Origin of the sequence: Sphingomonas astragali (assembly GCF_051400615.1) — a bacterium.
GTDB lineage: Bacteria > Pseudomonadota > Alphaproteobacteria > Sphingomonadales > Sphingomonadaceae > Sphingomonas.
In genome coordinates this window covers 556585-613032 of the sequence record NZ_JBLFFH010000003.1, presented here as the reverse complement: position 1 = coordinate 613032, position 56448 = coordinate 556585, and the positions used below count along the sequence as shown (strand labels likewise).

54 protein-coding genes, 1 tRNA gene and 2 pseudogenes (2 of these 57 cut by a window edge) are annotated in these 56448 nt (G+C 64.6%); 18 read left to right on the top strand and 39 right to left on the bottom strand.

The genetic code is table 11. From position 1 onward, the window contains the following. The 3 genes and pseudogenes from ACMGER_RS17555 to ACMGER_RS17545 form a co-directional block, all read left to right on the top strand. Positions 1-458, top strand: partial view of a TraB/TrbI/VirB10 family type IV secretion system protein gene (locus ACMGER_RS17555; RefSeq protein ID WP_436813449.1) — the 3' end only. 763 nt of this gene lie to the left of the window's left edge; the window shows 458 of its 1221 coding nt (coding positions 764-1221); the start codon falls outside the window, past its left edge; it ends in the stop codon at positions 456-458. A gap of 11 nt (positions 459-469) precedes the next feature. Beyond that, on the top strand, positions 470-694 hold the full coding sequence (locus tag ACMGER_RS17550) for a DUF2274 domain-containing protein (protein ID WP_436813448.1): 225 nt from the start codon (positions 470-472) through the stop codon (positions 692-694). A 222-nt stretch (positions 695-916) separates the two neighbouring features. Next, positions 917-1575, top strand: a pseudogene (locus tag ACMGER_RS17545) (recombinase family protein); the annotation flags it as partial. A gap of 1186 nt (positions 1576-2761) precedes the next feature. Here ACMGER_RS17545 and ACMGER_RS17540 read toward each other — a convergent pair. From ACMGER_RS17540 to ACMGER_RS17525, 4 genes are all read right to left on the bottom strand, one after another. After that, on the bottom strand, positions 2762-3502 hold the full coding sequence (locus tag ACMGER_RS17540) for an RHS repeat-associated core domain-containing protein (RefSeq protein WP_436813447.1): 741 nt from the start codon (positions 3500-3502) through the stop codon (positions 2762-2764). Between the two features lie 198 nt (positions 3503-3700). Continuing rightward, positions 3701-4081: a hypothetical protein gene (locus ACMGER_RS17535; RefSeq protein ID WP_436813446.1), complete on the bottom strand. Its 381-nt coding sequence runs from the start codon at positions 4079-4081 to the stop codon at positions 3701-3703. A 177-nt stretch (positions 4082-4258) separates the two neighbouring features. Next, positions 4259-4651: a hypothetical protein gene (locus ACMGER_RS17530; protein WP_436813445.1), complete on the bottom strand. Its 393-nt coding sequence runs from the start codon at positions 4649-4651 to the stop codon at positions 4259-4261. Positions 4652-4735: 84 nt separating this feature from the next. Further along, entirely contained in the window at positions 4736-5065 is a 330-nt protein-coding gene (locus ACMGER_RS17525; protein WP_436813444.1) for a hypothetical protein, read from the bottom strand. Positions 5066-5725: 660 nt separating this feature from the next. Between ACMGER_RS17525 and ACMGER_RS17520 the strand changes: the two genes are divergently transcribed. After that, the gene (locus ACMGER_RS17520; protein WP_436813443.1) at positions 5726-6034 is read left to right on the top strand and encodes a hypothetical protein; all 309 of its coding nucleotides are present in this window, start codon (positions 5726-5728) and stop codon (positions 6032-6034) included. Positions 6035-6115: 81 nt separating this feature from the next. Further along, complete coding sequence (locus tag ACMGER_RS17515; RefSeq protein ID WP_436813442.1) at positions 6116-6475, top strand: hypothetical protein; 360 nt, start codon at positions 6116-6118, stop codon at positions 6473-6475. A 584-nt stretch (positions 6476-7059) separates the two neighbouring features. On the opposite strand, the gene ACMGER_RS17510 is transcribed toward ACMGER_RS17515, so the two are convergent. The 15 genes and pseudogenes from ACMGER_RS17510 to ACMGER_RS17440 all read right to left on the bottom strand — a co-directional run bounded on the left by ACMGER_RS17510 (position 7060) and on the right by ACMGER_RS17440 (position 28116). Then, a complete protein-coding gene (locus ACMGER_RS17510) occupies positions 7060-7416 on the bottom strand; it encodes a TrbC/VirB2 family protein (protein ID WP_436813441.1) in 357 nt (118 codons plus the stop codon). Next, complete coding sequence (virB11, locus tag ACMGER_RS17505) at positions 7416-8414, bottom strand: P-type DNA transfer ATPase VirB11 (protein ID WP_436813440.1); 999 nt, start codon at positions 8412-8414, stop codon at positions 7416-7418. The genes ACMGER_RS17510 and virB11 overlap by 1 nt, the downstream gene beginning before the upstream one ends. Further along, on the bottom strand, positions 8411-9502 hold the full coding sequence (locus ACMGER_RS17500) for a TrbI/VirB10 family protein (protein ID WP_436813439.1): 1092 nt from the start codon (positions 9500-9502) through the stop codon (positions 8411-8413). Before ACMGER_RS17500 ends, virB11 begins: the two co-directional genes overlap by 4 nt. Further along, positions 9499-10188: a TrbG/VirB9 family P-type conjugative transfer protein gene (locus ACMGER_RS17495; RefSeq protein WP_436813438.1), complete on the bottom strand. Its 690-nt coding sequence runs from the start codon at positions 10186-10188 to the stop codon at positions 9499-9501. The genes ACMGER_RS17500 and ACMGER_RS17495 overlap by 4 nt, the downstream gene beginning before the upstream one ends. Next, a complete protein-coding gene (locus ACMGER_RS17490; RefSeq protein WP_436813437.1) occupies positions 10185-10976 on the bottom strand; it encodes a VirB8 family type IV secretion system protein in 792 nt (263 codons plus the stop codon). The genes ACMGER_RS17495 and ACMGER_RS17490 overlap by 4 nt, the downstream gene beginning before the upstream one ends. After that, a complete protein-coding gene (locus ACMGER_RS17485) occupies positions 10973-12139 on the bottom strand; it encodes a TrbL/VirB6 family protein (protein ID WP_436813436.1) in 1167 nt (388 codons plus the stop codon). The genes ACMGER_RS17490 and ACMGER_RS17485 overlap by 4 nt, the downstream gene beginning before the upstream one ends. 50 nt (positions 12140-12189) lie before the next feature. After that, entirely contained in the window at positions 12190-14562 is a 2373-nt protein-coding gene (locus ACMGER_RS17480; RefSeq protein ID WP_436813435.1) for a VirB4 family type IV secretion/conjugal transfer ATPase, read from the bottom strand. After that, entirely contained in the window at positions 14541-14825 is a 285-nt protein-coding gene (locus tag ACMGER_RS17475; RefSeq protein WP_436813434.1) for a VirB3 family type IV secretion system protein, read from the bottom strand. Before ACMGER_RS17475 ends, ACMGER_RS17480 begins: the two co-directional genes overlap by 22 nt. Positions 14826-14828: 3 nt before the next feature. Further along, the gene (locus ACMGER_RS17470; protein ID WP_436813565.1) at positions 14829-15152 is read right to left on the bottom strand and encodes a TrbC/VirB2 family protein; all 324 of its coding nucleotides are present in this window, start codon (positions 15150-15152) and stop codon (positions 14829-14831) included. 614 nt (positions 15153-15766) lie between these two features. Continuing rightward, positions 15767-16096, bottom strand: coding sequence for a hypothetical protein (locus ACMGER_RS17465; protein WP_436813433.1), 330 nt, complete (start codon positions 16094-16096; stop codon positions 15767-15769). A gap of 1354 nt (positions 16097-17450) precedes the next feature. Continuing rightward, the gene (locus ACMGER_RS17460; protein ID WP_436813432.1) at positions 17451-19907 is read right to left on the bottom strand and encodes an RHS repeat-associated core domain-containing protein; all 2457 of its coding nucleotides are present in this window, start codon (positions 19905-19907) and stop codon (positions 17451-17453) included. 2101 nt (positions 19908-22008) lie between these two features. After that, positions 22009-23265, bottom strand: a pseudogene (locus tag ACMGER_RS17455) (IS3 family transposase). A 756-nt stretch (positions 23266-24021) separates the two neighbouring features. Beyond that, positions 24022-24097, bottom strand: a tRNA-Glu gene (locus ACMGER_RS17450). 45 nt (positions 24098-24142) lie between these two features. Further along, a complete protein-coding gene (locus ACMGER_RS17445; RefSeq protein ID WP_436813431.1) occupies positions 24143-25606 on the bottom strand; it encodes a CehA/McbA family metallohydrolase in 1464 nt (487 codons plus the stop codon). Beyond that, on the bottom strand, positions 25606-28116 hold the full coding sequence (locus ACMGER_RS17440; protein ID WP_436813430.1) for a TonB-dependent receptor: 2511 nt from the start codon (positions 28114-28116) through the stop codon (positions 25606-25608). The genes ACMGER_RS17445 and ACMGER_RS17440 overlap by 1 nt, the downstream gene beginning before the upstream one ends. 200 nt (positions 28117-28316) lie before the next feature. On the opposite strand from ACMGER_RS17440, the gene ACMGER_RS17435 reads away from it, so the two are divergent. From ACMGER_RS17435 to dcd, 3 genes are all read left to right on the top strand, one after another. Beyond that, positions 28317-28799 (top strand): UPF0262 family protein, encoded by a 483-nt coding sequence (locus tag ACMGER_RS17435; protein ID WP_436813429.1) that lies wholly within the window; start codon positions 28317-28319, stop codon positions 28797-28799. Further along, positions 28799-29239 (top strand): cytidine deaminase, encoded by a 441-nt coding sequence (locus ACMGER_RS17430; protein WP_436813428.1) that lies wholly within the window; start codon positions 28799-28801, stop codon positions 29237-29239. The genes ACMGER_RS17435 and ACMGER_RS17430 overlap by 1 nt, the downstream gene beginning before the upstream one ends. A 115-nt stretch (positions 29240-29354) precedes the next feature. Next, the gene (dcd, locus tag ACMGER_RS17425) at positions 29355-29909 is read left to right on the top strand and encodes a dCTP deaminase (protein WP_436813427.1); all 555 of its coding nucleotides are present in this window, start codon (positions 29355-29357) and stop codon (positions 29907-29909) included. Between the two features lie 547 nt (positions 29910-30456). On the opposite strand, the gene ACMGER_RS17420 is transcribed toward dcd, so the two are convergent. From ACMGER_RS17420 to ACMGER_RS17400, 5 genes are all read right to left on the bottom strand, one after another. Further along, complete coding sequence (locus ACMGER_RS17420) at positions 30457-30822, bottom strand: tetratricopeptide repeat protein (protein ID WP_436813426.1); 366 nt, start codon at positions 30820-30822, stop codon at positions 30457-30459. Between the two features lie 157 nt (positions 30823-30979). Beyond that, the gene (locus ACMGER_RS17415) at positions 30980-31405 is read right to left on the bottom strand and encodes an ExbD/TolR family protein (RefSeq protein ID WP_436813425.1); all 426 of its coding nucleotides are present in this window, start codon (positions 31403-31405) and stop codon (positions 30980-30982) included. Between the two features lie 27 nt (positions 31406-31432). Next, complete coding sequence (locus ACMGER_RS17410; RefSeq protein WP_436813424.1) at positions 31433-31912, bottom strand: ExbD/TolR family protein; 480 nt, start codon at positions 31910-31912, stop codon at positions 31433-31435. A 93-nt stretch (positions 31913-32005) separates the two neighbouring features. Beyond that, on the bottom strand, positions 32006-32806 hold the full coding sequence (locus ACMGER_RS17405) for a MotA/TolQ/ExbB proton channel family protein (protein ID WP_436813423.1): 801 nt from the start codon (positions 32804-32806) through the stop codon (positions 32006-32008). A gap of 78 nt (positions 32807-32884) precedes the next feature. Continuing rightward, a complete protein-coding gene (locus tag ACMGER_RS17400) occupies positions 32885-33559 on the bottom strand; it encodes an energy transducer TonB (protein ID WP_436813422.1) in 675 nt (224 codons plus the stop codon). Between the two features lie 224 nt (positions 33560-33783). On the opposite strand from ACMGER_RS17400, the gene ACMGER_RS17395 reads away from it, so the two are divergent. Continuing rightward, the gene (locus ACMGER_RS17395) at positions 33784-34623 is read left to right on the top strand and encodes a hypothetical protein (protein ID WP_436813421.1); all 840 of its coding nucleotides are present in this window, start codon (positions 33784-33786) and stop codon (positions 34621-34623) included. A gap of 3 nt (positions 34624-34626) precedes the next feature. Here ACMGER_RS17395 and ACMGER_RS17390 read toward each other — a convergent pair whose 3' ends face one another. Both ACMGER_RS17390 and ACMGER_RS17385 read right to left on the bottom strand, forming a co-directional pair. Beyond that, positions 34627-35367: an SDR family oxidoreductase gene (locus tag ACMGER_RS17390; RefSeq protein WP_436813420.1), complete on the bottom strand. Its 741-nt coding sequence runs from the start codon at positions 35365-35367 to the stop codon at positions 34627-34629. Continuing rightward, positions 35367-35738, bottom strand: a complete 372-nt coding sequence (locus ACMGER_RS17385) for a dihydroneopterin aldolase (protein WP_436813419.1) — start codon at positions 35736-35738, stop codon at positions 35367-35369. The genes ACMGER_RS17390 and ACMGER_RS17385 overlap by 1 nt, the downstream gene beginning before the upstream one ends. A gap of 80 nt (positions 35739-35818) precedes the next feature. On the opposite strand from ACMGER_RS17385, the gene ACMGER_RS17380 reads away from it, so the two are divergent. The 4 genes from ACMGER_RS17380 to ACMGER_RS17365 are packed head-to-tail and all read left to right on the top strand — an operon-like array spanning position 35819 to position 38716. Then, the gene (locus ACMGER_RS17380) at positions 35819-36334 is read left to right on the top strand and encodes a GNAT family N-acetyltransferase (protein ID WP_436813418.1); all 516 of its coding nucleotides are present in this window, start codon (positions 35819-35821) and stop codon (positions 36332-36334) included. Between the two features lie 38 nt (positions 36335-36372). After that, positions 36373-36936 carry a DUF1285 domain-containing protein gene (locus tag ACMGER_RS17375; protein WP_436813417.1) on the top strand — a complete coding sequence of 188 codons (564 nt, stop codon included), beginning with the start codon at positions 36373-36375 and terminating at the stop codon, positions 36934-36936. Further along, complete coding sequence (locus ACMGER_RS17370) at positions 36933-37529, top strand: CoA pyrophosphatase (protein WP_436813416.1); 597 nt, start codon at positions 36933-36935, stop codon at positions 37527-37529. Before ACMGER_RS17375 ends, ACMGER_RS17370 begins: the two co-directional genes overlap by 4 nt. Then, positions 37523-38716, top strand: a complete 1194-nt coding sequence (locus tag ACMGER_RS17365) for a CCA tRNA nucleotidyltransferase (protein WP_436813415.1) — start codon at positions 37523-37525, stop codon at positions 38714-38716. The genes ACMGER_RS17370 and ACMGER_RS17365 overlap by 7 nt, the downstream gene beginning before the upstream one ends. On the opposite strand, the gene ACMGER_RS17360 is transcribed toward ACMGER_RS17365, so the two are convergent. The 3 genes from ACMGER_RS17360 to gcvA form a co-directional block, all read right to left on the bottom strand. Then, positions 38686-40401 (bottom strand): putative bifunctional diguanylate cyclase/phosphodiesterase, encoded by a 1716-nt coding sequence (locus tag ACMGER_RS17360; RefSeq protein WP_436813414.1) that lies wholly within the window; start codon positions 40399-40401, stop codon positions 38686-38688. The genes ACMGER_RS17365 and ACMGER_RS17360 overlap by 31 nt on opposite strands. A 62-nt stretch (positions 40402-40463) precedes the next feature. After that, positions 40464-42692, bottom strand: coding sequence for a DNA topoisomerase IV subunit A (gene parC / locus ACMGER_RS17355; protein ID WP_436813413.1), 2229 nt, complete (start codon positions 42690-42692; stop codon positions 40464-40466). A 239-nt stretch (positions 42693-42931) separates the two neighbouring features. Then, positions 42932-43852: a transcriptional regulator GcvA gene (gcvA, locus tag ACMGER_RS17350; RefSeq protein WP_436813412.1), complete on the bottom strand. Its 921-nt coding sequence runs from the start codon at positions 43850-43852 to the stop codon at positions 42932-42934. Positions 43853-43967: 115 nt separating this feature from the next. On the opposite strand from gcvA, the gene ACMGER_RS17345 reads away from it, so the two are divergent. Then, on the top strand, positions 43968-44132 hold the full coding sequence (locus ACMGER_RS17345; RefSeq protein ID WP_436813411.1) for a hypothetical protein: 165 nt from the start codon (positions 43968-43970) through the stop codon (positions 44130-44132). An 81-nt stretch (positions 44133-44213) separates the two neighbouring features. Then, the gene (locus ACMGER_RS17340; RefSeq protein WP_436813410.1) at positions 44214-45095 is read left to right on the top strand and encodes an alpha/beta hydrolase family protein; all 882 of its coding nucleotides are present in this window, start codon (positions 44214-44216) and stop codon (positions 45093-45095) included. Between the two features lie 113 nt (positions 45096-45208). Here ACMGER_RS17340 and ACMGER_RS17335 read toward each other — a convergent pair whose 3' ends face one another. Genes ACMGER_RS17335 through ACMGER_RS17320 form a run of 4 tightly spaced genes read right to left on the bottom strand, consistent with a single transcriptional unit; the run spans position 45209 to position 49864 of the window. Further along, a complete protein-coding gene (locus ACMGER_RS17335) occupies positions 45209-46750 on the bottom strand; it encodes a DHA2 family efflux MFS transporter permease subunit (RefSeq protein WP_436813409.1) in 1542 nt (513 codons plus the stop codon). Then, positions 46747-48000, bottom strand: a complete 1254-nt coding sequence (locus ACMGER_RS17330) for an HlyD family secretion protein (RefSeq protein WP_436813408.1) — start codon at positions 47998-48000, stop codon at positions 46747-46749. Before ACMGER_RS17330 ends, ACMGER_RS17335 begins: the two co-directional genes overlap by 4 nt. Beyond that, positions 47997-49430, bottom strand: coding sequence for an efflux transporter outer membrane subunit (locus ACMGER_RS17325; RefSeq protein ID WP_436813407.1), 1434 nt, complete (start codon positions 49428-49430; stop codon positions 47997-47999). The genes ACMGER_RS17330 and ACMGER_RS17325 overlap by 4 nt, the downstream gene beginning before the upstream one ends. After that, positions 49427-49864: a MarR family winged helix-turn-helix transcriptional regulator gene (locus ACMGER_RS17320; RefSeq protein ID WP_436813406.1), complete on the bottom strand. Its 438-nt coding sequence runs from the start codon at positions 49862-49864 to the stop codon at positions 49427-49429. The genes ACMGER_RS17325 and ACMGER_RS17320 overlap by 4 nt, the downstream gene beginning before the upstream one ends. 243 nt (positions 49865-50107) lie before the next feature. On the opposite strand from ACMGER_RS17320, the gene ACMGER_RS17315 reads away from it, so the two are divergent. Then, entirely contained in the window at positions 50108-50632 is a 525-nt protein-coding gene (locus ACMGER_RS17315; RefSeq protein ID WP_436813405.1) for a gamma carbonic anhydrase family protein, read from the top strand. Between the two features lie 57 nt (positions 50633-50689). Here the strand turns inward: ACMGER_RS17315 and ACMGER_RS17310 are convergent, their stop codons facing one another. After that, positions 50690-53272 carry a M1 family metallopeptidase gene (locus tag ACMGER_RS17310; RefSeq protein ID WP_436813404.1) on the bottom strand — a complete coding sequence of 861 codons (2583 nt, stop codon included), beginning with the start codon at positions 53270-53272 and terminating at the stop codon, positions 50690-50692. Between the two features lie 139 nt (positions 53273-53411). On the opposite strand from ACMGER_RS17310, the gene ACMGER_RS17305 reads away from it, so the two are divergent. Beyond that, complete coding sequence (locus tag ACMGER_RS17305; RefSeq protein ID WP_436813403.1) at positions 53412-54365, top strand: NAD(P)H-dependent flavin oxidoreductase; 954 nt, start codon at positions 53412-53414, stop codon at positions 54363-54365. Between the two features lie 49 nt (positions 54366-54414). Here the strand turns inward: ACMGER_RS17305 and ACMGER_RS17300 are convergent, their stop codons facing one another. The 3 genes from ACMGER_RS17300 to ACMGER_RS17290 all read right to left on the bottom strand — a co-directional run bounded on the left by ACMGER_RS17300 (position 54415) and on the right by ACMGER_RS17290 (position 55688). Next, positions 54415-54927, bottom strand: a complete 513-nt coding sequence (locus ACMGER_RS17300; RefSeq protein ID WP_436813402.1) for a DUF6265 family protein — start codon at positions 54925-54927, stop codon at positions 54415-54417. Between the two features lie 21 nt (positions 54928-54948). Further along, entirely contained in the window at positions 54949-55404 is a 456-nt protein-coding gene (locus ACMGER_RS17295; protein WP_436813401.1) for a DUF1465 family protein, read from the bottom strand. A gap of 86 nt (positions 55405-55490) precedes the next feature. After that, positions 55491-55688, bottom strand: a complete 198-nt coding sequence (locus tag ACMGER_RS17290) for a DUF465 domain-containing protein (protein WP_436813400.1) — start codon at positions 55686-55688, stop codon at positions 55491-55493. 138 nt (positions 55689-55826) lie between these two features. Here ACMGER_RS17290 and ACMGER_RS17285 point away from each other — a divergent pair, with 138 nt between their 5' ends. Further along, positions 55827-55982, top strand: coding sequence for a YdcH family protein (locus ACMGER_RS17285; RefSeq protein ID WP_436813399.1), 156 nt, complete (start codon positions 55827-55829; stop codon positions 55980-55982). A gap of 9 nt (positions 55983-55991) precedes the next feature. On the opposite strand, the gene ACMGER_RS17280 is transcribed toward ACMGER_RS17285, so the two are convergent. Together ACMGER_RS17280 and dksA are read right to left on the bottom strand one after the other, a co-directional pair. Next, entirely contained in the window at positions 55992-56357 is a 366-nt protein-coding gene (locus ACMGER_RS17280) for a PilZ domain-containing protein (protein WP_436813398.1), read from the bottom strand. Positions 56358-56447: 90 nt separating this feature from the next. Beyond that, on the bottom strand, position 56448 holds a 1-nt sliver of the coding sequence (dksA, locus tag ACMGER_RS17275) for an RNA polymerase-binding protein DksA (RefSeq protein WP_436813397.1). Its footprint extends 467 nt past the window's final position; just 1 of its 468 coding nucleotides falls inside the window; its start codon lies off the right edge, out of view; only part of the stop codon is in view: it crosses the right edge, with 1 base visible at position 56448.

The following is a 56448-nucleotide window of genomic DNA, read 5'->3' as shown; positions in this document are numbered from 1 at the left end:
ACACCGTGACGGGCCGGACGCTGTTGATCCCGCAGGGCTCGCGGCTGATCGGTAGCTACGATAGTGTCGTGGCATTCGGCCAGTCTCGGGCGCTGCTCGTATGGCAGCGCATCATCCTACCCGACGGCTCCTCCGTTCGGATCGACAATCTGCCGGCGACCGATGCGACGGGATACGCCGGGCTCGAGGATCAGGTCGATTTCCATACTTGGCAACTGCTCAAGGGCGTCGCGCTGTCGACGCTGCTCGGCATCGGGACGGAAGTCAGCATCGGGGACGATCGCAGCGATCTCGTGCGCGCCATCCGGGAATCGAGCCAGCAGACCACGGCGCAGGCCGGTCAGCAGATCGTGTCGAAGCAGCTCAACGTGCAGCCGACGATCAAGGTACGCCCCGGTTGGCCGCTGCGCGTCATCGTCCACAAGGATATCGTGCTGCGCCCTTGGGCGCCGAAGTAAGGAGCGTACCCGTGCCGGACCTGAAACTCGCGAAGCTGCCAGACCGAACCCCGGTAAAACATGTCATTCATGTCTTTCCCGATCTGAACGACGATCTCTCCCTCTACGCCAATCTCTATCGCGATGCTTATGGGCAGGCCGTCTCCGTGCAGGATCTGATACCTGCGATGCTGAGAAGCTTCCTCGACAGCGATCGTGAATTCATCAAGGCACGCAAAGATGCGGGGAAAGAGTAAGCAGGACTGTCCCGGCGGACATCCGCCCGCGGCCGTTCCGGAACCGCTCACGGTGCGGGTGCCCACGGCAATCGGCATGCTCGGGCTGAGCCGATCAAAGTTCTATCAGCTTCTTACCGAGGGGGAGTTCGAGATTATCAAGGTCGGCAGGGCCAGCTTGGTCGTGGTTGCCAGCTTGCACCAATTCGTTGAGCGGCAACGCCGCTAGGTCGTTCACCCCATAGCCGCTGGGGCAGATTCCAGGACGCCGACGAGAGCGCCTATTACGAATACATCTGCCGCCGCGCGGGTATCGCCGTGCACTATTGCGCGGAGCAGTTCGAAAACGACGGTAGTCCCGTTTCGACGATCGTCAAGGGCGTCAAGCGCGCGATGACCGGGGAATACAGTCGCGAGCTCTCGGCCAAGGTATTTGCCGGCCAATGCAGGTTGATTGAGCTCGGCTTCCGCCAAGGTGGGCCTGCCGGCTTCGGTCTGCGCCGCGTGCTTGTCGACCAGTCCCGCACGATTAAAGGCTCGCTATCACGCGGTGAGCAGAAGAGTATCCAGACAGACCGCGTCATCCTCTCACCTGGCCCAGGCGAAGAGACTACGGTTGTACATGAAATATATCGGAAATTTGTCCTTCGATCGACGCAATGAGCAGGAAATTGCTGCTGCATTAAACGATCGTGGCCTTGTCACCGACCTCGGGGCGGCCATTGACGCGAGGCACTGTCCATCAGGTTCTGATCAATGAAAAATACATTGGCAACAATGTCTGGAATCGCATCTCGTTCAAACTGAAGAAGAAGCGCGTCCGAAACGATCCCACTATGTGGATTCGTGCGCAAGCAGCATTCCCGCCTATCGTCGCTAAGGATCTTTTTGATACCGGCCGAATAACTGAAGGGGCCCCGGACCCGATAAGCGCGGGGACCGCGGGAGAAGCCGCACTAGGGCGGATCAAGCGCGGTGGCGGGAATGGCGGCGAACCCGTTCGAAGCCCGCTAGGCCAGTAGTCATAGACTGGTCGGTCTTGGGAGCGAGTGTGCGCGTGAGGACGTACACCGCTCCCAACCACCTACCTGGGCAAGGGAGTGCAAGCCTAGCAGTCGGACGAGCCACCTCCGCTAGAGTTCGCCGAGACTGGAGAACAGCGCAGCGCCTGACGAGTGATCAGGCGGATCAGTGCTGACCTGACGTCATACGGCTCGCCCGGTGCACAATTGCGCCCGTGTCGGCAAGACCGGGTATCTCTGGCGCATCAATGCGCGCAAGCCTCCTTCGGATAGATCATCAGTGTGCGATTGCGGTTGGCATCATAGGAATTAGGTGAGCTGACGGGCGACGTCATCCGACCACACTTGGCGATATGTTAGATTCTCGCATTCTTCGAAGCCCGATGGCGCCCCGAATGATTTATCAACAAGAGGGAAATTTGCTCAGTACTCTCCCTAGCCAATGCCGTACGTATTTTCACTGATTTTCCAGATTTAAGCTGTATTTGAACAAATTTCGAAAAAAAATTGTCCTCAAATGACAGGCCATTTTCCTTTATATCAGCTATCATCATTGGGCTTTTACCAAAAGTAAAAAGGCAGTCGCCCTTTATCCAAATTAATTTTGGATCAAAGAGTGCCTTATACGATACGAATAGTACGTAAATTACAACGACCGCTACTGCAACCAACCCAAGAAGCGGAAAAGGGCTATACCTTCCTGGCGTGAGAGCACGCTCGATCGTTAATTCATCGAGAGAAACGCTTGAAAGCATTGCCCACATCAGAATAAAAATAGCAAGTGGAAGGTACAAATTCAATAATACCTTCACAAGGCTTATATTAGCCAATCTTATCATTCTCTAAATCACCTCTAATCGAATGCTGGGTCCTGACAAGATGGACATAGCCCCAGAGGATCTTCATCCGGGCCGCCGAGTGCCGTTTGTGCGAAGTCACCCGCGCCTTGCGTTATCCCCAAAAAGTCAGTCGCAAATCCCGGCGGCGAGACCGCCTCCGAGAGCGCCGAGCCGCCCACCAATCCGGCCTCCAATAAGCGCACCCGCACCAACAGCCAGATCACCGACTACCGTTTGACCGGCGGTACTCGCAGCAGCTTCTGGCACCGTGGAACCCTTAGACACTCCTTGCCGAAGGCAAGTGCAGGTGTAGCAACTCCCGCCCCCGTCGCGACGCCTTTCAATGCGCGAGGCAGAGAACCGCTCCCTTCAAAAGCTTCATGGACAGTTTCAGCCGTTTGCTTGCCAGCATCCGTAACTTTGGATGCGGTGTCTAGATTTCGAGTTAGATTCCCTCGTGCGGGTGTTTGCGTCGGCCGGATAGAAGTTGAACCTCGCTGGACGGATCTCGGCCACTGGACTCCCGCATATTTGTTACCACTCAAAGGATAGGTCGGTGAGCTATTCCTGCATATCAAGGGAGGCCGATCATCGCACAATCCTGTCGGATCCTTGCCATTGATGGGGTCATTGCCGACATAGGCATAGAGGTTGATCTGATCATTGTATCCGATGGGGTCGGTCTGAAGGAACCGGCCGAGGCTGGGCGAGTAGAACCGCGCCTTGTAGTAAGCCATGCCGAGCTCGCGCAGCCACGCCTGGCCGGTGTACTGGAACCGCCCGCTCTGGCCGGTGCCGGGGATGCCGTATTCATCGTAGCGGTAGACGTCGACCGTTCCGTCGGCCTGGGTCACCGCGGTGATCGAGCCCTGCTGGTTGGCGGTGAGCAGGCGACGGTCGCTAAAGTCGCTGCCCTCGAACCATATGCGAATTTTCACCCTTGATGAGGAAGTATGAGTGAGTGGCACACGTCGACGCGCCGATTATGGCACTGTCAATCTCGACCGAGATGACCCCGTCAGAGTTTCGAGCCGCGACATACCTCACCTTGCCCGTGGCCTGCCCCGCCCAGGAGGCTTCTGTCGGCAAAGCTAATGCGCAAATGCAAAGAATGAACGTTACCCGCGGCTTCATGCGCGCCCTCCGATCTATGAACCTGCAACTTCTCAATTGAAGACTATCGCGTATGGATAATCGCTGTTGTCTATCGCAGCCGCCGGGCACGCATTGCTGAAATAGAATTCAACATTCTTGTCCTGAGCCTTGGCGCTCATAAATTCCGTAACCAATGCCTGACACGAGAGCTGCGAGACCTGATATGCCCCATAGGTCGCATTGGAGACGTTTAGGGGATCGTCCAGTCGACATATCTGCCACTTCCAACTGCCGACATCGACCTGAAAGACATTCCCGGCCTCGATCGTCGTCGAAATCACCTTTTTTGTGCACGAGCTCGCTATGGCCGCCTGCGGCGTAGAGGAAAGTATGATGAGGATGCCCGCAACCATCAAGCTCACGTACCTTGTCAAGGCATCATAGTTAGGCATTTCGACCACTCCTATTTGACCTTGAAGCCGCCAATCAACTCCGCAGGATTGGGAAAGGCACACCGCATGCGCGTCACCAGTCCGGAGTGCTGGCGGGGCCTTGCATGATCCAAGATTGGAAACATGTGGCCAACTCAGATTAGTAGGAGATATCTGACTTAAAGCTATGACATGCGTTCATTGGTGAAGCATGACATAGGTTGGTGAAGGCGAATTTTGATAATATTGAACTTGCGAACAATCATCGAGTTCGGCATAGGTTATGGTAAATTCTTTCCCGGTCAGCATCCCGCTTATCACAGTGCTCACCCATGCATTGCATGTTTGCGGTAAAATCCCCTTCCATTCCGTCTGCACTGAGCAGATCTGGACCCAATCACTTCTGAAAGATGGAAGAATCAGGAAGCCGCCTTCCCTCGCAGTGTAGACTTTCGTTATTTTCCCGTTGCACCATACCGCCGCACTCGCTGGCGTGACAATCGAAATTGATGCCAGTGTTACAGCAGACAGATAGGTCAAAAATTTAATAATGTTGTGAAAATTTACTGTAGTATGATCCAAAATTTCCATTGTAAATCCTATGTTGTAAATGTGTCAACTCATGCAAATCTCGGGCAGACCATCATCCGCTTCTCACTGCACAGTTGCAGGATGTCACTTCGCCACGCTCAGGTGGTATGTTCTGGGAACCGTGCCCCATGGCGATGAAGTACAACCATCGAACCACATCGTGACCTTCAGGTTGGCCGACATGGCCGTCACGGCGAGGGACATGTATCTGTCCCGCAAATCGGGGTCCGTGGGCAGCTTCGCGACATTGCTGATCTCGCATTGATAGGGATTGGCCATCCCAACCGCCTCGACGAGGCCGTCACCGTTTTCCAACGTGACTCTCGAGACCGTCAGCTCCTCACCTCCGAGCGCGCCGGCATTCGCCGCCGTCGCAAGGCAGCAGCCGGCGATCATCGCCATCCACTTCTTCATTTCCCCTCCGCATGAAGTGATTGCAATTCCTGACGATCTTGTGAGCTCCGCCGATGTGGTCCTGCCTTGAGCCACGGCGTACTTATACAACGCTCGGTTAACTAAGACTGCCTCGAAACCAATACTGTTGGATTCGCCCCGTGCGGAAAGCTCAAGCAATTGACACGGGCTGTCAACTGCTACACCAGCGTGCGAGTGAAATCGGTCCGCAGCCGAGCCACTATGCAAAAGGGGGTGCAATGATCAATCCGGTAACCGTCATCAGGCGACTGTTATCTATCACGCTCGCGATATCATCGCTTGCGGTCGCTCCGGCGGCATATGCTTGGGACGGCGTAGTCACGTTCAAGATTCTTCAGCTTGAAACGACCGACGGCACGAACTTTGCCTTTCGGGTGCAAGGTCCTTCTGCGATGTGCGGCACGGGAACCCCAACCTGGTGTATATGAACACCGCCTGGGATAACTATCAGGCGACGGCAGCACTCCTCACATCGGCGTGGATGTCGGGACGGCAGATCACGGTCTTCTCGAACAAGGACGACGGTGGCTATTGCCGTCTGGGCTATGTCCTTTTCAGATGACACTCACAAAGAAGCGCGGGGAGCACGTCGGGCTATTCCGCAGCGTCGCCAACCAAGGTCGGCATAAAGGAAATACCATGCGGATTGCCCTCGCCTTCGCCCTCGGCTTCCTCGGTTGCGGAACCGCCTACGCCCAAGAGACGACGACCTACCAATACGACGCGCTGGGACGGCTCGTCACCTCGACGGTGTCGGGCGGGCCGAACAATCAGACCCAGACCAGCATCACCTACGATCCGGCGGGCAACCGCACCAACTATACGGTGGCCGGATCGCCGAATCAGGGGAACGGCGATCCCAATGCCGGCAGCGGGACTCCCTCGACCCAGACGCTGGTGATCGTCGTTCCGCTGAACGGGTTCACGGTCATTCCCATCGTACAATGATCCGAGACGAACCGCTCAACGCCTGAGCGATCGCGCAGATTTGCGTCGTGCGACGGCGAACACGGCGGTCCAGGGGGTTACATGAAGTTCAAGCTTCTCGTCATGGCGATGTTCGGTCTCTTCGGAAACTCTGCGGCGGTCGCGGCCGATAGCTTTTGCGGGCCGGCCACGATAAGCGAAGTGCTGACCTACAGTGACGGCAGCATCCTGATCTTCGCGCCCTGGCGAGGCAGCTATACGATGCTCTGCAATGTCCAGACGACTTGGAAAGGAATCACGCCGAACACCTGCTTCGCCTGGTTCTCCACGGTGTCGACCGCCGTGGCTCAGCAAAAGCCTATCCTAGTATTCTATTATGCTGCGGTAGGCGCCGATTGCGCAACGATGCCGAACTATGCGAATTCCCTTCCCCCTGGTTACATCAAGCTCGCCGGCAACTAGGCCGTGAGTTCATAAACGGGGATGATGGGAAGCGGACATCACTGTCCCTCTCCCAACGGGAGAGCGTTTTACAGAGGTCAGCAATTCGGGCGCCAGCGGTCGGTTTTTTTCTCAAAAACCTTCAACTTCCGAGGACATGACATGTGGAAGGTCTTCGTGATCGTCCTTGGCATATTCGGCAGCTCGACCGCCTGGGCAGACACATTGTGCGGTCGGCAGGGGATCACCCGTGTGCTCACTTACGCTGACGGCCCGCGTCACGATATTCGCGCCATAGCGCAACGATTTCACTGATATCTGCAATCTGCAGACGACACGGAACGGAGTTACGCCCAACACCTGCTTCGGGTGGTTCTCGAAAATTTCCACGGCCGTCGCGCAGCAGAAGAAAATCTCGATTTATTATTATGCTGTGTCCGGGGTCACGTCGTGCGCGACGATCCCGACCTACACGAGTTCTCCGGCGCCGGGATACATCGAGCTTGCCTTCTGATCGACCCGGAAGCCAGGAGGGCAGACGCGAGTTTCTCTCGTGCTGAAGGCTGCTCGCGCCCCATATCCATCGCAATACCCGGACCAGCATCCTATTCCCGCGTAGGCACGGCCGCGCCGGCATAGGGATCGTAAGGTACCTTCGGGAGCGGCGCGATTGCCGTGCTTGGCGTAAACACAGGCATCGACGGCACTTCCCTCACCGGCGCCTGTCGCGCCACGGCGAGGAACGCCCGGGAGAGCGTACCGGCGCCGAACAGGATGAAGCAGCCGATGATGACGGTCACGCCGCGTCGTACCGGCAGCCGTCCGGTCAAGGTCATATAGCCGATGATGGCCACGCAGATGATCGCAATGCTGGTCGCCAGCGACCCGGTCAGCAGGCGGGCCGCGCTTTCGGCGGCGCTGCCTAGCGCGGTCGCTTCCGGCCGGACCGGCGGCGCGATCATCATGCCTCCGACCTCACCGCAACCTCGGCGATGTGCCGCCGCCCGCCGGTGCGGCCGAGCTGCACGAAGACATCGATCGTACTTTCGATGAAGTGCCGGACGTCATCCCGTCCGAGGCGCGTCCCTGCCTGCATCACGAGAAGCGCGATCTGATCGACCGCGCCCCGCGTGCTGTCGGCATGGACGGTCGTCATCGATCCCGGATGCCCGGTGTTGATTGCGCGAAGGAACGCGAAGGCTTCCGGCCCGCGCAGCTCGCCGAGGATGATGCGGTCGGGCCGCATCCGCAGCGAGGCGGAGACGAGGTCGTCGGCCGTGACCCTGGCTTCACCCAAGGCGCTGCGCGCTGCCAGCAGGCCGATCGCATTGGGGTGACGGATGGCGAGCTCGGGCGTGTCCTCGATCAGGATCAGCCGCTCCTCGTCCGGAATCTCGCGCATCAGCGCATTGAGGAAGGTGGTCTTGCCGGTCGAAGTGCCGCCCGAGATCAGGACGTTGCGACGTCCCCTCACCGCCGCGGACAACGCCGCGCGAACATCGCCCAGCGCGAGCGCCGTCTTCACGTCGTCGAGATCCGCGGCACGGGTCACGTTGGCGATCTCGGTTTTTCCGAACGCGCCGGACGCGACATAGTCGGCGAGCGTCAGGTCCTGCGAGAGATGCTTGCGGATGGCGATGGCGACCGTGCCTCGCGTCGCCGGAGGAATGACGATCTGGATTCTGGCGCCGTCCTGCAGCGCGCCGGACAGAAGCGGATGTTCGCGGCTAATGCCCTGATCCGACAGCGCCGCGACCTGGCGCGCGAGGCGATCGAGCGTGGCAGCGTCGAGCGCCGGGACATCATGGCGCTCGATCGCGCCGCCAAGCGTCTCGGCCCAGACCTCGCCCGGACGGTTGACGTAGATATCGGTCACGTCGATGCGCGCGAGGAAGCCGGTCAGCGGCGCCAGGTAGCTCCGCAGGTAGACACCGCTTCGATGATCCGCCGTGGCGATCACGGACCGGCCCGGCCAGTCTCGACCACAGTGAAATCGAGGTCGCGCGCCACGAACACGCTGATGCTCGTTCCCGGCGCGATCTTCAGCGTCGGCGGGATCTGGGTCGGCTGGACCGTCGCAGCCGCTCCATTGAGCTGCCCCGGCAGAGCGACGAACACAGGCGCATCGGCCGATCGCGCGGCCAAGGTGACCCCGAGGTCGAGCGCGGACTGGAGGATCATGCCCGTGAAACGCTCGAAGAAATGGCTGTTGACCTTGGCGCGTACGCCGCCGCGGCCGACCGTATCGACCGCGGGCGACCCGATCGCGATGCTGGCTCCGTCGGGCCGGATCAGCCGGGTCCAGTTGATCAGGGCGCGCTTCTGTCCCGGCGCCGCATCAGATTTATATTCGCCGATGAGACGGCTGCCGCGGGGGATCAGCACGCGCGATCCGTCGAAGCCGCGGACGTCGCGTTGCACCAGCCCGCGCGCGAACCCCGCCCGCGTCGAGTCGAAGGCAGTCTCGAGCACGACCGGGATCAGCGTTCCCTGGGGGACCGTGGTCGACCGATTGGCCAGCATCGACGCGCGGACGCGCTCCGCGCCATCCGCCGATGTTCCCGCACCGATCTTGGGGTCGGACGAGTCCAGGCTGGCGCCGGCCGCGACATCCGCCGGCAATGCGGCAGCAGGGGCGGTCCGTATCGCAGGTGGCTCATACGGCACCGTCCCTTCCGGAATGGCCAGTGCCGGCCCGGAGGCATCGTAGCGCGGCGCCGGCGATGTTGCCGGCTTGCGCGGCTCCGGAACCGCAGGCGGCGGCGCCGGCCTTGCCGGGAATGACATCGCCGCGCTTGGTTCCGGCGGGATGTACAGCGGCGGCGGCGCGTTCGAGGCCGTCAGCTCGGCAGACCGCGGCATCACCGCCGGCGCGGTGAGTGCGCGCCGGCGCGCCTCCAGCACGCCGAACAACAACAGGCCGGCAATGACGGCGATCAGCACGATCATCGGTGTGGAAAGGCCGCTGCGGGGACGGGCGACCACCGGCAGGATGTCGGGCTCCGCAGACGGAGGAATCGCGGACCGGGGGTCGACGGACGTGCTCACCGCCCCTCCTCAGGCAGACGATCGGCGAGGGCCTTGCGGCGATCGACCCGGAAGATGACGCGCTGGCTGACGCTGTCGATGACATAGAGTCCGCCGCGCATATAGCCGTTGGCGAGCGCTTCGCGGCCGTGATCGTCGATCACGAATGTCGCAGGAAGCGATGCGTCGGCGGGCCATTCGATATAGGTCTTGGATCCATCGTCGCTGATCGCGCTCGGGCGGAGCTCGCGGGCGCCGCTCAGCGTATAGAGACCGCGCATAGCGTTGGCGCCGGCCGTCGACGGTGGTTTCGGCGGCGGCGGATAGCGGAAGCGGATGGTACGAGACGTCGCGCGGGTCGGCTTGGGCACCGCGGACAATTGGAAGGAGTAGGTCCGGAAGTTGGTGATGATCGTCATGTTGGTCGGCGGCCCCGACCGCACCGCCTTGACGAAGACACGATTGCCGTCGCGATGGACGCTCGTCTGCCAGGCACTGGAATCGCCGACTGCGACATTCTGCACCCGCTCCTCCGGCGACAGTTCGATCGCGACCTTACGGTCGATGGCCGCCTCGACCGGCACCATCTGTCCGGGCCGAAAATCGATGGTACGCGTGCGGGCACCGCCCTGCGGTCCTGCCAGGGCCGCCGTCGCCCAAATCGACAGTAAGCCGATCCAGAGGAGAAAGGCGACGACATGCTTCACGGCTGCGCCGTCGGCGTTGCTGCCCCTGCCGAGGGGAGAGGCGATGCCGCATTGGCAACCGCCGGCGTCGTGGCAGCGTTCGTCTGGACTTGAGTTTCCGGCAAAGGCAGCGTTTCGGCACTGCGCCGATAGCGCTCGACCTTGAACCCGAGCGGATTCACCAGGCGGTCCTCCAGGCTCATCGGTTCGCCCGAATAGGAATATCGGATCACGGCGATCCACGGCTGGGTCTCCGATGCCCGGCCGCCGGCATCGCGCCGCTGAGTCTCGAACCGCACCAGCGCCGAGTGCGGTCCCATCGAGGTGACGCTCTTGATCCGGACGTCGACGATCGCCGATCTCGGGTAACGTGCGAGCGGACTATCGGGATTCCCCGCCTGCATCCGGGCGACATAGGCGCGGCGGGCATCGCCGGCCGACCACAAGGCGACCTTGCGATAGTCGCGCTGCAGCGAGTCGATGTCGAACCCTTCGCGCGCGATCACATATTGCACCAGGAACGATTGGGTGAGCGCGGCATCGCTCGACGTCAGCTGGGCGTCGACCGGCTTCAGTGCCTGGACGAAACCGGTCTGGCGATCGACCAGCAGCGTATAGGGCACGACCGACTTGAGCGGCATCAGAGCGACGAGCGCGAGCGCCTCGCACACCGCGATCACGCATGCCACCGCGGCGACGATCCAGGCGACCGATCGCGACCGCCGCAACGCGGTCTGCCGATCGAACGCCCAGCTGTCGGCCTCGGCATAATAGGCATCCAGCGCAGCCCGACTGTCCTTCTTGCTCACCGTTGGTCCCGTCTCGTCGCGCTGGCCGATGTCCGCGTTCGGACCCGCCGATTGAAAGTCTGCCCCAGACGCGTGGGCGTCGAGCCTATATCCGTAGAGGTTGCCGTTTGGTGTCGCGTGCCGAGCGCCGCGGCGACCGCAGCCGGGCGAGAGATCGCCGCCTCGCCCTCTTCGCGGCGCTGCACCGCCAGGATCGCATCGGCGGTGGCGGCCGCGCGCGACCGCGCCTCGTTGGGCTGCAGGCTACCGCCCTGCACCGCCGCGATCTCGCGCGCGGGGGTCTGCGCCGTCCCGCGCGGAGCTTCACCGGCCTGAAGACGCGGCATCGGCAGCCGCAGCGCCGCGGTCACCCGGATGGCGACGCCGATCATCGCGGCGAGCAGCACACCGAACACCAATGTCACCGTCAGCAACTGGACCGGGACGCCGAGAATGTCCTGCTCGGAGGCGCGCTCGGCGAGCAGCTCGCGCAGCCACGGTTCGAGCAGCGCGAGCTCGACCGACAGCGTCAGCGTCGTGGCGACGCCGGCAAGCGCAAGTCCGACCAGCCCCCGCAGCCATCCCTCGAACAGCCCACGCGTTCCATCGAACAGCAGGAAGGCGATGAACAAAGGCCCCAATGCCAGAAGGAACCCGGAGGCCAGCCGGACCAGCGCGAAGGCGCCGATCGCGCTGGCAAGGAAGATGGTCCGCGATGCGCCCAGCGCGAACGTATCGAAGCCGATGAACAGGCCGGGCTCGCGCCGCAGCGAGCGTTGCTCGGAGCTGGGCGGCGGCAGGCCCACGCCATAGATCGCCAGCGCGCGCAGGCCCTCGTCGCTTGCATCGAGGCGTGCCGCGAGCCCTTCGGAATCCACCAGCGAGGCGGCGCCGCCGATCTCGGCCGCAAGCTCGGCGGGGCTGTTCATCGTCACGTCGTAGACGAACGTCTGATAGGCTGGCCAGCTCGTCGCCAGGGTCAGGACGACGCCCATCTTCACGAAGGCGAGCACGCCCTCGCGCGGGGTCGGCGTTTCGCCGAACAGCATGCGATAGCCGATGATCGCAAGGAAGATCGTGAGGGCGGCGGCCAGCACCAGCGACACGCTCGATCCGGGGGCGGCCATCGCCTGGTACCCGGTCGAACCGAGGGTTCGGGCCTGGCAGTCGAGGAAGGCGAGCACGCCCGATCCGAACCGGTCGAGCGCAGGGATCATCTGGCACGCAGACGCCATCACGCGCGCTCCAGCAGCGGCGCCAGCCAGTCTTCGAGCGCATCGCCGCGTTCGGCGCGGAGCTCGTCGAGAAGGCGGACGGTCCGCTCGCGGCCGGACAGGATGGTGAGGAGGTCCTTTTCGCCGGTGAGGTTGAGTCGCGCGACGACGCTTTCGACACCATGTTTGACGAGGAAGCAGTGCGCGCCGTCCGGCAGCGAGCGCACCAGCTCGAACTCGTGCGCGGTGAGGCCGAAGCCGTCGATATAATCTTCGGCCCGCGCCCTCGGATTGGCCATGAAGATCTGGGTGGCGGCCTGCTCGATGATCGCGCTGGCAATCCTGCTCTCGAGCGCATCCTGCGCACTCTGAGTTGCGAACCCAACAACCCCGTTGCGCTTGCGGATGGTCTTTTCCCAGTCCTTGATGCGTCGAACGAAAACCTCGTCGTCGAGCGCCTTCCATCCTTCATCGACGACGATGATCGCCGGAGTTCCGTCCAGTCGCTCTTCGACGCGGTGGAACAGGTACATCATCGCCGGCGTGCGCGCGACCGGATCGTCGAGGGTCTGGGTCATGTCGAAACCAACCGCGCGGATCGCGAGATCGGTGCGGTCGAGCGGGTTATCGAACAGCCAGGCGCGCTCGCCGTCGCCCCACCATGGCCGCAAGCGAGACCAGAGGTCGCCGGCATGCGGCCGATGTCCGCCGCGAAACAATTCGACGATGTGCCGGAGGCGGCGATGCTCCACCGGCTGGGTGAAGCTTGCGTCGACCGCGTCCTTGATCCGCGCGGTCTCTTCAATATCGGCGCCGCCGGCGAGCAGTGCCAGCCAATCGACGAGGAACTGCCGGTTCGCAGGATCGTCGGGAAGTTGCAGCGGATTAAGACCGGACGGCATGCCCGGTCGCAGCACGTCGTAGCGCCCACCGATCGCGCGGATGAACAGCTCGGCGCCGCGGTCCTTGTCGAAGAAAACGATGCGGGGATCGACCCGCCGCGCCTGTGCGAGCAGAAAGTTGAGGACGACAGTCTTACCCGATCCTGTTGGCCCTATGATAGTGAAATTGCCGAGATCGCGCTGGTGGAAATTGAAATAATAGGGCCCGGCGGCTGTCGTCTCGAGCAGGGTGATCGCCGGTCCCCAGTGATTGCCGGTCGCCCGCCCTTGCGGAAAATTGTGGCCGCTCGCGAGGCCCGCGAAATTGGCCGTCGAGACCAGCCCGCGCCGCGCGATATATCTGAAGTTGCCGGGGAACTGTGCCCAAAAGGCAGGCTCGAGCGCGATCTCCTCGCGCACGGCGATGACGCCGAGATCGGCGAGCGTCGCCTGGACTTCCGCTATACCGGCGTCGACCGCTTCGGGACTGTCGCCGCGCACGCCGATCGTCATGTGATGTTCGCCGAATCCGGCACGGCCGGCGGCGACCTCATCCTTGGCGAGCGAGAGGTCGTTGCGAAGGCTGATCGCCTCGTCCTCGGCCGAGCGCATGCGCCTGAGCGCGAGGTTCATCCGCCCGAGCGCGGCCTGGCGCTCAACGAAGCCGAACGACTGCGTCATCACCAGTTCGAAAGGCAGCCGCAGCAGCTCATCGAAGGTGCCGGCGCTGGTCTGCCCCGGATAATCCTTGATCGACAGCAGGCCGAGGAACGCGCGTGGCGCCGCGCCGGCCGAGCCGAGTTCGATGGTTTCGCGCCCGAAGCTGACGCGGCGGTAAGGGAGATAGGCGCCGAGATCCTGCGTCGGCAGCAGCACCGGCCGCCGCTCCCCGTTGAACAGGTCCGAGAGAAATTCGAGAGGCTCGGAACATGGCCCGTGCGGCGTGTCGTAGACCGAGAGCAGGCGCGGCTCATATTGGCCAAGCGCGGCCAGCAGCGCATCACGCGCGGTGTCGAGCTGACGCAGCTCATGGATCACCGCGGCGGCGGAATCGGCGCGGTCTGTGCTGAACATCCCGCGCAGGCTGTCGAGGATCCCGACCTTGCCCTGCAGAGGACGCCGGACCAGCGTCAGGAAAAGGTCGTTGACGTAGAGCTGACGCGTGCTCAGCCGAGCGCTCCAGGCGGCGTCGAGCTGTTGCGAGAAGCTGTCCGGAAACTCGCCATCCATCGCGGCGTCGATGCGACGCCGCACGATATGATGGTAGAGGGCGAAGCGCGAGGTGCCGATCGCCTGCAGCATCGCATCGCGCAGCCGCTTGCGATAATTGAGCTCGTCGGTGTCGGCAGTCTCGAACAGGAGGCCGCGCAGGTGAATCACCTGCAGGAGCAGGCCGTCGCGCGTCTCGATGGTATGCGCGTCCACATGGCGGGCGTAGGGGAGATGCCGGCCGGCCGGCGCTTCTTTGGCGACGACCTTGGGATCGCGGGTCAGGGCCGGTAGGAGTTGCATTGCCAGATCGCGTAGTTCTTCACCCGCGGGCAGCGGCCGACCTTGACCAGCCAGAGGTCGAAGAAGCGCGGCTCGCGCAGGCAGGCCAGCACGCCGACGACATGGATGACGACCGCCGCGACCACCGCCCAGATCGTGCGCAACACCAGGAACAGCTCGGTCGCAAGCACGGCGTTGGCGACGAAATAGCTGTAGGTGACGCCGGCGAACATCTGGGGACGCGTCAGCGCAACGAACAACGGGTCGCGCTCCAGGCTGCTCATCGCCTAGTTGCCGAGGCTGGCGGTCGACTGGATGCCGGCCACGATGCTCGCGGCACCGAACAGGATGAAGCAGCCGAGGATCACCGTCGCGCCATAACGCCAGTTGATCCGGCCGGTCAGCATCAGGAAGCCGACCGAGGCGACCGCGATCACCGCGACGACCGTCGCGACCGTGCCGAGCAGCGTACCCTCGAGCCATCGAACGGCAGACACCAGCACGCCGGATCCGGCAGGGTCGGAGATCCCGTCCTGCGCGAAGGCCGGACCGGAAAGGAGCGAGGCAAGGAACGCTGCTGACGACGCGCCTAGCCGACGAAATGACCGAATCACGAATTTCCCCTGCACTATGAGACGACGCTACGCTCGGCGGGGTGAACTTGCCAAGCGGCAAATTGATAACAGAGTCGGCCCTCGAAACACGATAAGCAGCTTAATTAAGGAACTTACGGCTCGTACCCATCGTCATGTAGAGTACCCTGCCGACCCACTGACTCGTCCTGATCGAAACCGCCTGGCCATTGCAGAGCCTATGGTCGTAGAATGATGCCGTCGATGTCCTCACCGTCGGACCAACGCGAACATCCACCGGTACCGAAGATGGTAACAGTTCGGTTCGCCATATATGCTGAAAGGAGCATGGCGAACTGACTCTTTCCCGTGTCACTGGTCTCGTCCTTCACCATAAAATAGTTTTGGGTCGCACAGGATGGCCGGTTCGCAATCACACCATCAAGGATGACATAATGAAGTCCGTCAGATGATCTCGCGATCAGAGATGCCACCTTTCCCGTCACTTCTCCAGCCAGGACCGGAACAGACGAGAATACTACCAAGGCCAGAATTACGGCAATTTTCGCAATATATTTGGGCACGACCATACCCCATCTCGACATCGACACGCCGGCCCTCGCCCGCGGAATTCTTGAACCGGGCTTGGTCCACTAAGTGTGCAAGTAAAGGCTCGTCGCCTGCGCGATGGTTCCCCATGAGCTACCGATACAGCGACTGACGTACACCGTTACTCTGAGCTTGGCCGCAAGCGCCGTGGAAACGGCGCTGAAGGCCATTTCGCGTGAGCCTGGCTCGGTAGGCAGTGCGATAACAGATGGGTTGGAGCAGCCATCCGGATTGGCATGGCCCGAGACGTTGAGATATGCGGTGCCGCCCTCGACGGTGACGCCCTGCATGACGAGATCGCCCGCCGTACCCGACGCGTGAGCAGCGGAGCTCGCCGCCGCCAGACTTATGATCGTGATCAATGTTCGCCGCATTCATCTTCCCCTATCGTGGCGCTTCTCGCCGAAAGATCGATATGCCTGCCAATCATTGCCCTCTCGAGCGTGCAGCGCTTTCGAAGCCGGCATCCTCACAATCGCAGCGCTACAGCTCAAAGATAGTAGGCGCGCCGGCAAGCGCGCCCACACTTCCGACTAATGCTCCTGCGGACTGCTCGTCCAAATACAGACCTATTGCGATCAATATTTAACCTGATGATTGCATTTCAAAATGATAGGGCACGCGTATGTTCCAGTTGGTAAAGGCGGAGCAGGAAGTCGCCCCCTGGTTGGACGGCTCACCGGGATTGAAGTACAGCCAAGCCGTTTTCTCGCTGACACGCGCCGTCAGAAGTGCGCTATACCAACCGCGACAAGCATCGGGATGGACCGACGCCAACTGATTACCGACACTACATACTCCTAATATCCCAACGCCCTCAACGGCAGTGTAAACGACGCCATCCGAATTCACGGCTAGGTAGGTCGCCGGCGTTGCCTTGCACGAGAAGTTCGCTAGCGCAGGAGAAGGTAGGAATACCAGCGCAGTGACTGTCAAAGTCGAAAGTAGAATACCTCTCATCTATCTGTCTCCATTGCAGATCAAGTAAGCTCTCGCGCTACGAGCAGCGTAGGCTGCAGCATTAGCGTTGCCTCCTTCTACCGGTACCTTTTTCGTGTCCTCGATCGAACCGCCCTGTGGAGCTGGTGCGCACGGAGAGTTTTCCACTTCAACAGTCGAGCTGCCCTGCCTCGGAAGAGGAGCGGGTGGCATTGACGGGGAGGAAGCTTGCGCGGACAAAAATATCATAAGCATATCGCTCATATAACCTTTCAACATTAAGGTCATGCCATTCGAAGAAGTCCACACAATACAAGTGCAATCTTAAATTACCTAACAGACCAACTATTGCGAGAAATGCGCTAGCCTATAAGTCAGAGCATTCTGATGGCGGCATGGCTTATATCTAAGCCTTTCATCATCCAGAGTAGAAACAGTAGTTTTTCTGACAACCCATGGCGTCTCCAAGAGACTTAGCCACACTTCGTAGTTCGTCGCAACTCGTTTTTACATCTCTACTCAACATCAAGTACGGAGAAGGTCTGTAATCACTTGTTTTGGACAGCTCATATTTGGCCGTATTGAGAGACATTGTACTCCCATTCGCAATAATCTTGCCATCCTTAACCATAATATTCCATGTTAGGACACGATTAGGAGGAGACGCTATCCCCAAGCGCCACGCCTTATCTTCTATAAGACAAGACCCTAGGCTTTTTTCTCTAGACTCATTGGTCCTATCGCAAGAACACAGCAAAAGGGATAGGCCCGTCAGGGTGCAGACCAAGCCTACTTGCATTCGCGGTCTCCATTACAGATGCGCTCGGCTGCTCTGACCGTCAGGTCTTGACGTGCGTCGGCCTTGACCTCAGTCGGCGAACTTCTCGTGAATGAATCGCCCCTTTTCAGATCGCCACTTTTGAAGTCGTCTCTGTGTGATCCTTCATGCATTACCACACCCGCCCGCTCCGCTGCCGGAACGCTGTCCGGGTATTTTTCGTAAAGCTCGCCGAAATCATTGGGAAAGACCGTGAACACAGTGCCTTTCTCGGTTATGTTGGTATACGAAAACCCCTTAAAGTCTGTCGACTTGTCAATGTTCTCTTTGGAATCAAAGAGGACTATGTAATGTTTATCTCTGGTTATGCTGTCAGCAGAACTTCGCAATTCGTTACGCTGACTGGCGGTTAGAGAAGGCGCATCGGCCGACCTCCTCGCGAGTTCTACCGAAGCCCGGTATGCAGAACATTGAGCTGCCGTTCCGCCACACGTTTCTGTTCCCGTAGGGTCTCTGCCATTCACCGGATCGTTTGCGACGTAGGCATAGAGGTTGATCTGGTCGTCGTAGCCGATGGGGTCGGTCTGAAGGAACCGGCCGAGGCTGGGCGAGTAGAACCGCGCCTTGTAGTAAGCCATGCCGAGCTCGCGCAGCCACGCCTGGCCGGTGTACTGGAACCGCCCGCTCTGGCCGGTGCCGGGGATGCCGTATTCATCGTAGCGGTAGACGTCGACCGTTCCGTCGGCCTGGGTCACCGCGGTGATCGAGCCCTGCTGGTTGGCGGTGAGCAGGCGACGGTCGCTAAAGTCGCTGCCCTCGAACCAGGCGAGCGGATCATCGTCGCTGTTGCCGTGGACGTAGCGCCTGAGCAGGGCGCCGGTGCCATCATATTCGGCGATCAGCGCATCGCCGTCATAGGTGAACCGCGTCGTCCTGCCGGTGTTGGTCGCCACCTCATAGAGCCGTCCCAGCGGATCATAGGTCAGGGTGACGCCGGTCGACGATGAGATCAGCCGGTTCTCGACGTCATAGCCATAGGTGATCGGGCCATCCGGCGACGGTGTCGTCGTCAGGTTGCCGTTGGTGTCGTAGCCGAACGGTACCGATCCCACCGCGGTGTACTGATTGAGGCCATTCTTCGTATAGCTGCGGCTGACATTGTAATAGGCATTGTAGGCATAGACTGCGGGCTGGGTGCGTTCGACGATTTGGCTGGCGGGATTGTACTCGAGTTTCGTCTCGCCGTCGGCGATCGTTCCCATCAGGTCGCGCTGTACCTTCCAGGGCCGCTGGATGCCGTCATAGGTGATCGTGGTGTTGGCCGAGATCGCCCCAACCTGGCCCTGACCGAACGTATCGAGACTGCCGGCGGGCTTATAGACATAGTGTGCGATCGAGGCTGGACCATCGCCGGTGCAAGTCTCAACCGGCGCGCAGATCCGCGTCAGCCGGTTGAGGCCGTCATAGGCATAGCTCACATAGTTGACCTCGTCGGGGTAGCGCATCTTCGTGCGATTGCCGTCGGCGTCGTAGGCATAGGTAAGCTGACGGCTGATCCCACCCATCGACGTGGTGCTGGAGATCTGTCGGCCGAACCCGTCCCAGGCCGTGAGAACCGCATCCGCACCGGTCGTGCTGTCGAACCGCGCCGCGGTCTGTAGCCCGCGCAGATCATAGCTGTAGTAGACGTCGCGCGTCTGAGAGGGAGGCAAGGTCGTGCAGACGTACGGCGTAGCGCAACACGCACCGGTAGGCGCGCAATCCGGCACGATCTTCGACGTCATCCGGTTCAGCGCGTCATAGGTGTAGGAGATCGTGCGACCGTCGCGCTTCCTGAGCGTCAGCCGGTTGCCGTTGTCGTCGTAGGTATAGGCCTCATAGTCCGGGCTGGCAGTTCCTTCGCTAGACTGCCCTGCCGTCGCCAATGCCGTTGCTTGGGTCGCCGGGTTGAACGCGCTCGGCAGCGCCGGCAACGGAAAATACCAGCCAATCTGGCGATCATATCCGTCATAGGTCATCGTCGCCCGGTTGCCGTTGGCGTCGATCACCGTCTTCCGCTTGCCGTTCAACGTATAGTCGTAGGTTGCATGGGCTTGCTCGAGGCTTGTTCCCACTGCCTTGCGCACCTGCACCAACTGGCCGGCGGCATCGTACACGTTCTTCGTGATCCGATCGGGCGCCGCTCCTCCGATCGTCACGTCGCAAGCAGACGCCGGCGCGCTGCCGAACGTCGTCGGATCCATTCGCACCGCCGTGCATTGCAGGCGGCCGTGAATATCATAGGAGTAGTTCGTGAGCTGCTCAGTCATACCCGCCCCAGATACGTGCTGAGCTGATTTTCGACCGCGAGTGTCGAACACATATTCTACCGACTGCGAAACGATCATCGCATTAAGAGCGGCGAGCGTTGGAGCTGTCGCACTGCCGCTTTCCTCCTTCGATAACTGCCCATCGATATTGTACGTCATCCGTTTCGCAAGGCGTGGTAGCGGGCCAGCGCCATCAGGGTCAGGCCTAATCTGGCCTATCAATTGCCTCGACGCGTCATAATAATAATATGTGGTATCAACATCTCCCGCAGCCGGTCCGTCAATTGAAACTACATTTCCGACGGCATCATAGCTTTTTGATGTGGACGAGAGAGCGTTGCCGGAGCCATCTCTAAGCGAGATTGTCGTCGGCAGTAAATTATCATTATAGAAGTATGAGGTTATTATTTCATCAGATGTTCCAGTACAATTGTCCAGCGACGTGCATGTACTCTCAGAAACCAATTTCCAAATTGGTGTGCCATTAACGATCTGACCGGATGCGTTTTTGAATTTTGCTGAAAGCTGTTGGTATGTGTAGCGAACCTGCGGACGTATGCCGTTAACATTTGCTGGCAACGTCTTTACTAAAATTCCACCGTGATCTGCGCTGTATGTGTAGTCTGTTCTATTTCCATTCGCGTCTATGGTGAACGCCGGCTTGTTGCAATACTTAGATATCGAGACAGAGCACGAGGATGGATAGTCCCCTGTTGCACTGATCTGTGCAGAGCCACCCTTTTCTGTCATTATTGTAGATTGGACATTCCCCCTCGTATCTCTCACGAAGTCAAACCTGTTATTTTCTGGCCTAGTGATTGCCAGAATTTCTTTGTCACCATATCCGAAAAAGTTGCTGTATCCCCCCATGGCGTAGATCGTTTTCCGGCCGAGGCCGTCGATGAAACCATCATTCCAAGCTTGCGTGACACTGTCGGGCGCGGTTGATGTGCCGGAAACGACGGACCGGCCACCCTTGCATGTCGAGGTCTTGACGAAATTATAGGTCCATTGCCCATCCGCGTTTTTTAGCCACTTAGTGTAGCTGCGCGGATCACAAAGTATTGTCGGAGTGGTACCCGGTACATAAGATTGCCACGTTTCGAGGGCGTATTCGATCCACCTTCCGCTCGGTTGCGTCATTTTAAATTGGGCGGCCCCCGTTTGCGATCGTTGTCGGGTCCTCTGAATATTGTCCGTAGCCGTGACAGTTGTTGTACCCCATCCAGAGTAAGTCATGGAGGGCCAATTAACGGTGAGGCCGGTGCAACTTGTCGCAATAGGATTGCAATAATCCACGGCGAGATTAATTAGCACCACCTTGTCCGGCCGGCCAGGCTGCATGATTGTGTAAAGACCATTCTTATAATACGGGCTCTTATTACCTTCCAGATGAAGCATATATCCTGTTGAGCTTACAATTGACCGAAGTTCACCCAGAACATAATTATACGTAAGTGTTTCGCCATCCGGTTTAGTTATCTTTGAGAGGAGACCCTGTATCCCATACTGATTTCCCGGGTCAATAGTGAGGCCGCCATCTCCGAATTCCCATAGCGATCCATCCTTTTGGATTATAGAACCTTTTACGGTACCTGATCCTGCGCCAAGAAACAGACCTCCTTGTTCAGTAACACCGGTTGGCGTCGTCTGCGAAGGAGGGCTCATCATGTATACATCGGATGCGCCATTGAGACTGAATGAGTATCCCTGATAGACGCAACCCGGAACAGAACCACCGCTATAGGTAGCGCAGTTTCGATACATGATCCCGTCAGTGATTGTTCCGTCAGCATATCCGGAGGTTGCGAGAACGTTGTATGAAAGCGCGGGGGCTTCCACGCTGCCGATAGAGATACTTCCCATGTCGGCGATTACTTTCCCGCTACGGAGATCTACTCCAGCATCATCAGTCGCAGCGATTCTTGGTTCGGGCGCTTGATCTAGCAATTGGGCTGATGCGGGCTCAACAGCGGCTGTGGTAGCGAGCAGCGCATAGTGTAGTAGGCATTTCCGCGCACGGTACGGTTTCATTGGTTCCCCCCAGGTTCTTTTAAATAATAGAGTATTCCTTTAGCCTGACAAGAGGTGGCATAATAGGTTATTCTAAAAGCATTTTTTGGGTTGCACTGCGTCTGATTTGAGCATGTCGGTTAATCAGCGGAGACTGAGATAGTGACGCCTTTATCCCGGATTTGCATAAGCGGCTTATCGTAGCAGAGGCGAATAGCAGTTCCGCACGCTTGGCGGCGGCACGTTTTCACGTGAGGCCGGTGGAAGCGGAGAGCATTGTCCGCTGAGTGTGCGAGACCGGCAGTGCCGAATAAGCTCCGATTGGCGGTGACGTGCTCCCCTGATTGTTACCAGTCAGGGGGTAGAGTCTCGCTCCTTCATGATGGTTGGTTGAGGTGATGGCAACGTGTCTGGGGGCATGCTCCCAGACACGTTGGCCGGCGATCTCGGCAGGGGTGCGCCCGCCCAGTTTCGAGTGTGGCCTGACGTGATTATAGTCGTGCCGCCAGGCGTCGAGCACGAAGCGGGCGTGGGCCAGCGACGTGAACAGCGTCTCATTGAGGCACTCGTCCCGCAGGCGCCCGTTGAAGCTTTCGACGAAGCCGTTCTGCATCGGCTTGCCGGGCGCGATGTAATGCCACTCGATCCGCCGCTCCTGCGACCAGCGCAGGATGGCCGACGAGGTCAGCTCAGTGCCGTTGTCGCTGACCACCGTATGCGGCTTGCCTCGCATCCCGATCAACCGTGTCAGCTCCCGGGCGACGCGCATGCCTGACACGACGTGTCCGCCACTAGCGCCAGGCATTCCCGCGTGTAGTCATCGACCACGCACAGGATACGGAACCGCCGGCTGCAGATCAGGGTGTCGGAGACGAAGTCCAGCGACCAGCGCTGGTTCGGTCCATCGGGCAGCACCATCGGCGCCCGCGTGCCGAGGGCGCGCTTGCGACCACCGCGGCGGCGGACCCGCAGGTTCTCCTCCCGATATATCCGCAGCAGCTTCTTGTGGTTGGGCGTCATGCCCTCCCGAGCCAGCAGATAACCCAGACGGCGATAGCCGAACCGGCGGCGCTCTGCCGCCAGTTCGCGCAGCCGTTGTCGCAACGGACCATCGTCCGGCCGCGACGACCGATACCGGATCACCCGCCGGCTCACGCCGACCAGGGTGCACGCCCGACGCTCGCTCAAGCCGTGATGCTCACGGGCATGGGCGACGGCATCCCGCTTAGCGCCGGGCGTCACCATTTTTTGATGCCAGATCCTTCAGCACCACGTTGTCGAGCATCGCCTCGGCCAGCAGCTTCTTCAGACGGGCGTTCTCCTCCTCCAACGTCCGCAGACGCCGAGCATCGGATACCTCAAGCCCGCCATACTTGGCCTTCCACTTGTAAAACGTCGCCGAGCTGATCCCGTGGCGGCGGCAGACATCCGCCGTCGCCATGCCCGCTTCCTGCTCCTTCAAGATCGCAATGATCTGCTCTTCGCTGAACCTGCTGCGCTTCATTCCGTCCGACCCCTTCGCGTCGGACTCTACTCAAGGTCGGTCACATTTCAGGGGAGCACGTCAACCGTTTCACATTGAAATGCCGAGAACTGACCACGTCCGCTTTCAGGAACTGCCCGAACCGGCATGGGTGGCCGGTTATAGGGCGCGAAGCATCCTCGGGGCGAATGACCGCAACTGGGCGTTAGCTGCCGCGATAGGAGTCCGACGAGCCGTAAGGTGTGCGTCGCGTCGATGACAGTTGGATGATAAACGGCATCTTTTGGGTGCTGCTCTCTGGCGTGTAGTGCACGCGCCGCTGGTCCTTCCCATCGGCAGCGGTCACAGGCGCGGGAGAAAGGCGCGCTCGGCGCCTAGTCTCCCTACATGCTTTCTACCACATCCTTCCTAGCCGCTTGCGATCCAGCGATGCGAGTATGACCGAATAGTTCGGAACTGCTGCTATCGTTAGAAGCCGGCGTGCCTACCCCCGGCAAGGCCAAAAAGCTGCGATCGCGTCATCTCGCGCCCGCACTTCCTTGGGGCAATTGAGGTTATGACCTAAGCGCCTATCCCGTTAGGTAGTACAATTGGCACCCACGGTTACGATCTTCGGGACTCCCCGCGATCCGCCCACCCGTAGGTGTCCCGCAGAAAGCCACTGATCGATAAAATCGTCCACACACGTCCATCGATTTTCGGTGACGTCTATTACCCAAGCATTACCCAAGTTCCCGGTTTGTACCGATCGGCTAACAGCTAAGTACTTGAAATTATTGGTGACCCCTACGGGAATCGAACCCGTGTTTCAGCCGTGAAAGGGCCGCGTCCTAGACCGCTAGACGAAGGGGCCACGTTGCCGTGGTGGCGCGGGCACTAGGGAAAGCGCTCCCCTTGGTCAAGCCGGGCAGCGCAGGTAGATCGGATTGCCGATCAGCGCCGGCTTGCCCGAGGGCAGCATCACGTTGACGCTCGCCCAGCCGCACGGCCTGGCTGGGCCCAGCGTCAGCGTGCTGCGCTGGTCGGCGCTGGTCACCGGCGTACGCGCGCCCGCGACCGGGGTGCCGTTGGCGATCAGCTCGATGGTTCCCCCCTGGAGGCCGACGACGTGTACCGCGAGGTTCACCGGTCCCGCCGGCTTGAGCTCGCCGCCCATCACTACCCGCTGATCGCCCGCGCGTCCCTCGACTTCGAGCAGCCGGTCCCGCGTGCCCTCGACGTCGATGAAGACGTTGCCGGCGCGGATGCCATCCTGGATGCCGCTGAGCGACAGTTCGCGGGCGTGGACCACCGTGGTCGGCCGACCGACGCGCGACTTCTCCGGCGGCGCGTCGGCGTCGTGGTTGTCGCTGCCGCCGATGCCCGTCAGGCGATGGCCCTCGTTGAGCCGTGCGTACCAGAAACCCGTTCCGGCGAGCGGTCCGGTCACCGTATTGGCGTTGATCGCCTCGATCGCGGCGATGCCCGACCAGTCGGTATCCCAGGTCCAGCCGCAGCCCATGCACGCCTCGCCGGTAGGGAGCGCGGGATGGTTGATCGACATGATCGCGCCCGCCGCCGCCGCCGCACGCTCGAGTGCGCGGGCGTCCGGCACCGCCGGCGTGCCGACGCGGAAATCGACGAAGCGTGATGGTCCGAAGATATTGGCATGGCCGCGGAAGGTGGTGATCTCGACGCCGGGAATCAGCAGCAGCTTGTCGAACCAGGGCTGCAGCTCGCGGAGGCCATCGAAATGCGAGACGGTGTTGTGGTCGGTGACCGCGATGAAGTCGAGCCCGGCCCTCGCGGCCGCCTCGACGGTGCGGTAGAGCGGGCACGGCACGCGCCTGCCGGCCTGGCTGGTGCAGCTCCCGTCGCTGTTGGCGTCATGCATGTGGAGGTCGCCGCGGTACCAGCCCTCCCCGGTCCGGATCGGCGGGTCGGCGATCGCCGCGCTGGCGTTGGCGACGTCCTTGCGGTCGAAGAAGACGTCGACGGTATAGGCGCTGTTGCTTCCTGGCCGGGCATTGGGGATGCCCATCAGCACGCGCCAACGGCCCGGCGTCACCGGCCCGGGCAGGTACCCGGGCGTGGCGTCGCTCGCGCTGATCGTGAAGCGGTCGCGGGTGCCGCCGCTCCAGCCGCGGAAGCCTTCGGGACCGAGCACGCCGAGGTCGATCACCGTCCGGTTCGACTTGTCGTAGCTGAGCGTGACGGTGATCCGTTCGACGCCCCGGGGAACGTCGAACGGCACTTCCTTGTAATGCTGCGCGTCCTCGCCGGTGACCGCGCCGGTGACGTGAACGTCGGGCTTGGGCGCCTCCTCGGCCGCCGCAGGCAGTGGCGCGGCGAGCGCAAGGAGCAGCGCGAGCATCGTCCGCATCAGAAGGCGAAATCCACGGCGAAGCGGAAGTTGCGCCCCAGGATCGGCCGGCCGATGAACAACAGGTCGTTGGCCTGGCCGCTGGTCAGCTCGCCCGCGCGCGGATTGCCCTCGGTGAGACCGATCTCGTTGGTCAGGTTGTCGCCATAGGCCCACAGCGAGATCTGCGGCGTCACGTTGAAGCGGACGCTGGCGTTGAGCACCGTGTAGGCCGGCAGCTCCGAGGTGTTGGCGGCGTCGGCATAGCGCTTGGTGTAATGCTCGACGTCGAGCTGCGCGCGGATGCGGTCGCCCCACAGCGTCACCGCCGGCGTCGCCCTCAGCGCGAGCCGCGGCACGCGCAACAGCTGGTTGCCCGAATAGTCGCGGTCGATGATGATCTGATTCCCATCCTCGTCCCTCCCCAGCTCGCCGTAGCGCAGATTGCGGAAGGTCGGGTCCTGCCAGGTGGCATTCAGCGTGAAGTCGAACCAGCGGGTCGGTCGCACCGTGCCCTCGAACTCGACGCCATAGGACCGCGTGTCGGTATAGACCGTCTGCGAGACGTAGCCCTGGGTTTCAGGGTCGAAGCGGGTGTTGCCGATCCCGTAGGAGTCGAAATCGGTGAGGAAGGCGGTCGCATAGACGCTCACCAGCGGTGTCGCCAGCTTGAAACCGGCTTCCCACATGTCGATGCCCTGCGTGACCGGCTGGGCGGTGGCGCTGGTGATGAAGCTGCCGACGCTCGGCAGGCGGAACGCCGAGGTGTAGCGCGCGAAGACGCCCATCGTACGGGCGAACTGCCAATCGGCGCCGAGCGTCCAGCCGACACGGTCGAAATTGCGGTCGAAGGGCGTGAACACGCCGTTGCCAGTCAGCACGTCATTGTCGGCAAGCGTGGTCGGATCGCCGAGATTGACGCTGATCTGCCCTTCCTGCGACCCCTTGGTGTTCACCTTCTCCCAGCGGACGCCGCCGTCGATGCGGAACTGCGGCGTGATCTGCCACTCGTCCGAAGCATAGAGCGCGAAGGTATCCTGCTTGCCCGAACCGTTGGCGAACTCGGAGCCGTAGCGGGCGACGCCGTTCTGCGTCAGCGCGCCGACCACCTGCCCCGCCGCGTTCAGCGCGACGAGATCGAGCAGCTGCGAATTGCCCGACACGTCCTGGATCGTCGAGGCTGAGTAGCGCGTGAACGTCTCGTCGATGTGCGCATAGTAGAAGCCGAAGGCGAAGTCGTGCGTCATGCTGCCCATCTGGAACTGGTGGGCGATGCGGAAATCGTTGAGGAACTCGCTCTCGTCGACGGTCACCGGCCGCGCGGCATTGATGAACACGTCGCCGTTGCCGTTCTGGTTGGCGACGTCGAACGGCAGGCCGGTGTCGACGTAGCGGAGCTCGACGCTGGTCGCGCCCGGGAAGGCGGCAAGCACCTGGCTCTGATACTGGTTGAGCAGCGCTGTCGCGGTGCTCACCGAGGCCGGATAGACGCCGTTCCGGATCGTGTTCGAATCTCGGTAGCGCATGTTGTTGGTGAGCTTCCAGCCATCGGCGACCTCCCATTCGCCCAGCGCGGAGAACTGGTCGAGCCGGATGCGGGTGCCGTCGCTGTTGTCGAACTGCACCGGACCGTCGGCGCTCCTCAGCGTCATGAACGCGGTCGCGCGGCTGGCGGTGGTATCGTAGCGCGGGTCGAAGCCGGCGATGCCGACGATGTCGCCGTCGGCATTCTTGGTCAGCGGGATGCCGGTGTAGAAGATCGCGTTGTCGGAGAGGTGCTTGTAGCTGACCGCGATCCGCCCCCCGTCGAAATTCTTGGCGAGGTCGGCGCGGATCTGGCCGCCCTTGTTGCCGGTGAAGCCGGGATCGCGCACGCCCTGCTCGTTGCGGTAGAAGCCGCCGACATCGAAGGTCCAGCCGTTGCCGAGCGGCGCGCCGACCCAGCCGTCGAAACGGTAGAGGTCCGCGGTCGGGCCATAGAGCACGCGGGCATGACCGGACAGCTCGTCGCCCGGCCGGCGGGTGATGAAGTTGACGACGCCGCCCGGCGCGTTGGAGTAGAAGACGGACGACGGGCCGCCGCGCACCACCTCGATGCGGTCGATCGACTCGTCCGTACGGAAGGCCTGGTCGGCGTTGAGATAGCCGAGCGCCGGATCATGCTGCACCGGCAGCCCATCCTCGAGCAGGTTGATCGAGCCGAAGCCGTCGACGGGAATACCGCGCGCGCGGACGTTGCCGCTGCCCTCGCCGCCCGACGCCTCCACCCAGAAGCCGGGAACGGACTTCAGCGTCTCGGTCACGCTCGACGCCGCGCGCGAGCGCAGCGCGTCATTGTCGAGCGTGGTGATCGCGTAGCTGGTCTCGAGCTTGGTCCGCTCGCCCGCACCCGCACGGCCGGTGACGACGATGTCCTCGCCGCCTTCGCCCTGCGACTCGGTGTCGGTAGGGGCGGTCTGCGCCATGGCCGCGGTGCTGCACGTCGCGGCAAGAGCGACGAGCAATGATTTGACGAACATGCGATCAACCATGGTGCTGAACCCCCAATCCCTCGCCGTCGGATGCGGCATGGCTGGGCGGCTAGGCGCGGCAGGTTACGAGTTTGCGGCAGTGCGGCGACGGTTTGGTTACGTAGCGTCACCTTGCCGTCATGTCGGCACCATCCGGCGGCGAACCGCGGCCCATGCCGGAAATATTGCTATCGGGGTCCCAACCCTCCTAATCCGCCAACATGGCGGACCCCCGCATCATCGACGTCGAGCTCGACGAGCGCACCATCCTCTGGCGCTCGGCCGATGTCGAGCAGGAGCGGCGGATCGCGATCTTCGACCTGCTCGAGGAGAATTATTTCGCGCCCCGGCACAGGCATACGGACGGCTATGCCGGGCCCTACCGTATCAAGCTCAGCGTCGAGGAGGGACGGCTGGCAATCGCGATCCGTCGCGAGGACGGCAGCCATCTGGAGACGCTGGTGCTTGCGCTCGGACGCTTCCGTCGGCCGATCAAGGACTATTTCGCGATCTGCGACAGCTATTACGACGCGATCCGCAACGCCGGCCCCGCTCAGATCGAGACGATCGATATCGCTCGGCGCGCCATTCACAACCAGGCGGCCGAGCTGCTGATGGAGCGGCTGGAGGGCAAGATCGAGGTCGATTTCGACACCGCGAGACGGCTGTTCACACTGATCTGCGTGCTCCATATCCGCGGTTGATGACGAAGATCGATCCCCCTGCCCTGATCGCCGCCGCCCGCACGGCCGCGCTCAACGCCCATGCCCCCTATTCGCGCTTCGCCGTAGGCGCGGCGGTGCTGCTCACCGACGGCAGCGTGGTGACGGGCGCCAATTTCGAGAATGCGAGCTACGGCCTGTCGCTTTGCGCCGAGACGGTGGCGTTGGCGACGGTGAACAGTCTCGGCAGGCTGCGCGACGTGGCCGCGATCGGCGTGATCGGGGGCCGCATCGGCCACCCCGACGCTTCGCCGGTCAGCCCCTGCGGCCGCTGCCGTCAGGTCATCAACGAAGCCGCGCAATTGAGCGGATGCGATATTCCCGTCTTCTGCGCCGGCGCGGAAGGCGACGAGATTACCGCATACAGGCTCTCGGAACTGTTGCCCCTTGCCTTCGGCCCCAAGGACCTGGGATTCGTCTGAATCGAGATCGAAACGACCGAAGGGCTGCTCCGCGTTCGCCGGCGATCGCCGATCCACAACCACCTTGCCCCGCCGCGCGCTTCCGGCAAAAGCGGGACCAGGAGCAGGGGAAACCATGAGCATTCTTTCCGACCGCTGGATTCGTGAGCAGGCCCTCAACCACGGCATGATCGAACCGTTCGTCGAGGCGCAGCGGCGCGAAGGCTGCATCAGCTATGGCCTGTCGTCCTACGGCTACGACGCGCGCGTGGCGGACGAGTTCAAGATCTTCACCAACGTCGATTCGGCGACGGTCGATCCCAAGGATTTCGCCGCCAACAGCTTCGTCGACCGCCGGACCGACGTGTGCATCATCCCGCCCAACAGCTTCGCGCTCGCCCGCACCGTCGAATATTTCCGCGTGCCGCGCGACGTGCTGGTGATCTGCCTCGGCAAGTCGACCTATGCGCGCTGCGGCATCATCGTGAACGTGACTCCGCTCGAGCCCGAATGGGAGGGCCATGTCACGCTCGAATTCTCGAACACGACGCCGCTGCCGGCCAAGATCTACGCCAACGAGGGTGCTTGCCAGTTCCTGTTCCTCAAGGGCGACCAGCCCTGCGAGACCAGCTATGCCGACCGTGCCGGCAAGTATATGGGACAGCGGGGGGTGACGCTGCCACGGCTATAGGTGGTTCGTCTACCGGCTCCCGGCCGGCGCATCTAGGGGGCGACAAGTGCAGCGGCTGCTTGTCGGCTCAAGGTTGATCAAAAAGTTGACTAAATTGACTCTACCGCGCCTGTACGGGCCAATACGCTAGGAAATGCGCCGAGGATGGGATGCGGACGCGGCGGGGAAACGCCGCAGACGCGACACCGGTGCGGCACGGACGAGATTGATGGATCAAAGAGCGGACCGATGCGTGAGCAATCGGTCACGCAAACCAAGCAGCGCGAAATCCTACATTGCAAGGGAGCTGGATTGCACAAACCCGACCCGCTCCTCGCCCCGACGCGCCTGCCCCGGGCATAGGCTGGAGTTTCGGGGGTCAACGCCTCGGTTCGAGGTTCCGGCCAGAAGAACCTCATGGCCGGTTTTCACGGAAAAAGTGGATGCCGGAACAAGTCCGGCATGACAATTCAATCCTTGCGGACCGCTCCAGTAAGAGTGGAATATCTTGCGCCAAGCAGCCGATAAAGCGAGCGGGCGATCTTCGATCGCGCCGCTCGCCTCGGCTTCAATTCCTCGCGACGTGGTTCCGCAGGTCCAGCTGGCGCAAGCCCGCCTGGGCGATCACATGAGCGCTGGCCGTCCTGTCGGCAGAAAGATCCATCAGCACGTCCTCATTGGTAAGCACCTGCTGATACAGCGCGCGCGCCTCGCTCGCGCGGCCGGTCTGCGCGTAGACGGCGGCGAGGTTGAGCAGAATCTCGGGTCGGTCGGGGAAGATGCGGCGCTCGGCGATCAGCCGGCGCTCGGCCTTGGCATAGTCGCCGCGCTCGATCGCCTGCGCGGCCACGGGATCGGTGCGGGTCTGCGCCGGCGCCGCCTGAGCCGCGGCCGCCAGCGACGCGACAAGGATGGCAGCAGCTACCTTGTTCATCATGAGGCTCCTCTCATCGTTACGGTTCGATGTCAATTTTATGACACTCATATTTCATTACGATGAAAGAGATGTGACGTCAAAAGAAAAGGGCGGCCGAAGCCGCCCTTTAAAGCCTATCGATCCAACGCCGCCCGCGCGAAACGGGCCGCGATCGTCAGAAGTCGCCGCGATATTGTTCGTTGCCGACGAAGCCGAGCTTGGTGACGTTGGCGCGCTTGATGATCGCCAGCACCTGATCGACCTTCTCGTACCGCGCCTGGGCGTCGGGCTGGAAGTGCAGCTCTGGCTCCGGGCTCATCGCCGTAGTGCGCTCGAGATACTGTGCCAGCGTCACGTCGTCGATCGGCGTGCCGTTCCAGAACACGTTGCCGGTCGCGTCGATCGACACCTTGTTCTTATCCGGCTCGATCGGCGGCTTGGGCGCGTTCGAGTTCTGCGGCAGATCGACCTTCACCGCGTGCGTCTGCACCGGGATGGTGATGATGAACATGATGAGGAGCACGAGCATGACGTCGATCAACGGCGTCGTGTTCATCTCCATCATCGGCTCGCCGTCGTCGCGGCCACCACTCATTGCCATTTCAAACTACTCCTTGGGCTCCGCGGATCAGCGATCGAGCGTCTGGACCGAGCCCGGCGGCGGCTCGGAAATGAAGCCGACCTTGGCGAAGCCCGCCATCTGCATCGTGTAGACGGTGCCGCCGATGCAGCGATACGGCGTGTTGACGTCGCCGCGGATGTGCACCTCGGGGATGTCATCCGCCGTCAGGTTCGCGCCGAGCCGGTCGACCACGCCCTTGAGCTTGGCCACGCCACGTTCGAGCAGCTCGTCGTGGTTGACCCTGGTCATGTTCCAATAAACCTCGCACCCGGCCGGGCTACCCTTCACCGAGAGCGATACGTTCTCGGGCTTGGTAGTGGTGGGTTCGAACGGTACCTTGGGCAGCTGCACTTCGACGGTCTGGATCACGACCGGAACCGCGATCAGGAAGATGATCAGGAGCACCAGCATCACGTCGACGAGCGGCGTGGTATTGATGTCCGACATCGGGGTTTCTTCGCTGCTACCCCCTACGCTCATCGCCATGGCGAGCTAATCCTATCCTCAAATTCACATCCGACGCGACAGCCACGCCGGTCAATCGGTTGGGGGCCGCAGCCTGCGGCCCCCAAAGGTCACTTACGCGCGGGTCTGCACGCCGCCGGTCTGGCCGGCGGTCGCGGTCGGCGCCGGCTTCGCCGGAGCAGCCTTGGCCGGAGCCGCCTTCGCCGTCGTCGCGGCCGGACGCACCGCACCGTTCGAGGCGAGGAAGCCGAGCACGTCGTTCGAGAAGGCCGACAGGTCCTCCGCGATGCCCTTGTTGCGGCGCTGCAGCCAGTTGTAGGCCAGCACCGCCGGCACGGCGACCGCCAGGCCCAGCGCGGTCATGATCAGCGCCTCACCGACCGGGCCGGCGACCGCGTCGATCGACGCCTGGCCCGCCGCGCCGATCTTGATCAGCGCACGGTAGATGCCGATGACGGTACCGAACAGACCGATGAACGGCGCGGTGGCGCCCACGGTAGCGAGGAAGGCGAGGCCGGTGTTCAGCTTCGAGTTGATCGCCGCCTCCGAGCGGGCGAGCGAACCATGAAGCCAGTCGTGCGCCTCGACCGGATCGGTCAGGCGGCCGTGCTGCTCCTGCGCCGCTAGGCCGTCGTCGACGATCTGACGATAGGCGGAGTTCTTCTCGAGCTTGGCCGCGCCTTCGCGCAACGAGTTGTTGCTCCAGAAGCTCTGGCGGACGCGCTTCGCCTGGTTGATGATCTTCTGCTGCTCGAACAGCTTGGTGAACATGATGTAGAAGCTGACGATCGACATCAGCACCAGAATGCCGAAGACGGTCTGGGCGATGATGCCGCCCTGCTGGAGTGCTGGAATCAGGCCGTACGGGTTTTCGCCGCCGTGAGCCGCACCTGCGGCAAGGATGGTGGTCAGCATTGCTCGGTCTTCCTCTGACGATTTGATTTCAACGAAAGTTCGGCGTCCCAGGCCCGGCCTGGCGACGCCGAGGGTTAGTTATTCCTCGAGCTGCCAGCGCACGCCCGGGATGGTGGCGGTCGAAACGATCGGGTTGCCCGCATCGTCCTGCGCCGGCTTGTAGCGGCCGCGCCGCTTGGCGAGACTGCAGGTCGTACTGTCGAGTTCCGCGTTGCCGCTCGATGAGGTTACGCGGCAGTCGCTGACGCGGCCATCGGTGCCGATGGTCAGCGAAACGGTAACGCGTCCCTCGGCACCCGCACGACGCGCACCGGCCGGATAGTCGTCGTTCGAGAACCATGAGCCGGGATTACCCCTCGGCGTCGCCTTGGCGGCGAGCTTCGGCGGCGGCGGCGGCGGCGGCGCGGGCGGAGCCGGCGGCGCGGCGATCGGCGCCGGCGTATAGGTCGGCGGCGGTGTCGTCACCGCGGTGATCGTCACCGGCGGCGGCGTGTTGGTCTGCACGATCGGCGGCGGCGTCACGACCGGCGGCGGCTGCATCGGCTGATCCGGCGGCGGCGGCGGTGGCGGCACCTCTTCGGGCGGGGGTGGCGGTTCCTCTACCTCGAAGGTCTTCAGATTCTCCTGAGCCTTCTTGATATATTGGTAGGCGAGGCCCGTCACGAAGGCATATCCGAGCGCAACGTGGATCAGCGCGACGATGATCAGCGCTACCACACGGCTGCCGCTCATATTCCGGTCAGCGTAAGCCATTCAGCAACGAAACTCCCTCATGACTGACAATGGTGAACCCGACATGGTCCTTCTGTCGTTGCCCACCTTCTGCCTTGACTGTTGTATCCCTGCGGCAGCGCGCGAGTCTCTATCGTGGCCCTCGGGATGACGCAAACGCTTTGTCGAGCGCAATAAACTTACCAACGCCTCAAGACAGAATTATTTCTGTATCAAAGCTGCACCATCGCGTAACCCGTCATGCCATGAAGTGCCCGTCTTCCGCGATTCCCGCCGCCCTCGTCCTCTTCGCCACATTTGCCCCATATCCGGCGCAAACCGCACAAATCGTGGCAGAAACGGGGCAGGCTGCGCCGTCCTATGCCACCATCGCCGACCGCCTGACGGCCTCGCCGATCGTGATCGATGCGGTTATTCGCGAGGCGATCCGACTGAAGGATGCCGCCGCGGCCAATACCGAAGCGGGGCGGATCAGATATTATATACAGGCCGATGTCCAGGCCCTGATTCGCGCCCCGGCGGACATGCCGACCCGCATTTCCTATCTGGCCGACGTCGCGACCGATTCGCGCGGCAGGCCGCCGAAGCTCAAGAAGCTGCGCGTGCTGCTGTTCGCCCGCCCGGTTCCGAATCGCCCGGGCGAGATCCAGCTCGTCGCTCCCGATGCCCAGCAGCCCTGGACGCCGGCGCTCGACGGCCTGGTCCGCCGCATCGCGAAGGAACTGGTCGCACCCGATGCCCCGCCTGCGATCACCGGCATCGGCAATGCCTTCCACGTTCCCGGCACGCTGCCCGGCGAGGGCGAGACCCAGATATTCCTGCTTACCGGCAACGGCCGGCCGGTCTCGCTCAACGTGCTGCGCCGGCCCGGCGAGCAGCCGCGCTGGGCGGTGGCGCTGTCGGAGATCGTCGACGAGGCGGCGGGGCCGCCCGCCAAGGATACGCTGTTGTGGTACCGCCTCGCCTGCGGCCTGCCGCCGACGCTGCCCGATAGCGCACTAGCGTCGATGGAGGCGGCCGATGCCGCGGCGGCACGCGAGGACTATGATTTCGTGCTGAAGGCGCTCGGGCCGTGCGGCCGCTGACCGTCAGCGGCCGAGATGGACGAAATCGCGGCCCCAGCTTCTGAGATGAGCGCCGGCATCGACGAAGATCACCTGACCGGTCACTGATTCGGCCGTCGCGAGCCACGCGACGGCGTCGGCCACCGCTTCGGGCGCAGGCAGATGCGCGAGCGGCATCATCGCCGCGAGCCGGTCGAGCTGGGCCGCGTCATATTCCGCAGTCGGAATGGTCAGCCCCGGCGCGACGCCATTGACCCGAACGCCTGGGGCCAACGCGATTGCGAGCGTGCGGGTCGCCTCGGCGAGCGCCTGCTTCGACAGCGTATAGGCGAGCTGGTCGACCGGCGGATGGGCGATTCGCTGGTCGAGGATGTTGACCACGGCGCGCCCGCCGAGCCCCGCCACCCGGTGCGCGAGAGCATAGGGGGCAGCGAGATTCACGCGCAGGTGATCGAGGAGATCATCGTAGCCGCCGCTCCCCTCCCCCACCGTCTCGAAACGCGAGGCGCTATTGACGAGCAGGCCGGCCGGTCGTCCGAAATGGCGCGCCACCTCGTCCGGCAGCGCCTCGACGGCGCGCGAATCGGCGAGGTCGGCGGCAAAGACGTGATGATCGACGCCCGCGAGCCGCTCTTCCAACCACGGCTCGGGCTCGGGATCATGGCCGGCGTGGAGCGCGAGGTCGTACCCCACCTCCGCCAGCCGCGCGGCGATATGTGCGCCCAGCCGCCGGCAGCTTCCGGTGACGAGCGCGAGCGGGCGCATCAGCGCCGGTGCCTCACCAGCGTGATGCCGATCGATTCGCCGCGCTCGGCGATCGCCAGCTTGATGATCTTCACTGCCACCCGCCGTACGCGCCGGTCCTGCAGGAACAGGGTCTCGGCGATATGGTCGGCGACGCCCTCGATCAGCTTGAAGTGCACGCCCTCGGGCAGCGCGCGCGTCGCCGCGTCGCGCAGGTCGATATAGCTCTTCGACGCCGACAGCGGCGTATCCGGCGCGAACCGGGGCGGACAATCGATCTCCACGTCAAGCGAGATGCGGAGCGGCTGCGGCAGGTGGGTTTCCTCGGAATAGATGCCGGTCAGCACCTGGACCTCGAGATCGTGCACCTGAAGGGTGAGGCTGTCGTTCATGGGTGAGGCGCCGATAGCAGATCGGCGCGCGCACGAAAGCCTTGCGCTGCCGTCCGATGGCGCTAATGCGCGCGCCCTCCATGACCATCGTCCCGCTCTCGACCATCGCGCCCGGCGCCGTCGAAGCGCTGCTCGACCGTGCCTTCGGGCCTGAGCGGCGCGAGAAGACGGCCTATCGCGTGCGCGAGGGGCTGGAGGCGATTCCCGAGCTGAGCTTCGCAATGCTCGACGAGACGGGCGCGCTCGCCGCCGCCATCCAGTGCTGGCCGGTGGCATTGGCCTGCGATGACGGCAGGCGCGTGGCAATGGTGATGGTCGGCCCGATCGCGGTGGAACCCATGATCCAGGGCGGCGGGCTCGGCCGGCGTATCACCCGCCACGCGCTCGCCGCGGCCGACGCCGGCGGCGGTGAGGGTCGGGACAAGCTGATGCTGGTCGGCGATCCGGAATATTATGCGCGCTTCTTCGGCTTTTCCGCCGAACACACCGGCCGCTGGCGCCTGCCCGGCCCTTGGGAGCCTCGCCGGCTGCTCGCACGCGGCCCCGTTCCGGAGTGCCCCGGGATGATCGAACCACGACGGCGAGCCATCGCCTGAGGGTTTACGGGCGCCGCGCTCCTGCTAACGCTGCCGCGATGCCGATGGAGCCGCCACCCGACCTCGCTTCGCTGAGCCTCGCCGAGATCGCGGACCTCGCAGCGCGACGGAAGCTGCCACCGGTCGAGCAGTGGAACCCCGGCCATTGCGGCGACAGCGAGATGCGGATCGCGCGCGACGGCACCTGGTATCACCAGGGCTCGCCGATCGGGCGGCCGGCGATGGTGCGGCTGTTCTCGACGATCCTCAGGCGCGAGCCGGACGGCGGCTATGTGCTGGTGACGCCGGTCGAGAAGCTCGACATCGCGGTCGAGGACGCTCCTTTTATAGCGGTCGAACTCAAGGCGGAGGGGAGCGGGCGCGACATGCGCCTCGGCTTCCGCCTCAACACCGACGATTTCGTCACTGCCGGTCCCGCGCATCCGCTGCGCTTCGCGGCGCATGACGAGGGGCCTCGCCCCTATCTCCACGTCCGCGGCGGGCTGGAGGCGCTGGTGGCGCGGCCGGTCTATTACGAGCTGGCGGAGATCGCGCTGGCCGGGGACGACGCGCCGCCCGGCCTGTGGAGCGACGGCGCCTTCTTCCCGCTGAAGCCGGCATGACCCTGGCCGAGCGGCTGACGGCCGCGCTGGAGGCGGGCAATCGCACGACGCCCGAGCTGCTGACCGGCGACCTCGGGGGACTGGAGCTCGACCAGGCGCCGCGCCATGCCGAGGCGGCGGTGCTGATCGCGGTCACCGACCGGCCGGAGCCGGGCGTGATCCTCACCCAGCGGACTGAGACGCTGCGCCGCCACGCCGGGCAGGTCGCCTTTCCCGGCGGCCGGATCGATCCCGGCGACGACGGTCCGGTCGCCGCCGCGCTCCGCGAGGCCGAGGAGGAGATCGCGCTGCCTCCGGAGGCGGTGACGGTGATCGGCCCGGTCGACCGCTATCGCACCGTCACCGGCTATGACGTGACGCCCGTGCTCGGCGTGGTCGCGCCGGACCTGCCGCTCGTCGCCGCCGAGGCGGAGGTCGCCGACGTGTTCGAGGTCCCCCTCGCCTTCCTGCTCGATCCCGCCAACCAGCGCGAGACCGGTCAGGTCTGGCAGGGGCGCGTGCGGCATTATTATCAGATCGACTGGAACGGCCGCCGTATCTGGGGCGCGACCGCGGCGATGCTGGTCAACCTGTCGCGGCGGCTGGCATGGTGACGCTGCCGTACGCGGAGTGGCGCCACCGCGCGGGGCTCGATCGCCTCGTCGAGGTGCTCGGCGCCGACGAGGGCACGGCGCGGTTCGTCGGCGGCGCGGTGCGCGATGCGCTGCTCGGCATTCCGGTCGCCGACCTCGACATCGCCACGCGTCATGCGCCGGCGACGGTAATCGACCTTCTGCGCCGCGCCGGGATCAAGGCGGTGCCGACCGGGATCGACCACGGCACCGTGACCGCGGTGATCGAGAGCGGTCCGGTCGAGGTGACGACGCTGCGCCGCGACGTCTCGACCGACGGGCGCCGCGCGACCGTCGCCTTCACCGACGACTGGCGCGAGGACGCGGCGCGACGGGATTTCACCATCAATGCGCTCTACGCCGATCCCGCGACCGGCGAGGTGTTCGACTATTTCGGCGGCTTCGCCGATCTGGAGGCGCGCCGCATCCGCTTCATCGGTGATCCGCACCAGCGCATCGCCGAGGATCATCTGCGCATCCTGCGCTTCTTTCGTTTCCTCGCCCGTTTCGGCGACGCCCCCGATCCGGCCGGGCTGGAGGCCTGCACCGCGCGCGCCAACGACCTGATGGCGCTGTCGCGCGAGCGCATCCGTGACGAGCTGCTCAAGCTGCTCGCCGCGCGCGAGGCGGTGCGGGTCGTGCGGCTGATGCTGGAACGCGGCATATTGAAGCCGGTGCTGCCGGAGATCGCCTCGGCCGACCGGCTGGAGATGTTGGCCGCGCGCGAGGCGGCCGCCGGCATCGCGCCCGCGCCCTTGCGCCGCCTGGTCGCGCTGCTGCCCGCCGAGGCGGTCGAGGAGGTCGGGGCGCGGCTCAAGCTCTCCAACGCCGAGCGCAAGCGGATCGCCTTCGCCGCACAGCCGGCTGGCGATCGCGGCGTGCATGAGCTCGCCTATCGCCTCGGCACCGAGAGTGCGGTCGACCGGCTGATGCTGTCGGACCGTCCGGTGGAGGAGGCACGCACGGCCGCCGGTTGGAGCCCGCCGTCGCTGCCGATCACGGGCGGGGCGCTGGTCTCGCGCGGGTTGCGCCGTGGACCGGAGGTCGCCCGCGTGCTGCGCGAGATCGAGAACCGCTGGATCGCCGAGGGCTTCCCCGACGCGGCGCGGGTCGAGGCGATCGCCGAAGAGGCGGTGGCTCAGGCGCTGCGCTCGGCGAGCAGCGCATAGGCCGCATCCTTCTCCAGCGGCCGCGAATAGAGATAGCCCTGGCCGTATGAGCATCCGAGCGCGGCGAGCGTCTGGGCAAGCTCGTTGGTCTCGATGCCCTCCGCCGTGGTGCGCATCCCAAGCGCCTGGGCTAAACTCAAGATTGCGCGGACGATCGCCACCTTGTCGCGGTCGGCAAGCATCCCGCTGACGAAGCTGCGGTCGATCTTGAGCACGTCGATCGGCAGTTTCTGGAGATAGGCGAGGTTGGAATAGCCGGTGCCGAAATCGTCCATCGCCAGCGTGGTGCCGAGGCCCTTCAGCGCGTGCATGGTCGCGGCGATGCGGTCGGGATCGCTGACGATCGCGCTTTCGGTAAGCTCGAGCGTCAGCCGGTCGCCGGCAACGCCGTGGCCGTCGAGCGCCGCCTGCACCATCGGCGCCACCTGGTCGCGCTGGAGCTGGATCGCCGAAAGGTTGACCGCGACATTGGCCCGGCAATGGCCGCCGGCGGCGCGGTCCCATTCCGCAAGCGTGCGCGCCGCCTCCTCCATCGCCCAGCGGCCGAGCGGCACGATCAGGCCCGATTCCTCGGCGACCGGGATGAAGTCGGACGGCTTCACCTCGGTGCCGTCGCCGAGCGTCCAGCGCGCCAGCGATTCGAACGACACGATCCGCCCGCTCGCCAGGTCGCAGATCGGCTGGAAGCTCAGGCGCAGCTCGCCGTTCTCGACCGCGCGGCGCAGCTCGGTCTCGATGCTGAACTGGGTGCGGACGATGTCGAACGCCGAATCCCGATAGATCTCGGTGCGCCCGGTCTTCTTCGCCCGCTTCACCGCGAACTGGGCGTGGCGGATCAGGTCCTCAGGTTCGGCGAGCTCGTCATGGCCCAGCGCGATACCGATCGAGCAGTCGATGCGGATCTCGAAGTCCGACAGCCGGAACGGCGTCGACAGCGCCGCATGGATGCGATCGGCGACCTGGAGCGCGTCGCGGCCACCCTCCTCGACCGCGACCAGGATACCGAACTCGTCGCCGCCGATCCGCGCGAGCATGTCGCTGCCGCGCAGCGCGCCCTTGATCCGCCGCGCAACCGATATCAGCAGCTCGTCGCCGGCCAGGCTCCCCAGGCAGGCGTTGATGCGGCTGAAGCGGTCGAGGTTGACGATCATCACCGCATGTCCGGCGCGCGTCTCGTCGGTGATGCGGCTTTCGAGCTCGTCGCCGAAGCCGCCGCGGTTGGGCAGGCCGGTGAGGCTGTCCGACAGCATCTCGCGCCTGAGGCTGGTTTCGGTGCGCTGCTCGCCGGTTTGGTCGACCAGGCTCACCAGACAGCGCTTGACGTGACGGAACGCCGCGCGGCGCGCGATCATCACGCGGAAGTAGCGTGCGTCGATCGCCTCGCCGAACTGCCAGGCGAATTCGAGATGGGTCTCGTCGGATTCGAGGAACTGGAGGATGCGCGCGCCGAGCAGGCGGATCACCGGCGACTGCTCGGCAAGAGTGCCGAGCCCCGCCCGGCGGAAGGCGCGGTTGACCGCTTCGAAGGCGAAGGCGCCGCCGGTCCACTCCACCACCGCGGCGGGAATCGGCATCAGGTCGATGATCGCGGCACTTGTCCGCGGCCCGAGCTGCGGGACGTCCTCGGCAACCGCGAGCGGCGCCGGAGCGAGCGTAGTGATCGGGCGCGCCTTGCGAAAATCCATCGCGTCCCTGCTAGCCGCGATTGGTTAAAAGCGGCTGAAAACGAAGGTCATTTCCGTAAGGATCAGAAACGGTTGTCGCGCGGAAAACCATTGGGCGGCATCCGCCCCGCCGCGCCGCGCGCCGCGCGCCACGGCGTCAGGTCGGTTTCGGTGCGCGTCCGCGCGCCCTCGCCGCCCATCGTCCAGCTGAGGCCGGCCGCGAAGCGGAAGGTGGTGACGTCCGACAAACCGCCGTCGCGGTAGCGCTGGAGCTGCACGCCCTGGCCCCGCGCCAGCTCGGCCACTTCGGCGAGCGGGAACACCAGCAGCTTGCGGTTGTCGCCGACCACGCCGACGTAGTCGTCCTCGGGCCCGATCGGATGCACCGCCTTGAGCTTGGCGCCGGCGCGGGGAGTCACCACCGCCTTGCCCTTGCGTGTCTCGGCGATCGTGTCGGCTGCCTTCACCACGAAGCCGCGCCCGTCGCCGGCGGCAACCAGCAGCTTCTCGGCGCGCGCGGCGGGGAGCAGCGCGACGATCCCCGCATCGCCGTCGAGATCGATCATCAGCCGCACCGGCTCGCCGAAGCCGCGCCCGCCCGGCAGCTTGTCGGCGGCGAGCGTGTAGAAGCGCCCGGTGTCGGCGGCGAGCAGCAGCTTGTCGGTGGTCTGCGCATGGAAGGCGAGGAACGGCCCGTCGCCCTCGCGGAACTTGAGCGCGTCGGCGGAGGCGAGCTCGACATGCCCCTTCATCGCGCGGACCCAGCCGCGCTGGGAGAGGATCACGGTGATCGGCTCGCGCTCGATCATCGCTTCCAGCGGGATGTCGCGTGCCGGCGCGGCTTCCTCGATGGCGGTGCGGCGGGCGCCGAGCGCGGTTTCGGGACCGTAGCGCTCGCGGAGCTTGCCGAGATCGCGCTTCATCCGCGTGCGCTGGCGCGCGTCCGACGACAGCAAAAGCTCGAGCTCGCCCTTTTCCTTGTCGAGCGTATCGCGTTCGCCGCGGATCTGCATCTCCTCCAGCCGGCGCAGGCTCCTGAGCCGCATGTTGAGGATCGCCTCCGCCTGGCGGTCGGTGAGGCCGAACTCGGCGATCATCACCGGCTTGGGCTCGTCCTCGGTGCGGATGATCTCGATCACGCGGTCGAGGTTCAGATAGGCGATGAGATAGCCGTCGAGCAGCTCGATGCGGTCGGCGATCTTGCCGAGGCGGTGCTCCGAGCGGCGCCTGAGCACGATGAAGCAATGCTCGACCCAGCCGTGCAGCGCCTCGGACAGGCTCATCACCCGCGGCGTGCGGCGCGCGTCGAGCACGTTGAGGTTGAGCGGCACCCGCACCTCGAGATCGGAGAGACGGTAGAGGCTCTCCGCCAGCGTCGCCGGGTCGACGGTGCGCGCGCGCGGCTCCAGGACGATGCGCACCGCCTCGTCGGATTCGTCGCGCACGTCGGCGAGGATCGGCAGCCTCTTCTCGTTGATGAGCGCGGCGATGCCCTCGATCAGCTTGCCCTTCTGCACGCCATAGGGGATCTCGCTGACGACGAGCTGCCAGCCGCCGCCCTTCTCGCGCTCGACCGCAGTGCGGGCGCGAACGCGGAAGCTGCCGCGGCCGGTAGCATAGGCCTCGGCGATCGCCGCCTGGCTGTCGACGACGATGCCGCCGGTCGGGAAGTCCGGCCCCTTCACATGGTCGAGGACATCGGCGTGGCGGTTGTCGATCAGCGCGACCGCGGCGTCGATCAGCTCGGCGGCGTTGTGCGGCGGGATGCTGGTCGCCATGCCGACGGCGATGCCCTGTGCGCCGTTGGCGAGCAGATTGGGAAACAGACCCGGGAACAGTTCCGGCTCCAGCTCCTCGCCGTTGTAGGTCGGGCGGAAGTCGACCGCATCCTCGTCGAGACCGTCCATCAGGTCGATCGCGACCTGGGTCAGGCGGGCTTCGGTGTAGCGATAGGCGGCGGCGTTATCGCCGTCGATATTGCCGAAATTGCCCTGCCCGTCGACCAGCGGATAACGCGTGGCGAAGGTCTGCGCGAGGCGGACCATCGCGTCGTAGACCGATCCCTCGCCGTGGGGATGGTATTTGCCGATGACGTCGCCGACGACGCGGGCGCATTTCTTGTAGCCGGCGTCGGGATCGAGCCGCAGCAGCCGCATTGCCCAGAGCAGGCGCCGGTGGACCGGCTTCAACCCGTCGCGCACATCCGGCAGCGACCGCGCGGTGATCGTCGACAGCGCGTAGACGAGATAGCGTTCGCTGAGCGCGGAATCGAACGGAGCGTCGGTAATCGGGTCGATGGGAGCGGAAGCCATGGTCGATCCGGGTTAGCAGAGCGGTGGCGCGCTGCAAGTTCCTCCCGTTCCAGGACTGACCGACATGTCCGGACATGTGCGACCAGGATGAAAGTGAAGGGAGTCGCGCTGCATTCGTTCACTTTGCTCCACTTATCCCCGCAGCCGCGCCGCAGCGGCCGTCGACGAACCCAAGCAAGGCAAATCCAATTAGGAAAGCGATTTCTTCGGGCAGCGTTCGGGGGGCTTCGATCGATGATTTAGCCCAAAGTCCGCGCCACCACCGTCGCTGGAGGCCTCTCATCGGCCAGCTCGCGGATCAGCCATTCGCGGAAGCGCTTGATCTTGGGCACGTTGCGGCGGTGCTCCGGGAACACCAGCCAATAGGCGTAACCGCGCGTCGAGACCTGGTCGAACAGCCGCACCAGCCGCCCCTCGGCGAGGTCGTGACGCCAGAAGAACGGCGTCAGCATTGCCACCCCCTGCCCCGCCATCGCGGCATGACCCTCATGCGCCTGGGAATCGAGGCGCACGCCGGGACGCGGCAGGCTGTCCGGCACGTCGACGCCGGCCTCGCGCAGCCAATAGGGCCACCAGGGATCGTGCGGGCTGATCAGCGGCAGCCGCAGCAGGTCGCGCACCTCGATCCGGCCGCCGTGCTTGGCGAGGAAGTCCGGGCTGCACATCGGCGTGAAGTCGATCGGCAGCAGCTTCTCCTCATGCAGCCCTTCCCAGCCGCCGCGGCCGGCGCGGATCGCAACGTCGGTCTCGTCGGCAACGAAATCGACCAGCGCATCGCTGGTGAGCAGCCGCACCGCCATCTCCGGATGCGCCATCTGGAAGCCGCCGAGCCGCCACGCCAACCAGGTGTTGGCGAAGGTGTTGGAAGTGGAGATCGTCAGCAGCGCCTCATCCTCGGCACGTATCGCGGAGAAAGCGGCGTCGAGCGCGTCAAAGGCGCGCGTCACCTGCGGGATCGCGCGGCGGCCGGCGTCGGTCAGCACCACCCGTTTCTTCTCGCGCCGGAACAGCGGCACGCCAAGCCGCTCCTCGAGCAGCTTGATCTGGTAGCTGACCGCAGCCTGAGTCATGCCCAACTCATTGGCAGCGCTTGTGAAGTTCTCATGCCGCGCCGCAGCCTCGAACACGCGGACGGCAGAGAGCGGCGGAAGCTGGCGCATGGCTCAGATCATAAGCCGTGCTTATCACCCTTGTCCAATGATTTGTTGGCATTTTGTTCTTCGCAGGCGCAATTGAATCCGTGCAACGTCACCCCGAGGAAAATGGAGTACGGACATGCGCGACGATTTCCTGACCTCTAGCTGGGCCGACCATCGCGGCGGCCTGATCGACGGGCTCCGCAGGCTGTTCGCGCTGACGCGACAGAGCTTCGACCGGCTCAACGCCTATCAGTTCGACGCCCCCTGGCGCCGCGAGCAGAGCAAGCGTCGGCCGGCGTAGAATCTTGGATGGGTCCCTCGCAGGCGGCGGGGATGGGGTGCGGTTCCGCAGCCCCGTCCCCGCCGCTATCACGTTCGGGCCATGACCTATCTCACCTGGTCGGACCTCACCGGCCGCCTCCGCCCCGAACCCGACGCGACCGTCACCTATGGGGCGGACGAGATGCAGAAGATCGACGTGTGGCTGCCGCAGGGCCGCGGCCCCTTCCCGACCGTGCTGATGGTGCACGGCGGCTGCTGGACCACCGCGATCGCCGACCGCAAGCTGATGAACTGGATCGCCGGGGACCTGCGCGATCATGGCATGGCGGTGTGGAACATCGACTATCGCGGCGTCGACCGGCAGGGTGGCGGCTATCCCGGCACCTTCCTCGACGCGGGTGCGGCCGCCGACCGGCTTCGCCTTGAAGCGGCCGGCTTCGATCTCGACATCCGCCGCATCGTCGCCGTCGGCCATTCGGCGGGCGGCCATCTCGCCCTATGGCTGGCGGCACGGCCGAAGCTGCCGGCAGGCAGCCCGCTGGCGGCACCCGACCCGCTCCGTATCGATCATGTAGTCGCGCTCGGCGCGCTTCCCGACCTCGAACTCACTGCCGCTCGACCCGACAATGGCTGCGGCGTCGAGGTGATCGGCGAATTGGTCGGAGCACCGACGGCCGAGCGGCCGGACGTCTATGCCGACACCTCGATCCCGCACCTGCTGCCGATCGGGGTGCCGCAGGACCTGGTCAACGGCAATCAGGACCGGATCGTCCCGTTCGACTTCGCTACCCGCTACCTCGACAGCGCCCGCCGCGCCGGCGACCAGGTGGCGCTGAACGCCGTCGACCGCACCGGCCACGTCGAGCTGGTCGCGCCGGAATGCCGTGCGTGGGAGATCGCACGGACGCTGATCGAGGCGGCGTTCGACCGTCCCTCTCCCATTGGAAGAGGGAAGGAGCCGCCGGAGGCGGCGGGAGGGTGAGGGTGACTGCGGCCAACGAGGTCCCCCTCACCCTCCCACTCGGCTGACGCCGAGCGGGCCCCTCCCTCTCCCAATGGGAGAGGAATATGAATGCCGCCACTTCCATGCGGCTCTCAGTCGGCCGCCACCGTATGCTGGCTCGGCGCCGGCTTGCGGGTGATCCAGATCACCCCGATCATCCCCAGCGTCAGCCAGCCGCAGATCCAGAACAGCTCGAGCGACGAGAGCAGGTAGGACTGGTTGACGATCTGCCGCATCACCGATCCCGCCGCCTGGAGCGGGCTCATGCCCATGGACTGGAGCTGCTCCACCGTCTGGCGGTAGACCGGCGAATAATCGTTGCCGACCTCGGTCAACCGCGTCTGGTGCAGCGCCTCGCGTCGGTCCCAATAGGTGGTGGTGAGCGACGCCGCGAAGCTGCCCGCGGTGATGCGCGCGAAGTTGGAGATGCCGCTCGCCGACGGCACCCGCTCGGGCGGCAGGCCGTCGAGCGAGATGGTGACCAGCGGCACGAAGAACATGCTCATCGCCAGCCCCTGCAGCAGCAGCGGCATCGTCAGCGTCCAGAAGCTCGCGTCGGGCGTGTATTGCGAGCGCATGAAATAGGAGACGCCAAACGCCAGGAACGCTCCGGTCGCCAGCCAGCGCGCATCCACCCGCAGCCGCGCGATGAACGGCGTCGCGATCACCGCGACGATGCCGCTCGGCGCGGCGACGAAGCCCGCCCAGGTCGCGGTGTAGCCCATCTCCGTCTGCAGCCACAGCGGCAGCAGCAGGTTGTTGGCGAAGAACAGCGCATAGCCGAGGCACAGCGCCAGCGTGCCGAAGGCGAAGTTGCGTCGCCGGAACAGGCTGAGGTCGACCGCAGGGGCACGGTCGGTCGCCTCCCAGATCGCCCAGGCGGCGAAGCCGATCGCGGCGAAGATGGTGAGCACGACGATCAGCTGGTTGTGGAACCAGTCGCGGTCCTTGCCGAGGTCGAGCATCGTCTGGAGGCTGAACACCCAGAAGGCGAGCAGCAGCAGTCCGACCGTATCGATCGGCAGCTTGCGCGTCGGCGTCTCGCGGGTCGAGAGCGAGCGCCAGGTGATCCCAGCGGCGATGATTCCCACGGGGACGTTGATCAGGAAGATCCAGCCCCAGTGGTAGTTATCGGAGATGTAGCCGCCAAGCACCGGCCCGAGCACTGGTGCGACCAGCGTCGTCATCGACCAGATCGCCAGCGCAGTGCCCCGCTTGTGATGCGGGAAGATCGCAATCAGCAGCGCCTGGCTGCCCGGGATCATCGGTCCCGAGACGGCGCCCTGCAGGATGCGGAAGGCGATCAGCGACGGCAGGCTCCACGCGATGCCGCACAGGAGCGAGGCGAGGGTGAACAGGATCACCGAGACGGTGAAGGTCCTGACCACCCCGAAACGCTGCATCAGCCAGCCGGTCAGCGGCACCGTCACCCCGTTCGCCACCGCGAAGGAGGTGATCACCCAGGTGCCGTTGTCGGTCGAGACGCCGAGATTGCCGGCGATCGTCGGGAGCGACACGTTGGCGATGGTCGAGTCGAGCACCTGCATGAAGGTGCCGAGCGCCAGCGCGATCGAGGTCACCCCCAGCGCCGCGCCGCGGAGCGGCGGCGGCGCGGCGCGCGCCGCGTCGCTCACCGTCCGCGTCCCAGATTCTCGGCAATGATGCGGCGGATGCGGGCATCGACCTCGGGTCCGCCGTCGAGGCTCTGCTGCACGCCGCCGGCGGGCGGCGCGGCGCCGGCGACCATCGGGCCGGAGCGGTTGCTGGTGTCGACCTCCGCCGTCACCGACAGGCCGACGCGCAGCGGATGCTGGCGCAGCTCCCGCGGATCGAGCGCGATGCGTACCGGCACGCGCTGGACGATCTTGATCCAATTGCCCGAGGCGTTCTGCGGCGGCAGCAGCGAGAAGGCGCTGCCGCTGCCGGCGCCGAGACCGGCCACCTTGCCGTGGAAGGTCACGTCCTTGCCATAGATGTCGGCATGGATGACGGCTGGCTGGCCGACGCGCAGATGCTGGAGCTGGGTCTCGCGGAAGTTGGCATCGACCCACAGGCTGTCGAGCGGCACCACCGCCATCAGCGGCGTGCCCGGCGCGACGCGCTGGCCGAGCTGCACCGTCCGCTGCGCCACCACGCCCGAGACCGGCGCGGTGATCCGCATATGGCTGCTGTTGATCGCTGCCTGGCGCAGGTCGGCGATCGCCGCGAGCACCTGCGGGTTGTTGGCGACCGTCGTTCCGGCGACCGTGCTCGCCGCCTGCGCCTGCTTGGCGCGGGCGAGGTTGAGCGCGGCGCGCGCGGTGGTGACCGCGTCGGCGGCGTGGCTCAGCTCCTCGCCCGAGACCGCGCCGTCGGCGGCGGCGCCCCTGCGGCGCGCATAGTCGTTGAGTGCCTTGCCGAGGTCGGCCTGGGCCTGAGCGATCTCCGCTCCCGCCTCGTCGACCTGCGCGGTGTTCGAACGCACCGCGCGCACCGCCCGGCCGAGCGCGGCCTCGGCGGCGGCGAGCTGGACGTCGGTGGTGGCGGGATCGAGGTCGATCAGCGGCTGGCCCTGCTGCACCGCCTGGGTGTTGTCGGCGTGGAGCGCGAGCACGGTGCCGCCGTCGCGCGCCGTCACCGCGACGATGTTGCCGCCGACATAGGCGTCGTCGGTCTCCTCGCTCGGCGGCGCGGTGAGCTCCATCACGCCATAGATGATCGCGCCGATCAGGATCACCGCGCCCAGGATCAGGAAGCCGATCCGGCGCGTGCGCGACTTGGCCGGCGGGGGCGGCGGTGCGGGGGGCGCTGACTGCGGCATGACGTCCTCGATTTCTTCGCGGGGGTCGATCGGCTCGGCGGTCTCGGCCCGGTTCTTCCAGTCGACGGGGCTGTTGTCGGTCATGAGTGCTTGTCCGAAGCAGGGGCCGCGGCGAGCGGCCGGTTGGGATCGAAGCCGCCGCCCAGGGCGGCGATCAGCTGGATACGGCGGGTGAGCGCATCGGCCTGGAGCCCGACCAGCGCCTGCTCCGCCTCGAGCAGGCGGAAACCCGATTCGATCGCGTCGAGGCGCGAGCCGAGACCGGTGGAGACGCGCACCTGGTCGAGCCGTGCGGTCTCGCGCAGGCCCGTCAGGACACGGCGCTGGTCGGCGAGGTCCTGGTCGGCCGAGCGCACCTGCGTCACCGCATCGGCCGCCTCGCGCACGGCTCCGACAACGGCGCCGTTGTAGCTGGCGACCGCCGCGTCGAGATCGGCGGTGGCGCCGCGGTACTGCGCCTTGAGCTTGCCGCCCTCGAAGATCGGCAGGTGGATCGCCGGCCCGGCGCCATAGGTGCGCGAGCCGAAGTCGACCGCATTGCCGAGCCCGAGCGCGGCGATGCCGGCCAGCGCGGTGATGCTGACGTTGGGCAGGAAGTCGGTCCGCGCGACCTGCCGCCCCGCCGCCGCCGCGTCGATGCGCGCCTGACCGGCGAGCACGTCCGGCCGGCGGCCGAGCAGGTCGGCGGGAAGGACATCCGGCACCGCCGGCGGCGTATCGAGCGCGAGCGTCGGCGTGGTGATCTGGGGATAGAAGTCCGCCCCTCGCCCGGCCAGCGCGGCGAGCGCGTGGACGAGCAGCTCGCGCTGCGCCTGGGCACGGGTGCGGGCCTGCTCGGCCTCGGCGAGCAGCGTCTCGGCCTGCCTCAGCTCGAACTGGCTGGCGAGCTGGTTCCGGATGCGCGACTGGACGTAGCGCAACGCCTGCTGGCGCGTCGTGACGAAGCCGTCGGCGACCTGGATCAGCCGCTCGGCGCGTGCGAGCCCGACATAGGTCTCCGCGATCGAGGTGGCGATCGTCAGCCGCGCCGCGGCCGCGTCGAGCCGCGAGGCATCGGCGCTCGCACGGGCCTGGACGACCATCGCGCGCTGGCGTCCGAACAGATCGAGGTTCCAGTTGAGGTTGGCCTGGACCGTCGACACCCAGCGGGTGCTGCCGCCATAAGGGGGCGGGATGATGTAGTTCTCCGAAAAGCGCTGGAGCTGGGTCTGGCCGTCGACGGTGACCTGCGGCAGGTCGTCGGCCCGGCGCGCCGCCACCGCCGCCTCGGCAGCGCGGACGCGGGCGAGCGCGCTTTCCAGGCTGGGATTGCCTGACAGGCCCGTTGCCACCAACCGGTCGAGCTGCGGATCGCCGAACGCGGTCCACCACTCCGCATCGATCGCCGCCGTACCGCTGTCGAGCCCGAGCGTACCCGCCTCGACCTTCGCCACCTGCGGCGGATCATGCGGCACGCTCGCGCATCCCGCGAGCAGCAGCGCCGTCAGCGCCGGAATCCCGATCGCGCGCCTCATTCCACCGTCTCCCTGACCTGCGCCACGCTGCCGCTGACGCGCTCCGCCGCGGTCACCAGCTTGAGCAGCAGCTCGACCAGCGTATCGACCTCCTCCTGCGTGAAGTCGGCGAGCACCTCGTTCCACGCGGGCACGACCTGCCCGTGGAGCTTCTCGACGATGTCCCGCCCTTCCGGCGTGATCGCCAATCGCACCACGCGGCGATCATCGGTGCCGCGGTCGCGCGTCATCAGGCCGCGCATCTCGAGCACGTCGATCATGCGAGTCGTGGCGCCGGTGGTGATGCCGAGCTCGCGCGCCAGCTCGCCGGCATTGGTGACCGCGCTGTCGCGGACCACCTTGAGCGCCACCCACTGCAGGAAGCTCAGGCCAAGTTCATCGTCGAATTTCGATTCGACGTAACTCGCCATGATCTTGTCGATCCTCCGCACCATTCGCCCGGGCGCCCGGTTGGTCGCACAGTCTTCGATTTTGAGAACGGCCATTTATCTCACCGTGGATTATCTGCATGGGCAGATATATCGAATGCAGATGCTGTCAACGGTGGTTTTCCGCGATGCAGCATCAAAGCATCTGCGACGCGCGATTCTTCAATGACTTGGCTCGAAAAAAATTTTACCCGCGCGGACCGCACGTTAGAGGAACCCGTCCGAGGGCCATCAAGCAGGAGCGCCGCGATGCCACTCTACGAATTCAACGGTCAGCAGCCACAACTCGCCGTCGGTGCCTGGGTTGCGCCGAGCGCCGATCTGATCGGTGATGTCCGCCTCGGCGAGCAGGCGAGCGTGTGGTTCGGCGCGGCGATCCGCGGCGACAATACGCCGATCCTGATCGGGGCGCGCAGCAACGTGCAGGAGGGCGCGGTGCTCCACTCCGATCCCGGCGCGCCGCTCACTATCGGCGAGGACGTGACGGTCGGGCACAAGGCGGTGCTGCACGGCTGCACGATCGGTGCCCGCGTGCTGATCGGCATGGGCGCGATCGTGCTCAACCGCGCGGTGATCGGCGAGGACTGCATCGTCGGCGCGGGTGCGCTGGTGACCGAGGGGAAGGAGTTCCCCGCCGGCCACCTGATCCTCGGCTCCCCTGCCCGTGCCGTCCGCCTGCTCGACGATACGGCGAAGGCGGTGCTGCTCGCCTCTGCGCGCATCTATGTCCAGAAGGCCGGCGAATACGCCGCCGGCCTGCGGCGGATCGATTAGGATGACCTGTTTGGCTCTGATCCAGGCTTTCGCGGCGATGATGAAAGTGGAAGCCGATCAGCCGCCCACCCACGCCGTCACCGCCGGCCGCAGCCGGTCGGCATAGGCGGCGCGATTCCTGATCGTCGTCACAGTGCGCTTCGCCGGCCCGCGCGAGCTTTCGGGCAGGTTCTTCGCCGCCCAGGCTTCCACCTTGGCGATCGTCGCCGGATCGTTGGAGCCGCTGGCGAGGCTGACGATGAACGACGAGCGCGTGCTCGTCTCCAGCAGGCCGTTCACCAGGTCGGTATTCGCCGCGGCGAAATCGAACGCGAGTTCGGGATGATTGTCCGCGATCGCAGAAAGCAGGTCCGCGCGTTGCGGAGCCGTGAACTCGGTCACCCTGACCAGATCGAGCGCGCGCCGTGCCAGCGCCTCGTCGCGCGCGAGGCCGAGCAGCGCGATATAGCCGTTGCGCACCACCGGCGACGTCTCGGCCCGCGTCATCGCCAGCAGCGTCTCCCACTCGGCCGGCGTCGCGTTCTGCGCATAGGTACGCAGGATCGGGCGGCGGATCGCGGGCGGGATCGCGTCCTGGTCGGCCTTGAGCCTGGCGACGTAGCTACGCGCCGCCGCCAGGACGTCGGGATCGCCGATGTTGCCGAGCGCCCCGACCAGCGCCTCGCGCAGGTTGGTGACCAGCGGGCTGTCGCCGGCACGGGGCTCGAGGCCGAAACGCTTGAGCGCAGGGCTCAGCACGTCGAGCGCCTTGGCGTGATAACGCTGCTCGAGCGGCGTGCCGTCATAGAGGTCGCCGACCCGGCCGAGCTGACCGACCACCATCGTCCACACCAGCGGATCAGCGTCGAGTTTCACCGCGCTCAGCGTCTCGACCCAGCGGGCAAGGTCCTGGTCGCCGGACATGCCGAGCGCGAGATCGTCGCCGAGCGTGCCGATCTGATCGCCGACGGCGAGGCTGGCGAAATCGCGGACGATCGCCGCGTGGCTTTGAGCATCATAGCGGGTGCGGTAATAGCCGCGCTTGCCCGGGTTCACGACCAGCGTGCCGCAACCCTGCGCACTCGCCGACTGCGCCGACGGCCCCCGCACCGTTGTGCTCGTGACCGCGCCCCCGGCCACTGCGAACGTGACCGGCACGCGCCAAGTCGTCGCCGCCTTCGACGCTTCGTCGAGCCCGAAGCGGGTCTGGCTGAAGCTGACATTGGTCCCGCCCCCTGCGCAGCTCGCCGAATTGACCGTCACCAGCGGTACGCCCGCCTGGAGCGTGAAGTCGTGCATCATCGGCGCGATGTCGCGGCCGGCCGCCGCCGACACCTCGGCCCACAGCTGGTCGGTCACCGTGTTCGAATATTTGTACCTGGCCATGTAGCGGCGCACGCCCTCGCGGAAGGCATCGGCGCCCACCACCGATTCGAGCATGTTGATGACCTGCTGGCCCTTTTGATAGGTGATCGCGTCGAAGGCCTCGCCGATCTGGTCGACGGTCTCGATCTTGCGGATGATCGGGTGCGTCGTCGCCACCGCATCGAGCCGCATCGCGGCCTCGCGGTCGCTGCCCACCGCCTCGGCAACGAGGTTCCACTGCGGGTTGAGGTCGCCGGTGGCCTTGCCTTCCATCCACGAGGCGAAGCCTTCGTTGAGCCACAGATCGTCCCACCAGCGCATGGTGACGAGGTCGCCGAACCATTGGTGCGCCATCTCGTGCGCCACCACTGTATAGATGCGCTGCTGGCTGCTGACGCTGGCGCGCTTGGCGTCGAACAGCAGCTCGGGCTCGAAATAGAAGATCGCGCCCCAATTCTCCATCGCGCCGAAGAACTGGCTGCTGCCGGGTCCCGCGATCATGTCGAGCTTCGGTAGCGGATAGGGCTGGCCGAAATAGTCGTTGTAGTAGGCGAGCAGCTTCTTCGCGGCGCCCAGCGCATAATCGCCCTGATCGGCCACGCCGCGGCGCGTGATCACGCCGATCTCGGTGTTGCCCGACATCACCGTCTTGCGCTCGACGTCGCCCATGCCGAGGTAGAGCAGATAGCTCGACATCACCGGCGTCTCGGCGAAGCTGTAGAGCTGCTTGCCGCCCTCCTTGGTGATCGAGGCGGCCGGCATATTCGAGAAGGCGAGCTGTCCGGCCGGCGCCACCACCGACAGCTTGAACTTCGCCTTGAATGACGGCTCGTCGAACATCGGCGCGAAGCGGCGGGCGTCGGGCGCCTCGAACTGCGTCGCCAGCATCCGCTCCTTGGTGCCATCATTGTCGGTGTAGTCGATCGCGAACAGGCCGGCGGCGGAGGTATTGATCTTGCCGCTCCAGGCAAAGCTCAGCTTGTGGCGACCGACGGTCGCTGGGTTCGACAGCGTCACCGTCAGCGTCTGGGCATTCTCGTCGACCGTCGCCTTGGCCGCCGCACCGTCGAAGCTCGCCGTGGCGATGTCGAGGTCGGCGGCGTTGAGCACGATCGTGCTGGTCGGCTCCCTGACGTCGACCTCGATCGTCTCGGTGCCGGTGAAGCGCATCGCCTGCGCGTCGGGCTCGACGCGGATGTCATAGGCGGCCGGCAGGACGGTGCGGGGCAGTTGGCTCGCGGCAAGCGCGGGGGTCGAGACGGTGAGCAGCAGGGCCGCGGTGGCGACAGACTTCATTCGAGGGCCTTTCGATATACTATAACCTGCCTCCTGCGATGTTTCCGGCTACGGCGCAAATCCTGTCCGCTCTGTCCGGAATCGGACAGTCTCGGACATGGCTGGACTATGGTTTCGGTTGCGCTATGAAACTGGACCGATGGCCCTGCCCCCGATCCTCGACCGCCTGCGGCTTCCCGTCATCGGCTCGCCGCTGTTCATCGTCTCCGGTCCCGACCTGGTGATCGCCCAGTGCAAGGCAGGGATCGTCGGCTCCTTCCCGGCGCTGAACGCGCGGCCGCAGTCGCTGCTGGACGAATGGCTGCACCGGATCACCGAGGAGCTCGCCGCGTGGAACCGCGACAATCCGGATCGCCCCGCCGCGCCGTTCGCGGTCAACCAAATCGTCCACCGCTCCAACGATCGGCTCGAAGCCGACGTCGCGACCTGCGCCAAATGGCAGGTGCCGATCGTCATCACCTCGCTGGGCGCGCGCGAGGAGCTCAACACCGCGGTCCACAGCTGGGGCGGGATCACCCTCCACGACGTCATCAACGACCAGTTCGCGCACAAGGCGATCGAGAAGGGCGCGGACGGACTGATCGCGGTGTGCGCGGGCGCCGGTGGCCATGCCGGGCGGCTCAACCCCTTCGCCTTCGTGCAGGAGATCCGCGAATGGTTCGACGGGCCGCTGGTGCTGTCGGGCGCGATCGCCAACGGCGGCGCGATCCTGGCGGCTGAGGCGTGCGGTGCCGACCTCGCCTATATCGGCTCGCCGTTCATCGCCACCGACGAGGCGAACGCGGTCGATGCCTACAAGCAGGCGATCGTCGGCGGCCATGCGTCGGACATCGTCTATTCCAATCTCTTCACCGGCGTGCACGGCAACTACCTGCGCGGCTCGATCGCTGCGGCGGGGCTCGACCCGGATAACCTGCCTGAGGGCGACCTCAAGACGATGAACTTCGGCGGCAACCAGGCCAAGGCCTGGCGCGACATCTGGGGATCGGGCCAGGGCATCGGCGCGGTCCACGAGATCGAGCCGGTGGCGGCGCGCGTCGACCGTCTCGAAGCGGAATACCGCGCCGCGAAGGCGCGGATCGCGGCCCTGTAACTCCCTCCTCGCCTACGCGACGAAGTGCCTCAAGGAGATGCAGGCGCGATCATTTGCGCCGGAATGGAATGACTAGCGTTCCGCGTTCCTCGCCGTTCACTCGGTTCAGGAAGTAAACGGTAAAACTGTCGGGCCCGGTGCGGGCGAAGGTGATACCGTCGAAGTAGAATCGCTCTCCGTCGCGAGCGACCAGCGGACGGTTGATGTAATCCGCCTGCGCTTCCCACCCCGCCAAGTCTTCGCCGAAATGCTTGACGCGATAGGCAAGCGAGCCGCCAGTCTCCACGAACAGGCTGATCTCGTAGAAAAACACACCCCTCGGATCCACGCCCCGGACGAAGCCCGGGAGATGCCCCGATCGCGGGCCGAGGATGACGTGTTCCACCGGGCCGTCGGGCATCTGGCCGATCCAGTGACCCTCGATCCATGCCATATCGGCGACCGCTGCGGACGGTGAGGCCTGCCCTTGCGCATGGAGCCGGATCATGGCGCGCGGATCGACATCCTGCGCCGCCGCCGGAGCCAGGAACAACAACGCAGCGAGCAATGTGACGGAGCCCATCCTGCGTATCGATCGGGCCATCTAGAACGACAGCGCCAGCCGGTCGATCATCGCCCGCGCCGGGCTGACCGTCAGCGGCGGTTCGCCCTGGGCGCGATCGAGGCGGGCGACGCGGCGGTGGAGGTCGATGCTCGCGGTGATCAGCACGCGCGCCGCGTCGGGCATGACGTCGATCACCTGCTCCTCGCTCTCCGGCGCATCGCCGAGTCGCCGTGAGGGATCGAGCGCATCCTTCGGCTTGAGCTCGCCAACCTGCACCGCGCGCTGGGTGAGCAGCCAGGCGATGACGTGCATCAGCCGTGTCGTCACCTTCATCGACTCGCACGAGAACACCACCCGCGAGAACGCATCGAGCGACTCGCGGTCGCCACGGCCGACCTCGTCGAAATAGCCCCGCGCCTCGTCCGCGAGCAGCATCGCCTCGACGTAGAGCGAATCGATCAGTCGCCGGTGCAGATGCGCGTGCTCACTTGCCATGCCGCAGAGCGTGCCACGAACCGCCGGAAAGCAAAAGGATTCGATGGGAGTATCTATCCCGAAACTTCCCGATCCGGCGCGGCCGTTCAGGCGATGATGTCGGGGATGAGCTGGTCCTCGAGCAGCGCGATCTCGTCGCGCAGGCGCAGCTTGCGGCGCTTGAGGCGTGCGATCTGGAGCTGGTCCGGCGCTGCGTTCGCGGCCAGCGCGGCAATGGCGTCATCGAGGTCGCGATGCTCGACCCTGAGAAGCTCGACTCGCCGCTGGATCTCGGCCTCGTCCACGCGCCTCCAGCCCCTTTCGATCGCCCCGCCGCGCGAAAATCGCACGGCCTATCGATCGCACCGAAATTGCCCCGCGACAAGCGCGCCGAACAGTGATTTACTCATCGGTCCCGCAACCCTTGCAGGAGGACCGCATCCATGCAGACCGCGCATATTTCGGCGCTTGAGGCCAAGCACGCCTCGCTCGATCGCAAGATCGCCGATGAGCAGGCGCGCCCGTTGCCTGACCGGCTGATGATCGCGGAGCTCAAACGCCGCAAGCTGCGCGTCAAGGAGGAAATGACGCTCCTCTAGCGGAGCGCCTCAGCGCCCGGTGTAACCGGTCGGCGGCGTCGACCGCCGGCCGGTGCCGACGGGCTTGCGCGCGGCCTTGGGATCGACCGGCTTCTCGAAGGCGACGCCGATACGGCCGTCGGTCGCCCAGGCGATCCGGCCGCGCACCCAGCCGAGGCCGCGCACCTCGATCTCCAGCGGATCGTTGACGTCGACCGGGCCGGCATATTCGGCCATCAGCCCGCCGGCGGAAAGGTTGCGCACGCGCACCTGCACCGGCTCGTCGAGCCCCGCCATCCGCAGGTTCGCCGCGAGCAGCAGGCTGTCGCGGCCCCCGCTGCGCTGCGAATCACCGGATGCGGCCGACACCAGCGAATCGTACGAAAGTTGGTCCATGATCATCGGTCCAGCAAAGCAGGCCATGGCTTACACCATGGATCGCCTTCCAAAGCGTTAACCGAGCCGCTGCGGCCCGGTCCAGCCGCTT

Coding starts and splice junctions, on each gene's coding strand:
- ACMGER_RS17535 (WP_436813446.1), bottom strand. CDS start 4,081: ATGCCTAACTATGATGCCTTGACAAGGTACGTGAGCTTGATGGTTGCG.
- ACMGER_RS17530 (WP_436813445.1), bottom strand. CDS start 4,651: ATGGAAATTTTGGATCATACTACAGTAAATTTTCACAACATTATTAAA.
- ACMGER_RS17525 (WP_436813444.1), bottom strand. CDS start 5,065: ATGAAGAAGTGGATGGCGATGATCGCCGGCTGCTGCCTTGCGACGGCG.
- ACMGER_RS17520 (WP_436813443.1), top strand. CDS start 5,726: ATGCGGATTGCCCTCGCCTTCGCCCTCGGCTTCCTCGGTTGCGGAACC.
- ACMGER_RS17515 (WP_436813442.1), top strand. CDS start 6,116: ATGAAGTTCAAGCTTCTCGTCATGGCGATGTTCGGTCTCTTCGGAAAC.
- ACMGER_RS17510 (WP_436813441.1), bottom strand. CDS start 7,416: ATGATCGCGCCGCCGGTCCGGCCGGAAGCGACCGCGCTAGGCAGCGCC.
- ACMGER_RS17480 (WP_436813435.1), bottom strand. CDS start 14,562: ATGCAACTCCTACCGGCCCTGACCCGCGATCCCAAGGTCGTCGCCAAA.
- ACMGER_RS17475 (WP_436813434.1), bottom strand. CDS start 14,825: ATGAGCAGCCTGGAGCGCGACCCGTTGTTCGTTGCGCTGACGCGTCCC.
- ACMGER_RS17465 (WP_436813433.1), bottom strand. CDS start 16,096: ATGCGGCGAACATTGATCACGATCATAAGTCTGGCGGCGGCGAGCTCC.
- ACMGER_RS17460 (WP_436813432.1), bottom strand. CDS start 19,907: ATGACGTACAATATCGATGGGCAGTTATCGAAGGAGGAAAGCGGCAGT.
- ACMGER_RS17445 (WP_436813431.1), bottom strand. CDS start 25,606: ATGCGGACGATGCTCGCGCTGCTCCTTGCGCTCGCCGCGCCACTGCCT.
- ACMGER_RS17440 (WP_436813430.1), bottom strand. CDS start 28,116: ATGGTTGATCGCATGTTCGTCAAATCATTGCTCGTCGCTCTTGCCGCG.
- ACMGER_RS17435 (WP_436813429.1), top strand. CDS start 28,317: ATGGCGGACCCCCGCATCATCGACGTCGAGCTCGACGAGCGCACCATC.
- ACMGER_RS17430 (WP_436813428.1), top strand. CDS start 28,799: ATGACGAAGATCGATCCCCCTGCCCTGATCGCCGCCGCCCGCACGGCC.
- dcd (WP_436813427.1), top strand. CDS start 29,355: ATGAGCATTCTTTCCGACCGCTGGATTCGTGAGCAGGCCCTCAACCAC.
- ACMGER_RS17420 (WP_436813426.1), bottom strand. CDS start 30,822: ATGAACAAGGTAGCTGCTGCCATCCTTGTCGCGTCGCTGGCGGCCGCG.
- ACMGER_RS17415 (WP_436813425.1), bottom strand. CDS start 31,405: ATGGCAATGAGTGGTGGCCGCGACGACGGCGAGCCGATGATGGAGATG.
- ACMGER_RS17410 (WP_436813424.1), bottom strand. CDS start 31,912: ATGGCGATGAGCGTAGGGGGTAGCAGCGAAGAAACCCCGATGTCGGAC.
- ACMGER_RS17405 (WP_436813423.1), bottom strand. CDS start 32,806: ATGCTGACCACCATCCTTGCCGCAGGTGCGGCTCACGGCGGCGAAAAC.
- ACMGER_RS17400 (WP_436813422.1), bottom strand. CDS start 33,559: ATGGCTTACGCTGACCGGAATATGAGCGGCAGCCGTGTGGTAGCGCTG.
- ACMGER_RS17395 (WP_436813421.1), top strand. CDS start 33,784: ATGAAGTGCCCGTCTTCCGCGATTCCCGCCGCCCTCGTCCTCTTCGCC.
- ACMGER_RS17390 (WP_436813420.1), bottom strand. CDS start 35,367: ATGCGCCCGCTCGCGCTCGTCACCGGAAGCTGCCGGCGGCTGGGCGCA.
- ACMGER_RS17385 (WP_436813419.1), bottom strand. CDS start 35,738: ATGAACGACAGCCTCACCCTTCAGGTGCACGATCTCGAGGTCCAGGTG.
- ACMGER_RS17380 (WP_436813418.1), top strand. CDS start 35,819: ATGACCATCGTCCCGCTCTCGACCATCGCGCCCGGCGCCGTCGAAGCG.
- ACMGER_RS17375 (WP_436813417.1), top strand. CDS start 36,373: ATGCCGATGGAGCCGCCACCCGACCTCGCTTCGCTGAGCCTCGCCGAG.
- ACMGER_RS17370 (WP_436813416.1), top strand. CDS start 36,933: ATGACCCTGGCCGAGCGGCTGACGGCCGCGCTGGAGGCGGGCAATCGC.
- ACMGER_RS17365 (WP_436813415.1), top strand. CDS start 37,523: ATGGTGACGCTGCCGTACGCGGAGTGGCGCCACCGCGCGGGGCTCGAT.
- ACMGER_RS17360 (WP_436813414.1), bottom strand. CDS start 40,401: ATGGATTTTCGCAAGGCGCGCCCGATCACTACGCTCGCTCCGGCGCCG.
- parC (WP_436813413.1), bottom strand. CDS start 42,692: ATGGCTTCCGCTCCCATCGACCCGATTACCGACGCTCCGTTCGATTCC.
- gcvA (WP_436813412.1), bottom strand. CDS start 43,852: ATGCGCCAGCTTCCGCCGCTCTCTGCCGTCCGCGTGTTCGAGGCTGCG.
- ACMGER_RS17345 (WP_436813411.1), top strand. CDS start 43,968: ATGCGCGACGATTTCCTGACCTCTAGCTGGGCCGACCATCGCGGCGGC.
- ACMGER_RS17340 (WP_436813410.1), top strand. CDS start 44,214: ATGACCTATCTCACCTGGTCGGACCTCACCGGCCGCCTCCGCCCCGAA.
- ACMGER_RS17330 (WP_436813408.1), bottom strand. CDS start 48,000: ATGACCGACAACAGCCCCGTCGACTGGAAGAACCGGGCCGAGACCGCC.
- ACMGER_RS17325 (WP_436813407.1), bottom strand. CDS start 49,430: ATGAGGCGCGCGATCGGGATTCCGGCGCTGACGGCGCTGCTGCTCGCG.
- ACMGER_RS17320 (WP_436813406.1), bottom strand. CDS start 49,864: ATGGTGCGGAGGATCGACAAGATCATGGCGAGTTACGTCGAATCGAAA.
- ACMGER_RS17315 (WP_436813405.1), top strand. CDS start 50,108: ATGCCACTCTACGAATTCAACGGTCAGCAGCCACAACTCGCCGTCGGT.
- ACMGER_RS17310 (WP_436813404.1), bottom strand. CDS start 53,272: ATGAAGTCTGTCGCCACCGCGGCCCTGCTGCTCACCGTCTCGACCCCC.
- ACMGER_RS17305 (WP_436813403.1), top strand. CDS start 53,412: ATGGCCCTGCCCCCGATCCTCGACCGCCTGCGGCTTCCCGTCATCGGC.
- ACMGER_RS17300 (WP_436813402.1), bottom strand. CDS start 54,927: ATGGGCTCCGTCACATTGCTCGCTGCGTTGTTGTTCCTGGCTCCGGCG.
- ACMGER_RS17295 (WP_436813401.1), bottom strand. CDS start 55,404: ATGGCAAGTGAGCACGCGCATCTGCACCGGCGACTGATCGATTCGCTC.
- ACMGER_RS17285 (WP_436813399.1), top strand. CDS start 55,827: ATGCAGACCGCGCATATTTCGGCGCTTGAGGCCAAGCACGCCTCGCTC.
- ACMGER_RS17280 (WP_436813398.1), bottom strand. CDS start 56,357: ATGGACCAACTTTCGTACGATTCGCTGGTGTCGGCCGCATCCGGTGAT.